36 protein-coding genes (1 of these 36 running past the window's edge) are annotated in these 40,961 nt (G+C 51.4%); 35 read left to right on the forward strand and 1 reads right to left on the reverse strand.

Annotated features, from left to right (window positions below; all coding sequences use genetic code 11):
* The 32 genes from G497_RS0105075 to G497_RS0105245 form a co-directional block, all read left to right on the forward strand.
* Positions 1 to 31 carry the end of an electron transport complex protein RnfA gene (locus G497_RS0105075; RefSeq protein ID WP_027187347.1) on the forward strand. Its footprint begins 542 nt before the window's first position, so the window shows 31 of its 573 coding nt (coding positions 543-573); its start codon lies off the left edge, out of view; it ends in the stop codon at positions 29 to 31.
* A gap of 288 nt (positions 32 to 319) precedes the next feature.
* Positions 320 to 1,282 carry an RnfABCDGE type electron transport complex subunit B gene (rnfB, locus tag G497_RS16815; RefSeq protein WP_084516000.1) on the forward strand — a complete coding sequence of 321 codons (963 nt, stop codon included), beginning with the start codon at positions 320 to 322 and terminating at the stop codon, positions 1,280 to 1,282.
* Positions 1,283 to 1,305: 23 nt separating this feature from the next.
* Entirely contained in the window at positions 1,306 to 2,352 is a 1,047-nt protein-coding gene (locus G497_RS0105090) for an FAD:protein FMN transferase (protein ID WP_027187348.1), read from the forward strand.
* A gap of 330 nt (positions 2,353 to 2,682) precedes the next feature.
* Positions 2,683 to 4,095, forward strand: coding sequence for an asparagine--tRNA ligase (gene asnS / locus G497_RS0105100; protein ID WP_051257853.1), 1,413 nt, complete (start codon positions 2,683 to 2,685; stop codon positions 4,093 to 4,095).
* Between the two features lie 276 nt (positions 4,096 to 4,371).
* A complete protein-coding gene (locus tag G497_RS0105105) occupies positions 4,372 to 5,778 on the forward strand; it encodes an aminopeptidase (RefSeq protein ID WP_027187351.1) in 1,407 nt (468 codons plus the stop codon).
* A 376-nt stretch (positions 5,779 to 6,154) separates the two neighbouring features.
* On the forward strand, positions 6,155 to 7,348 hold the full coding sequence (locus tag G497_RS16820; RefSeq protein ID WP_051257854.1) for a glycosyltransferase family 2 protein: 1,194 nt from the start codon (positions 6,155 to 6,157) through the stop codon (positions 7,346 to 7,348).
* Entirely contained in the window at positions 7,326 to 8,360 is a 1,035-nt protein-coding gene (locus G497_RS0105120; protein ID WP_027187353.1) for a carbohydrate deacetylase, read from the forward strand. Before G497_RS16820 ends, G497_RS0105120 begins: the two co-directional genes overlap by 23 nt.
* A complete protein-coding gene (locus G497_RS0105125; RefSeq protein ID WP_027187354.1) occupies positions 8,357 to 9,922 on the forward strand; it encodes a glucosyltransferase domain-containing protein in 1,566 nt (521 codons plus the stop codon). Before G497_RS0105120 ends, G497_RS0105125 begins: the two co-directional genes overlap by 4 nt.
* Positions 9,919 to 10,302, forward strand: a complete 384-nt coding sequence (locus G497_RS0105130) for a GtrA family protein (RefSeq protein WP_027187355.1) — start codon at positions 9,919 to 9,921, stop codon at positions 10,300 to 10,302. Before G497_RS0105125 ends, G497_RS0105130 begins: the two co-directional genes overlap by 4 nt.
* Positions 10,303 to 10,647: 345 nt before the next feature.
* Positions 10,648 to 11,853 (forward strand): GDP-mannose 4,6-dehydratase, encoded by a 1,206-nt coding sequence (gene gmd, locus G497_RS0105135; protein WP_027187356.1) that lies wholly within the window; start codon positions 10,648 to 10,650, stop codon positions 11,851 to 11,853.
* A 35-nt stretch (positions 11,854 to 11,888) separates the two neighbouring features.
* Positions 11,889 to 12,827 (forward strand): GDP-L-fucose synthase, encoded by a 939-nt coding sequence (gene fcl, locus G497_RS0105140; protein ID WP_027187357.1) that lies wholly within the window; start codon positions 11,889 to 11,891, stop codon positions 12,825 to 12,827.
* Positions 12,824 to 14,662 carry an ABC transporter ATP-binding protein gene (locus G497_RS16825; RefSeq protein ID WP_051257855.1) on the forward strand — a complete coding sequence of 613 codons (1,839 nt, stop codon included), beginning with the start codon at positions 12,824 to 12,826 and terminating at the stop codon, positions 14,660 to 14,662. The genes fcl and G497_RS16825 overlap by 4 nt, the downstream gene beginning before the upstream one ends.
* A 143-nt stretch (positions 14,663 to 14,805) precedes the next feature.
* A complete protein-coding gene (pseB, locus tag G497_RS0105150) occupies positions 14,806 to 15,786 on the forward strand; it encodes a UDP-N-acetylglucosamine 4,6-dehydratase (inverting) (protein ID WP_027187358.1) in 981 nt (326 codons plus the stop codon).
* Positions 15,787 to 15,800: 14 nt separating this feature from the next.
* A complete protein-coding gene (gene pseC / locus G497_RS0105155; RefSeq protein ID WP_034636709.1) occupies positions 15,801 to 16,937 on the forward strand; it encodes a UDP-4-amino-4,6-dideoxy-N-acetyl-beta-L-altrosamine transaminase in 1,137 nt (378 codons plus the stop codon).
* A gap of 11 nt (positions 16,938 to 16,948) precedes the next feature.
* On the forward strand, positions 16,949 to 18,406 hold the full coding sequence (gene pseG / locus G497_RS0105160) for a UDP-2,4-diacetamido-2,4,6-trideoxy-beta-L-altropyranose hydrolase (protein ID WP_027187359.1): 1,458 nt from the start codon (positions 16,949 to 16,951) through the stop codon (positions 18,404 to 18,406).
* A gap of 99 nt (positions 18,407 to 18,505) precedes the next feature.
* A complete protein-coding gene (locus G497_RS0105165; protein ID WP_034636712.1) occupies positions 18,506 to 19,213 on the forward strand; it encodes a PIG-L deacetylase family protein in 708 nt (235 codons plus the stop codon).
* Complete coding sequence (locus G497_RS0105170) at positions 19,195 to 19,908, forward strand: formyl transferase (RefSeq protein WP_156907940.1); 714 nt, start codon at positions 19,195 to 19,197, stop codon at positions 19,906 to 19,908. The genes G497_RS0105165 and G497_RS0105170 overlap by 19 nt, the downstream gene beginning before the upstream one ends.
* Positions 19,898 to 20,950 (forward strand): pseudaminic acid synthase, encoded by a 1,053-nt coding sequence (pseI, locus tag G497_RS0105175; protein ID WP_027187362.1) that lies wholly within the window; start codon positions 19,898 to 19,900, stop codon positions 20,948 to 20,950. Before G497_RS0105170 ends, pseI begins: the two co-directional genes overlap by 11 nt.
* Positions 20,947 to 21,912, forward strand: a complete 966-nt coding sequence (locus G497_RS0105180) for a Gfo/Idh/MocA family protein (protein ID WP_027187363.1) — start codon at positions 20,947 to 20,949, stop codon at positions 21,910 to 21,912. Before pseI ends, G497_RS0105180 begins: the two co-directional genes overlap by 4 nt.
* Positions 21,909 to 22,979, forward strand: a complete 1,071-nt coding sequence (locus G497_RS19000) for a hypothetical protein (protein ID WP_051257856.1) — start codon at positions 21,909 to 21,911, stop codon at positions 22,977 to 22,979. The genes G497_RS0105180 and G497_RS19000 overlap by 4 nt, the downstream gene beginning before the upstream one ends.
* An 8-nt stretch (positions 22,980 to 22,987) precedes the next feature.
* Entirely contained in the window at positions 22,988 to 23,689 is a 702-nt protein-coding gene (gene pseF / locus G497_RS0105190) for a pseudaminic acid cytidylyltransferase (RefSeq protein ID WP_027187364.1), read from the forward strand.
* A complete protein-coding gene (locus tag G497_RS0105195; RefSeq protein WP_027187365.1) occupies positions 23,686 to 24,975 on the forward strand; it encodes a DegT/DnrJ/EryC1/StrS family aminotransferase in 1,290 nt (429 codons plus the stop codon). The genes pseF and G497_RS0105195 overlap by 4 nt, the downstream gene beginning before the upstream one ends.
* The gene (locus G497_RS0105200) at positions 24,965 to 25,867 is read left to right on the forward strand and encodes a hypothetical protein (protein WP_027187366.1); all 903 of its coding nucleotides are present in this window, start codon (positions 24,965 to 24,967) and stop codon (positions 25,865 to 25,867) included. The genes G497_RS0105195 and G497_RS0105200 overlap by 11 nt, the downstream gene beginning before the upstream one ends.
* Positions 25,868 to 26,006: 139 nt before the next feature.
* Positions 26,007 to 27,017: a hypothetical protein gene (locus G497_RS0105205; RefSeq protein ID WP_027187367.1), complete on the forward strand. Its 1,011-nt coding sequence runs from the start codon at positions 26,007 to 26,009 to the stop codon at positions 27,015 to 27,017.
* Positions 27,018 to 27,269: 252 nt separating this feature from the next.
* Entirely contained in the window at positions 27,270 to 28,202 is a 933-nt protein-coding gene (locus G497_RS16835) for a glycosyltransferase (protein WP_051257857.1), read from the forward strand.
* Between the two features lie 73 nt (positions 28,203 to 28,275).
* Positions 28,276 to 29,964: a methyltransferase, TIGR04325 family gene (locus G497_RS19005; RefSeq protein WP_051257858.1), complete on the forward strand. Its 1,689-nt coding sequence runs from the start codon at positions 28,276 to 28,278 to the stop codon at positions 29,962 to 29,964.
* A 31-nt stretch (positions 29,965 to 29,995) separates the two neighbouring features.
* Positions 29,996 to 31,141 carry a DegT/DnrJ/EryC1/StrS family aminotransferase gene (locus G497_RS0105220; RefSeq protein ID WP_027187368.1) on the forward strand — a complete coding sequence of 382 codons (1,146 nt, stop codon included), beginning with the start codon at positions 29,996 to 29,998 and terminating at the stop codon, positions 31,139 to 31,141.
* Between the two features lie 9 nt (positions 31,142 to 31,150).
* Positions 31,151 to 32,128 carry an NAD-dependent epimerase/dehydratase family protein gene (locus G497_RS0105225; protein ID WP_027187369.1) on the forward strand — a complete coding sequence of 326 codons (978 nt, stop codon included), beginning with the start codon at positions 31,151 to 31,153 and terminating at the stop codon, positions 32,126 to 32,128.
* The gene (locus tag G497_RS16845) at positions 32,125 to 33,129 is read left to right on the forward strand and encodes a hypothetical protein (RefSeq protein ID WP_051257859.1); all 1,005 of its coding nucleotides are present in this window, start codon (positions 32,125 to 32,127) and stop codon (positions 33,127 to 33,129) included. The genes G497_RS0105225 and G497_RS16845 overlap by 4 nt, the downstream gene beginning before the upstream one ends.
* A 133-nt stretch (positions 33,130 to 33,262) precedes the next feature.
* Positions 33,263 to 34,114 (forward strand): glycosyltransferase family 2 protein, encoded by an 852-nt coding sequence (locus tag G497_RS16850; protein WP_034636768.1) that lies wholly within the window; start codon positions 33,263 to 33,265, stop codon positions 34,112 to 34,114.
* A gap of 69 nt (positions 34,115 to 34,183) precedes the next feature.
* Complete coding sequence (locus G497_RS0105240; RefSeq protein ID WP_156907942.1) at positions 34,184 to 35,080, forward strand: DUF5672 family protein; 897 nt, start codon at positions 34,184 to 34,186, stop codon at positions 35,078 to 35,080.
* A 6-nt stretch (positions 35,081 to 35,086) separates the two neighbouring features.
* Entirely contained in the window at positions 35,087 to 35,917 is an 831-nt protein-coding gene (locus tag G497_RS0105245) for a hypothetical protein (RefSeq protein WP_027187371.1), read from the forward strand.
* A 109-nt stretch (positions 35,918 to 36,026) separates the two neighbouring features.
* On the opposite strand, the gene G497_RS19010 is transcribed toward G497_RS0105245, so the two are convergent.
* On the reverse strand, positions 36,027 to 37,043 hold the full coding sequence (locus tag G497_RS19010; protein WP_051257862.1) for a glycosyltransferase family 2 protein: 1,017 nt from the start codon (positions 37,041 to 37,043) through the stop codon (positions 36,027 to 36,029).
* A 128-nt stretch (positions 37,044 to 37,171) separates the two neighbouring features.
* Between G497_RS19010 and G497_RS0105255 the strand changes: the two genes are divergently transcribed.
* The 3 genes from G497_RS0105255 to G497_RS19015 all read left to right on the forward strand — a co-directional run bounded on the left by G497_RS0105255 (position 37,172) and on the right by G497_RS19015 (position 40,872).
* Positions 37,172 to 38,008, forward strand: coding sequence for an FkbM family methyltransferase (locus G497_RS0105255; protein WP_084516008.1), 837 nt, complete (start codon positions 37,172 to 37,174; stop codon positions 38,006 to 38,008).
* Entirely contained in the window at positions 38,005 to 39,027 is a 1,023-nt protein-coding gene (locus G497_RS16860; RefSeq protein ID WP_051257863.1) for a glycosyltransferase family 10 domain-containing protein, read from the forward strand. The genes G497_RS0105255 and G497_RS16860 overlap by 4 nt, the downstream gene beginning before the upstream one ends.
* 75 nt (positions 39,028 to 39,102) lie before the next feature.
* Positions 39,103 to 40,872: a glycosyltransferase gene (locus G497_RS19015; protein ID WP_156907944.1), complete on the forward strand. Its 1,770-nt coding sequence runs from the start codon at positions 39,103 to 39,105 to the stop codon at positions 40,870 to 40,872.
* Positions 40,873 to 40,961: the final 89 nt, after the last annotated feature.

Here is a 40,961-nt window from a genome sequence, read left to right on the forward strand (position 1 = left end):
GTGTTTCATGGCCTTTAAGGGAATGATTTAGGGAAACGCTGAGGTATTCCGATTGGCGGCGTTACTGGCTTTTTTTTGAAACAGTCGAGGACAGAAGAGTTGACTCGGCCCGTCCTGGGCCTCAGCCTTCAGCTCCTGCTCCAAAAAAAAGCTCGTGCCCTGCCAAACCAAATACCTGAGCGTTGCCAACAAGCCATATAATTAGGACTATAGTAACAGTTACGAGCTGCAACGCACTGATAATGTTCTCACGCAGCACGGGCATGGCCCACCACTGTAGCACCACACCACGTACGAAGCTTTTTACAAAGGAAACAGCATGGTTCTTACATCCGTACTGACCCTTGCCGGCATTGGCTTAATCCTTGCTCTTATCCTTGTTGCCGCCTCCCTGGCCTTTCGGGTGGAAGAAGACCCCAGAGTGGAAGCAGTGCTGGAGGCTTTGCCCGGCGCCAACTGCGGCGGGTGTGGCTATGCCGGGTGTGAAGCCTATGCCCAGGCAGTGCTTGCCTCACCAGATGTACCCGCCAACCTGTGTACGGTGGGGGGGAACGATACTGCCACCAAGGTCGGGGAAATTTCCGGCAAAACAGTAACTGCCACTGAACCCATGATTTGCTTTCGTCGTTGCAGCCGCCATGAAGGGCAGGTGGAACACCGCTACCACTACGTTGGGGTAAACACCTGTTCTGCTGCGGCCCAGCTTGAAGGCGGGCCCTACATGTGCAGTTGGAGCTGCCTTGGCTATGGCGACTGCATGCGGGCCTGCCCCTTTGATGCCATGGTGGTGCGCGACGACCTTATTGAGGTAATTACCTCCCGCTGTGTAGCTTGCGGTTGCTGCATTAGTGCCTGCCCACGCGGCATATTGCAAATAATTCCCCAGCGGGCAAGGGTTATGTGTTTTTGCGCCACCAAAGAAAAAATGAAAAACGTGGCCGATGTGTGCTCCGTTGGCTGTATAAACTGCTTGCAGTGCGTAAAGGCATGCCCTGCCCAAGCTATCAGCTATACCAACTTCCGCATTGAAATTAACCACAATGCCTGCCTTGCCTATGGCGACAAATGTGGCGAAGCCTGCGTGGCTAGCTGTAGCCGCAAAATTCTGCGCAACATGCGTGTGCATGGGCCTGCTGGCCTTATATGCACAGATGAAGCTGCCTCTCCCCAGGAATTAGGGCAAGAACAAAAAGACGATGACGCGACACAAGAGGGAACGGATGCAAAGGCAAGCCCACTGGCCGCACAAGAAACAGCCCCACAAGGTCAACCCAAAGAGTAACTCCCGCAACAGAAGGAGAAGCTATGCTCTACCGTACCATAAATAGAAGAGCCTTTCTGCGCGGGGCAAGTGTTGCCGGGGTAGCTGTGCTTGCCGGGCAACTGGTGCCGGCCCCCCTGGCCCACGCAGCCAACGCCCTGCTCGGCAATACCACCCCCGCCATTACCCAGGAAACGTACCTGCTTATGGGCACCATGGTTACCCTTACGGCCCATGCCCCCCAACAAGAACTGGTGCTTGCCGCCTTTGCCGCAGCACAGCAGGAAATGGTTCGCCTTATTGATGTGTATAGCAGGCACACTAGCAGTTCTGCCCTTGGCACCCTGAACAGCCAGGGCAGCCTGAAAGACGCCCCCCCGGAGCTTGCCAGCCTGCTGCACCGGGCCATGGGCCTTGCCAAAATCACAGAAGGCCTGTTTAACCCTGCGGTGCAACCCCTGGTCGATTTGTTTGGGCGCAGCAGTACAGCAGCTCTCAAAGCCAGAATAAACACCCATGAACTGCACGAAGCCATGGCCCTGGCAGACCCTGCCGCTATTGCCCTGCAAGGCAAAAGCATTCGCCTGACCAGGGGGGGCATGGGCCTTACCTTAGATGGCATTGCCAAAGGTACCATTGCCGACGCAGCCAGCGCCGTGCTGCTTGCCCATGGCATAGGCAACTTTATGGTCAATGCTGGGGGCGACATTCGCGTGCAGGGCAATTCCCCCAAAGGAACGCCGTGGGTTATTGGCATTGAAAACCCCGCCCACAAAGGCTACCCGGCGGAAGCTGTGGCCCTTGCCACGGGTGCCATTGCCACCTCCGGCGGGTATGAAAATCGCTTTGACGCCATGGGTTCCACCCACCACCTGGTAAACCCCCTTACCGGGCAAAGCCCGCGCCTTGCCGGGGTTACGGTGGTGGCCCCCACTACGGAATTAGCCGACGCCCTGGCCACCGCGTTCTGCCTAATGCCCCCCACCCAAAGCATTGCCTTGTGCGCCGCCAGCCCTGGTATAGAGTGCCTGCTGTATGGCGAAAATGGAGAGCGCAGCACCAGCCAGGGGTGGCATTCGCAACTGGTATAACCCGCACGTTCTTGCACACAAAGCCCACCTATGGCACAGCAGTTTTCTTTGGAAAGCTGCTGTGCTTTTTTGAAAAAGAAAAGCCAATTTCGGTTCTGTCCCTCACAAACGTATTCATTGTAACGGATGAAATGCTTTCATCCATACAGCAGATACGCAAAATGTTCTTTGCCAAATAGGTGCCAATCAGGGTAATCTCCCCCACGGGAAGCCCCCAAATACAAGGAACTTGGCTTGCCTGGGCATGCCCGGCACATACAAACAAAGCCGCCCCATTCCTCTGATACGACAAATTTCCCCAGACCCTTGCCCAACGCTAAGGAGAATACTATGAACAGCCCGTTTACTAACCGTATCCCTGTATGCCAGGCCCTTGCGGCACAAGGCCCCATGGATACCATTCATATTTGCGGCTGGGTGCGTACCCGGCGCGACTCCAAAGGCTTTTCCTTTCTGGAAATAAACGACGGTTCTTGCCTTGCCAATATTCAGGCCATTGTAGATGAAGGCACCCCTGCCTACGCCAACATTGAAAAAGCCACCACCGGCGCTTCCGTATCCATTCACGGCAGCCTTACCGCCTCTCCCGGCAAGGGGCAAAAGTGGGAAGTGCGCGCCGCAGAAATGAGCGTGCTGGGTGAAGCAGACGCCGAAACGTTCCCTTTGCAGAAAAAGCGCCATTCCGACGAATTTTTGCGCACTATTGCCCACCTGCGCCCGCGTACCAACAAGTACGGTGCCCTGTTCCGCATTCGGTCTGAAGCCGCCTTTGCCGTACATGAATACTTCCGGGAGAACGGTTTTTTTGGTGTACACAGCCCCATTCTTACGGGGTCAGACTGTGAAGGCGCAGGGGAAATGTTCCGCGTAACCACCCTGAACCAGGATGGCACCAGCAAAGAAGGGCACAAGTCCAGCCCGCAAGAACTGTTCCAGCACGACTTTTTCGGCAAGGAATGTAACCTGACGGTTTCCGGCCAGCTTGAAGCAGAAAACCTGGCTCTGGGCCTTGGCAAGGTCTATACGTTTGGCCCCACCTTCCGGGCAGAAAACTCCAATACCCCGCGCCACGCTGCGGAATTTTGGATGATTGAGCCAGAAATGGCCTTTGCCACCCTGGAAGACAACATGCAACTTGCAGAAGGCCTGACCCGCTCCGTGGTCAAGCGGGTGCTGGAACGCTGCGCCCCGGACATTGACCTGTTCAACAAGTTTGTAGACACAGACCTGGAAAAACGCCTCACCACCCTGGTAAACGAACCCTTTGCCCGGGTGAGCTACACGGAAGCGGTGAAAATTCTGCAACAATGCGGCAAAACTTTTGAGTTCCCTGTTTCCTTTGGTACAGACCTGCAAACGGAGCATGAGCGCTTTCTGGCAGAAGAACATTTTGCCAAGCCCGTGATTGTATACGACTACCCCAAAACCATTAAGGCCTTTTACATGCGCTTGAACGACGACAACACCACCGTGGCCGCTATGGACGTGTTAGTGCCGCGCATTGGCGAACTCATTGGTGGTAGCCAGCGTGAAGACAGGCTGGACGTGCTGGAAGCGCGCATCCGGGAACTGGGCCAAGACCCTGCCCACTACTGGTGGTACATGGATTTACGCCGCTTTGGCAGCGTGCCCCATGCCGGGTTTGGCATGGGCTTTGAGCGCCTGCTTATGATGCTCACCGGGGTGACCAACATCCGCGACGTTATTCCATTTCCACGTACCCCCGGCAACCTGGAGTTTTAAGGAAACGCTGATTTTTTCCGTTTGGCTACGTTGCTAGCTTTTTTTGAGGCGGGGCAGGACCAAAGAGTCCAGCACCCGCCTCAAAAAAAAACATCGCGCCTTGCCAAACGAAAAAACTGAGCGTTTCCTCTCTCCGCTTGAATAGCGTAACATGGCGGTTTTAGCGAAGACTCACAGCATGAAATGGTTTGTCCGCTGGCAGGTAATGGCAATATCTGTTCATTGCCCTGCCTTACCCCAAACATAAAGAATCTCTCAAATAACTACGGAGCTACCATGGCAGACCACGAAATAACAGCCAAAAACTGCTGGGAAGTATACAGTTCAGAAAAAGAACGCAAAGCCATAAACACCCTGGCCCAGCACTACATTGAATTTTTAAGCACCTGCAAAACAGAACGCGAAACCATCCAGTACGCCATGGGCCGCCTTGCCAAAGCAGGCTTTACCGAAGGTCTGGGCAGCAACACCGCAGGCTTCAGCCTGCACGGGAAAACCCTGCTGGCAGTGCGCCGGGGCAAGCGCCCCCTGGCAGAAGGCATTCGCCTGCTCTGCGCCCATGCCGACTCCCCTCGCCTGGACTTAAAGCAACGCCCCTTGCAAGAGCAGTGCAACATTGGTCAGGCCAAAACCCACTACTACGGCGGCATCCGCAAATACCAGTGGCTTGCTCGCCCCTTGGCCCTGCACGGGGTGGTAGTGCTGGAAAACGGCACCACTATTCCTGTGGTGCTGGGGGAAGCCCCCACCGACCCTGTATTCACCATTGCCGACCTCTTGCCCCACTTGGCCAAAAGCCAGGCAGACCAGCCCATTAGTAAGGTGTTTGAAGGCGAGCGCCTGAACATTGTGCTGGGGCATGAACCCTTACCGACCAAAGACCAAAAGACCAAGGGCGGCAAGGAAGGCAAGGACGAAAAAACCAAAGACCCTGTGAAGGCACACCTGTTGCACCTGCTGCACCAGCGCTATGGCATTGTGGAAGAAGATTTATATTCCGCTGAACTACAAGCCGTGCCCGCTGGCCCGGCCCGCAATGTTGGGCTGGATTCTGCCCTGGTAGGTGGCTACGGGCAAGACGACCGGGTGTGCGTGTTCGCCACGCTAGAAGCCTTCCTGGAGCAGAAAGAAACCCCGGAATACACCCAGTGTGTTATGTATTGGGATAAAGAGGAAATCGGCTCAGAAGGCTCCACCGGAGCGAAGTCCCGCTTTTTTGAATACTGCATGGCAGACCTGCTTGCCGCCTGGGAACCTGCAACCCCGTTTTCCCGTATGATGATGGCAACCCGCGCCATTTCTGCCGACGTACACCCCGCAGTAGACCCGGACTGGCAAGAGCTGCATGAAAAAATGAATGCCGCCTTTATTGGGCAAGGCCCCTGCTTTTGCAAGTTCACAGGACACCGGGGCAAGTATGAAGCCAACGACGCCCACCCGGAATACGTGGCCTGGCTGCGGAACATGCTTAATAAAAAGAGTATCCCATGGCAAATGGCAGAGCTTGGCAAGGTGGACGGCGGCGGCGGTGGCACGGTAGCCATGTACCTTGCCGCCTATGGTATGCATATTATTGATTGCGGCCCGCCCATTCTTTCCATGCATAGCCCGTTTGAGCTTGCCAGCAAGGCGGATATTTACGCCACCACACTGGCTTTTAAAGCTTTTTTAGAAGCGGAATAACGATCACTGCCCGTTGGTCTTTCTCTGCATGACGTAGAAGCAGAAGATTGTGCAACACACCGCCCAATCTTCTGCTTTTACATTGCAAAAAAATCTTTCCCCCTCGCCCCGGCATCCAACATGTGGGGGCTTTTTCTTTTGGGAGGGGAATTGTCTGCGGTTTGGATTCTTGCGGCGCAAGCTCCACACAACCTCCCGCAGCATGAGCTCCCCAAAATGGGCCCCCACCACCCCGCCGTAATACCTCTTGTAAAGCAATTTCATTGGGTGTAATTTACCCACACCCAACGCCCTACGCCCCCCCGTTTTCCGCCAAAGGTCTTGGGCACAAACCGGTTTTGACAAGTTTTCCAGCAACATTACCAAGGTACCCAAAATGTTACGTTGCTCCTCGTCTCCTCACACGGCCTTGCCTGTAAAAGAGACCCGCTCCCACCACCCCGTTCTTTCCATTGTCAGCCCCATTCATTGCGAGGAACTTGGGCTGGGGGCTTTTTTAGATAAAATCCAAGAAGTGCTGATAACCATTGGCCTGAGCTACGAAATAGTCCTTGTGGACGATGGCTCCACAGACAACTCCTGGCTGCGCATGCAGGAAGAATTCCACAGCCGTCCCTTTTTGCGCTGCCTGCGCCTTTCACGCAACTTTGGCAAAGAAGCCGCCATGGCTGCGGGCCTTAACGCCGCCAACGGTCAGGCCATTATTACCCTGGATAGTGACCTGCAACACCCGCCAGAATGTATTGTAGAAATGGTGCGCCTGTGGCAACAGGGCGACGCAGACGTGGTGGAAGCGCAAAAGTCTGTGCGCCAGAAAGAATCGTTCTTTTCCCGCCTGTTTGCCCAAAGCTTTTATTCGGTTTTTGCTCTGGTTACCCCGTTCAACTTAAAAAATGCCAGCGATTTCAAACTGATGGACCGCAAGGCCCTTAATGCCTGGAAGCAACTTTCTGAGCGCCGGGTGTTTTTTCGAGGCATGAGTACCTGGCTGGGGTTCCGCCAAAAAATTGTGTATTTTGAGCCGCATGAACGGCACAGCGGCACTACTCAATGGTCGTTTCTCGCTAAGCTCATGCTTGCCCTGGATTCATTGAGCGCCTATACTACCCGCCTCCTGTTCCTGGTATGGGGCCTTACCGGCCTGTTTGGCCTGTTTGCCCTGGCTGTGGCAGGGGAAGCCTTGTGGATGAAATTCCACGGCAGTGCCATGTCTGGCTTCACCACCGTTATTTTGCTTATTCTCATTAGCACTGCAGCAATACTTATTTCCATTTGCCTGTTATCGTTGTACATACGGCAAATTTTTCATGAGGTAAAAGGCAGGCCCCTGTATCTTGTAAGCGAAAACCTGGAAAACTCACCAAAATCGGTGCAGGAACACACCACTGCCATGCAACGCCGACGCTGGCCCATACGCCCATTGAGCAGGAAGATAGGATTGCGCCGGGGCAAGGGTATGCCCACCGTGCAACGCCTTATTGGCAGGCCCAAGGCTACAGGGAAAACGCCTTACAATACCCCCGCAACAGCCCAGCCAGAGGAAGCCCATGCATTGCCTACCCCTCGCTGACGACTGCGGCATTTCCACCGCGGTCACAGACAGTATTTTACGCTGCCTCAACGCTGGTAGCCTGCGCGGTACCAGCCTGCTGGCCAACGGGACCTGCATGCACAGTGCAGCCCAAACCCTTGGCATGGCCCTGTATACCCAGCCGGAACTGGCCATTGGCGTGCATTTGAACCTGCTGGAAGGGCGCTGCACCTTGCCCCCGGCTCAGGTGCCCCTGCTGGCAGATGAAGAAGGCTGGTTCCGCTATGGCCTTGGGGGCCTGTGGGCGGCAGCCACCCTTGGCACCGCCGCACAAAGAAATAACCTGCAAAAACAAATGCTGGCAGAATGCTGCGCCCAAATAGACGCCGTGCAAGCAGCCTTGCACCATGGCTGGCAAGCGGCCTGGGCTGCACAGCACCCCAACGCTGTCCCCCAGGAAACATGCCCACCGTGCCCACCATGCTACCTGGACGGGCACCTGCACATTCACTGCCTTCCGGCCTTTCGCCCGGTGCTTGGGGCATTGCTGCGCACCTACAATTTTCGCCATGTGCGCGTACCAGCGGAACTACGCCAATGGATGCATGCCCCCCTGGGGTTACAAATGGTGGGGGGCCTTCGCCGTGAACTGCTTGGCCTGTGGGGGCGGGAGTTACGCTGTTTCTTGCAGGAACAAAACGTGCCGTTCCCTGGCTACTTTATTGGTTCTTTTGCCAGTGGCAGCATGACCCTGCCCTTATTGCAAAAATGTCTAGAGGCCATAACAAAACGGACACCTGCCCCTGAAGCATTGGTGGAAATTATGTTCCACCCTTACCCGCACACAGTGGCTACAGCAGCTCCCCTTCCGCAGGCAAAACCCCAGCCCCAACCTTCTCTCCATAGTGCCATTGCAGCACGGCAGGCCCGCCTTGCTGCGGCCTATACCGCCCCCAGCCGCAAGCAAGAAGAAGCCCTGCTACTTTCACCCCAATACCATCACGTTCTAGCCAGCCATGACCCTTCATGGCAAAAAAGCATACGCACATGATTACCACACTGTGGCAAAACATTCAGCAACGCATTACCTCCCGCTCTTTCGTAACCCTTGTGTTTGTATACCTGCTGGGCCTTTCTTCCATGATTAGGGCCAACCGTTTTTATCTGGATGACCTAGGCAGAACCCTGTATGGCTATGCAGACTGGCTCCCTTCTGCCCGGCCCCTGGCGGAAGCCCTTTCCTGGCTGTTCTATTTAGGCCCCAAAACCCTGGACGCCTCCCCCCTGACCCAACTGCTGGCCATTGCCATTCTGGCCCTTACCTCGCTTTTACTGCTGGAAGCATTGCGCCTGCGCCCCACCTTGTGGGCGCTGTTATGCACGGTTCCCATTGGCCTTAGCCCCTATGGGCTGGAAAACCTGAGCTATAAATTCGATGCCCCCGGCATGGCCTTTGGCCTGCTGTGTGCCGTGGCCGCTGCCTGCATGTTGCGCCGCCCAAGCCGCCGCAACATGCTTTATGCTGCGCTGCTTCTGTTCGCTTCCACCTCATTTTACCAACCAGCCATGGGAGCCTACCTTGCCATTTGCACCTACGTTGCCCTGAAGGATCTTGCCTCCCGCAAACGCCTTGGCACCGTGCTGCGCCGCATAAGCACCCTTGTCCTGCCCTTTGTTACGGGGGTTGGGGTGTATGTGCTGCAAGCTCCGTTGTGGTTTGTTCCTTCCCAATACACAGAGTATGTGGAAAAACATGCAGACATGCCTGAACTGGTGCAACTGCCCGGCGTACTGCAAAGCAACGTTGCCACATACATGCGCTACATGCTGAACGACTGGACAAGCAACAGCATGGGCCGCCTTTTTGCCCTGGTAGCCCTGCTCTTTTGCCTCACGCTTCTGGCCCGGTGGGCACGCAACACACGCTCCGCAGTGGTACAACACGGCGTGGGCGCATTACTAACCCAAGGGGTACGCTTGCTGGCCCTGGGTTTGGTACTGGTCTGCTTTCTGCTTACCCCTTTTGGCTTCCAGCTTTTATTGGAAAACCCGGTGTGGACCCCAAGAACTTTTTACGGGTTTGGGGTTATGCTGGCTATAATACTGCTGCAACTGCATACTTTTTCCAAGGGAAATGTGCAAAAGGTCGGCCTGCGCATTGCCCAATGCCTGGTTATTTGGCAAGTGCTTGTATTTGCCCAGGTATACGGTAACCTGCAAGACAACCAAAACGACTGGGAACTGACCCGCATGACCCTGCTGGCAGCCGACCTGAACGCCTACATTGCTCAAACCGGCAGTTGCCGGGTGGCGTTTGTGGGGTCGCTTGGCAGCTCCCCCCTCAATTTCCAAACCACCACCCGCTACCCCTTGCTGGGTCGCCTTGTTACCGTGCCCCTGACCAGTGCCTGGCGCTGGGGCTATGAAGAACTAAAAACCTTTGGCGTTACCCTGGAAGCGCAAGCCCTTTCCCCTGCCCTTGCCACCCAGCCCCGCAAGCTTTTCACCAAAAAGCCGGGGTATTCCATTGAAGAAGGTCCAAACAGCATTGGCATTATTACCTTCCAGCCCATGCCCGTGGCCCGCCCCAACCTTTTAGCCAAAAAACCATGATCAACCACACAACATTCTTACAATTCGTGCGCTTTTGCTGCGTTGGCGTAGCCAATGTACTGGTAGATTACGGCGTGTACCATGCCCTGGGCTTTTTTATGCCCATTTATACGGCACGTGCCCTTTCCTGGATAGCGGGCTGCCTGTTCAGCTATACCATAAACAGACGCTGGACGTTTAACGCACGGGACAAAGGCCTGCGGCCCATGGTGCGGTTTGGGGTGGTGAACGCTGCAAGCCTTTGCCTTGGGCTGGGGCTGCTGTACCTGTTCACCTGGCTTGGGTGCGGCCCCACCGTTGCCTTTTGGCTAACCCTGCCCTTTACCACGGTTTCTAACTACCTTGGGTACAAATTATGGAGCTTTCAGGAAATGGACTAAGGGTAGCTTCACGCCGGAAGGCACAAAAGAACATGATACAGGCAAACAAAAACAACCTGTAGGCCGTGGCCGCTTTGTTATTTCCGGCTACCAGAATGAAGAGGAAAAAGAGTTTTGCTGCGGCGTGTGGGCAGCCCTTGAGGGCGCTTTTATAGCCAGCACAACCCATCTATTTTGTTGGCACTGCCGGGCACAGCGTGTATTTTAGTACGTCATTTCAATTCATTAAAAAACTTCTTCCATTATGAACAGTAATTCTATCTCTTACAAAGGGCTGATTAGCGTTTGACCTTAGTTTCGTCATCTTGTACAATTAGGGGTTGAGAATAACAGTAGTGAGGAACCATGAAAAAAGCGCTCATCACAGGCATTACCGGCCAAGACGGGGCATATCTTGCCCGCTTTCTTTTGCACAAAGGGTATGAAGTGCACGGCATTAAACGTCGCTCCTCCCTTTTTAACACCCAGCGCATTGATGCCATTTACCAGGGCGTTCATGACAAGGGAAAACGTTTTTTTCTGCATTATGGTGACCTCACAGACAGCGCGAACCTCATCAGCCTGGTGCAAAAAATCCAGCCGGACGAAATTTATAACCTGGGCGCGCAAAGCCACGTACAGGTTTCCTTTGAATCGCCAGAATATACCGCTAACGTAGACGCCCTTGGCACCCTGCGGGTGCTGGAAGCGGTACGCATTCTTGGCCTTGCCCATAAAACCCGCGTGTATCAGGCTTCCACTTCCGAACTGTATGGTTTGGTGCGTGAAACCCCACAACGGGAAACTACGCCGTTTTACCCCCGCTCCCCCTATGCCTGCGCCAAAATTTATGGCTACTGGATTACGGTGAACTACCGTGAATCCTACAATATGTATGCCTGCAACGGCATTTTGTTCAACCATGAATCGCCCATGCGCGGGGAAACCTTTGTGACCCGCAAGGTAACACGCGGCCTTGCCCGCATTGCCCTTGGGCTGGATAGCTGCCTGCACATGGGCAACATCAATTCCCTGCGCGACTGGGGCCACGCACGAGATTACGTGCAAATGATGTGGTTAATGCTCCAGCAAGAGCAGCCAGAAGATTTTGTTATTGCCACAGGCGAACAGCATTCCGTGCGTGAATTTATTGAAGTATGCGCCGCTCATTTCGGCCTTTCCCTCACCTGGAACGGGGAAGGCGTGAACGAAGTGGGCACGGTAGCAGCCTTCAATAAAGAAACGATGCTTGCCTTGCTGGAGCGCCAGATGCAAGGGGAAGAAACCGCCACCCGGGAAGCCTTTATGCGTGAGGTTGTGCTGCGCATGGAACAAAACCCGGCCTTGCGCCCCGGCCATGCCTTGGTACGCATAGACCCACGTTATTTCCGCCCGGCAGAAGTGGAAACACTGCTGGGTGATGCCACCAAAGCGAAAGAACAGTTGGGCTGGGTACCCAAAACAACGTTTGCTGAACTGGTGCAGGAGATGGTGGAAGAAGACTTTGCCCATGCCCGCAAAGATAGCCTGTGCCTGCATGCCGGGTTTGAAGTGCATGAGGTGCGTGAATAATGCCATCTTCCCAAGCCTTCCAGGCCGCCCCCCCCATGCAGCCGGGCAGCAAGGTGTATGTGGCCGGGCACCGCGGCCTTGTGGGCAGCGCCATTAGCAGGGCGCTGCACGCCCAGGGTATTACCGCAATAATTACCCGCACCAGCAAAGAGCTTGACCTGCGCAACCAACAGAATGTGGCAAATTTTTTTGCCAAGGAACAGCCTGAGTATGTTTTTCTTGCAGCGGCAAAAGTGGGGGGCATTCATGCCAACAACACCTACCCAGCAGACTTCATTCGCGACAACCTGCAAATGCAGACCAACGTCATTGACGCTGCCTGGAAAAACGGATGCAAGAAGCTCCTGTTCCTTGGCTCTTCCTGCATTTACCCCAAGCTGTGCCCCCAGCCAATTAAGGAAGAGTACTTGCTTACCGGGCCGCTGGAGCCCACCAATGAATGGTACGCCCTTGCCAAAATAGCGGGCATAAAAATGTGCCAGGCCTACCGCGCCCAGTATGGGTTCGACGCCATTTCTGCCATGCCCACCAACTTGTATGGCCCGGGCGACAACTACCACCCGGAAAACAGCCACGTTATTCCGGCCCTGATTCGCCGCTTTCATGAAGCAAAACAGGCTGGAAAAAGTGAGGTTGTCATTTGGGGCACAGGCACCCCGCGCCGTGAATTTTTGTATGTGGACGATTTGGCAGAAGCCCTGGTGTTCCTTATGCAGCAGTATTCCGGGGCAGAACATGTGAACGTTGGGTGCGGGCAAGATTTGACCATCAAAGAACTGGCAGGCATGGTAGCCCACGCTGTTGGTTTTGCCGGGGCCATTACCGCAGACGCCACAAAACCAGACGGCACCCCGCAGAAATTGCTGGATATAAGCCGCATAACAGCCCTTGGCTGGCAGCCGCGCACCCCGTTGGAAGTGGGCCTTGTCACCGCGTATGCCGATTTTTGCCAGAAGGAAAAAATTGAGCAATGAGTGATTCCACCCCCACCTTGATTGGCTCATTGCGCACGTTGCTCCCTTTGCTTACGCGCCAAGACAGAATGCGAACTGTGCGGTTATTGATTCTTTCTTTTTTTGCAGCCCTTTCTGAGCTTGGCTTGGCAGGCGGTGTGGCTTTGCTGGCAACGTTTTTTGCCACGCCGGAAAAAGCCTTTATGCAGTTGCCAGCCTTTATAAAAGACCACGCTACTTTTTTGGAACAAGACCCGCGTTATGGCATAGTGGCAGCATTTTGTCTGGTTATTTGCCTGCTTGTTGTCAAGAATGCCCTTGCAACTGTTAATGCATGGCTTTCTACCAACTTAGCGGAAGGCATATCCAACACAACCTCGTTGCGAATAATGCAGTTTTTTTGCAGGGTTCCGTATTTGTGGGTTTCTCATACCGGAACGGCAGAAATGCTATATACTTTTTCAGCCGCACGGCAACTCGGCAACACCCTTATCAATCTTATTCAAATTATCAACCATCTCATTATTGTTTTGCTGTTTTTTGTGGGCTTGCTTGTTATTGCCCCCCTTCCTTCCCTTCTTGTCTTTTTTTTATTCGCATTAAGCACCCAGTGTATCATTAAAGTTCTGCGTAAAGCTATTGATGTTAGGGCTTCTGCTGTTTACAGAGCCGACCATGAATCATATTCCTTGCAACAACTGGGCATTCATGCCCTCAAGGAATTGCGCCTCTATGGCCGTACGGAAACCTTGTCTTCACAATATGGCCAAGCGCTTATGCGCGCACAGAACGCAAAATCCCGGCAGTCAATGTTTTCCCGGCTTCCTATTAACGCCCTTGAAACACTCGGTTTTTGCATTCTTCTTCTTATGCTGCTCTTTCTTGTGTGGGTACAAGACGCAAGCATAGCAAGAATTACCGCCATCATGGGGTTTATGGCCGCAGCTGCTTGGCGGCTTTTGCCTGTGGGCAACCGGTTGCTGGAATACTGGGTTGGGTTACGGGGAAATGCACCGTACCTACACAGGGCCGCCCAGGCAATACAAGAAGAAGCGAACCTTGCCGGGAGCCTTATGGAAATGAAGGCTGGTGGAACAACCGTTCCTTTGCCTTACTCCCAAGCAGTGCAGGTGGCCCAGGCCAGCTTTGGCTACCCTGGTGCCCCTTCCCTTGCCCTTGATTGCGTTACGTTCAGCATACCCCGTGGTTCCATGGTGGGAATTGTGGGCCTTTCAGGCGCTGGAAAAAGCACGTTAATCAATATTCTTGCAGGGCTTATTCCCCCCACCTCCGGGAATATTCTTATTGATGGTACCCCGCTTGAATTGCAGAACACGCCTGCATGGCTTGCAAAAATCGGCTATGTTTCCCAGGCCCCCTATATTTTGAACCTTTCACTGGCGGAAAATATAGCCCTGAGCACGTGGGGCGAAAAGCCAGACCCTGCACGGGTGCTGGAGTGTTGCCACATGGCAGCTCTCGATTTTGTAAACGATTTGCCAGATGGCATTGACACCATACTCGGGGAGCGCGGCACGCGCCTTTCCGGTGGGCAGGCCCAAAGGGTTGCCATTGCACGGGCACTTTACAGCCACCCGGAACTGGTTATTTTTGATGAAGCCACCAGTTCATTGGACATGAAAAACGAGAGAGCGATTCATGAAACTATCTTGTCGTTGCGTAAGCAAATGACATTGGTTATTATCGCTCACAGGCTTTCAGCCGTAGAGGGCTGCGACCAGCTTGTGTGGCTGGATAAAGGGCAAGTGCGTGCGTGCGGTCCAACCAAGGAAATACTTCCAGAATATAGCGCTTTTTTGCACCAACATGAACCAGAAGCCTTTCAGGCAGAGTAGAGCATCTTATTTTTTGAAAGCTCCCCCGGCCTTTGGCACGTTACATGGAATTTTCACATAACATAGAGCTATCATGGAATAGAATGCACTCTCCTTGAGTGTTCGCGCAGCAAGTTTTAACGCAATTGCTCTAAAGGGAAAACATGTTCAATAATGCTACGATACTCATTACAGGCGGCACTGGTTCATTTGGCAAGCAATGTGTTGCCACTATTCTCGCGCGGTATACCCCCAAAAAGCTGATTATATTTTCACGCGATGAACTGAAACAGTTTGAAATGGCGCAGGAATTTTCACCGCAACGCTACCCCTGTATGCGCTATTTTATTGGTGACGTGCGCGATAAAGAGCGGCTGTACCGGGCCTTTAAAGGGGTGGACTATGTCATTCACGCGGCGGCCCTAAAGCAGGTGCCTGCGGCTGAATACAACCCCACGGAATGCATTCATACCAATGTGACGGGTGCAGAAAACATCGTGAACGTGGCTGCGGATGTGGGCGTAAAAAAAGTGGTGGCACTTTCCACCGACAAAGCCGTAAGCCCTGTGAATTTGTATGGGGCCACAAAACTTTGTTCTGACAAGCTTTTTGTTGCCGCCAATGCCTTTACAGCCTGTGCAACGGTGTACAGTGTTGTGCGTTATGGCAACGTTATGGGCAGCCGCGGCAGCGTTATTCCCTTTTTTATCAAAAAACGTGAAGAAGGCGGCCCCCTGCCCATTACCGATACCCGCATGACCCGCTTTTGGATTACCCTTGAGCAAAGTGTGGAAATGGTGCTCAACGCCTTTATTCTGGCAAAAGGTGGGGAGATTTTTGTGCCTAAAATTCCCAGCATGAAAATTACTGAACTTGCCCAAGCCATTGCCCCTGGCATGCCTACCGTGCCAGTTGGCATACGGCCAGGAGAAAAGCTGCATGAATCCATGATTACCGCAGAAGATTCACGCAATACCATTGACATAGGCGATTACTATGTCATCAAGCCAGAAGTGTGCACCTATGCTGGCCCGGCCGGCACACCCGTACCTGAAGGGTTTGAATATAACTCCGGCACCAATACGCAATGGTTAACAAGCGAAGAACTGCGAACCATACTCCAAGCCCAAGGGTTTGCAGTATAAAGAGCTATTCCACAATGAGCGATACCTTTATTCCTTATGGCCGGCAGATTATAGACGAAGACGACATTGCTGCGGTTACCGCCGTGTTGCGGTCAGACTGGCTTACCACCGGCCCGGCAGTGGGGCAATTTGAACAGGCCGTGTGCGGCTACACAGGTGCCACCCACGCCATAGCCGTTTCCAATGGCACTGCGGCATTGCATATTTCCATGCTGGCCCTTGGCATTGGCCCTGGCGACGAAGTGATTGTTCCGCCCATGACATTTGCTGCAACGGCCAATTGCGTGCTGTATTGCGGCGGTAAACCCGTGTTTGCCGATGTACTTGCTGAAAGCCTGCTGATAGACCCGGCAGCCGTTGAAGCAGCCATTACCCCCCGCACCAAAGGCATTATTGCTGTAGACTACGCTGGCCAACCCTGTAATTGGGATGCGCTGCATACTATAGCCAAAAAACATGGCCTTTTTCTGGTGGCAGACGCCTGCCACGCCCTGGGGGCTGAATATCACGGACGCAAGGTTGGTACACTGGCAGACATTACGGTGTTCAGCTTTCACCCGGTAAAGCATATTACCACAGGCGAAGGGGGCATGTGCGTTACCAACAGCCCTGAACTTGCCCAAAAGCTCCGCATGTTACGCAGCCATGGCATTACAACCGATGCTCGCCAGCGTGAAACAACAGGGGCCTGGTTCTATGAAATGACCGAGCTGGGCTATAATTATCGAATCACAGACATTCAGTGTGCTCTGGGCCTGAGCCAGCTTACAAAGCTGCCCCAGTGGATCCAAAAACGCAACGAACTGGCACAGGCCTATGATGCCTCTTTTCTGCACAGTGCGGTAAGGCCACTGCAAACAGCCCCCAATTGCCTTAACGCCTACCACCTGTATGTTGTGCGGGCAAAAGAGCGCGATACCCTTTTTGCAAAACTGCGTGCTGCAAACATTGGGGCCAATGTGCATTATGTGCCAGTGCACCTGCACCCCTATTATAAAAACAATTTAGGCACACATCCTGGCATGTGCCCTGTGGCGGAACAGGCGTATGAGGAAATTATAACACTCCCCCTGTGGCCTGGTATGGATTCTTCATCGGTTCAACGGATTGTTACTGCGTGCCAAAATGCAGCAGATGAGCCGAACAGGTGAAACTCTCCCCTATGGTAGTCATTCGCGCAGACGCAACCCCCACTATGGGCACGGGCCACGTTATGCGGTGTATTGCCCTTGCACAGGCAGCCAAGTCTAGCGGCTTGGCTGTTTGTTTAGTGGGCCATATTACTGTGCCCTGGGTGCTGGAACGGTTGAAAAGTGAAGCTATCGCCTTTACCTTGCAGGATGGCCCACCTCCGGCCCAGGAAAGCCCTGCCAAGCTTTTGCAAGACCTTGCATCATGTGGGGCGCAAAACTGGGTAGCACTAGATGGTTACCACATTGGACCAGACTGCCACAAGGCTGTGCGTGAGGCTGGCTATAAATTGCTGGTCATTGACGATTACGCCCACTTGCCGGAATATTCCTGCGACATTCTACTGAATCAAAATATTGGGGCAGAAGAGTTAGCATACACAGGCAATATTGGGCAGAAGCTGCTTGGCCCCCGGTTTGCCCTACTTCGAAATGAATTTTTAGAAGCCCGAAAAAAGGCCCTTCAACGCCCGGTGCCAGAAAAGGCCACAGAGGTGTTGCTAACCCTTGGTGGGGGCGATTTTTCCCACATACTGCCCCAACTTGCCCCGGCCTTTTCCAGCCCAGAGCTTGCAGGCTGCACCTTGCGCGTTATTGCCGGAGTCATGCAGGAAAAAGCCATACGCACGGCATTGCACCAGTGCCCGGCGAATATTGTGGTTTTGCCGCGGGTGGAGAATATGCCGCAGCTATTTCTGCAAACAGATGTGTGCATAACCGCGGGGGGCAGTACCTGCTGGGAACTGTGCTGCCTGGGTGTCCCTTTTTTAACGGTGCAAGTGGCGGAGAATCAAGCGTTGGTTGTGCAAAACCTTGAGCAAAAAAAAGTTGCCTTGACACTTTGTGAAAAAAATCTAACTGATCTTATCGTGTCGCAACACAAGCAAATAGTTCAACGCAAGAACAATCAAAGCACCGTTGATGGGAAAGGGGCATCGCGCGTGCTTGGGCAAATGATTCAACAACAAATAGAGCTTCGGCCAGTTTCTGAAACTGACATGAACGCATTATATACCATTGCGAATAACCCTGCTGTAAGGAGCTTGTTTTTTTCTCCCCAGCAAATTTCTCTGATGGAACACAAACTTTGGTTTGAGAACAGACTAAGCAAACGAGAAGAGGAACCTTTTTATCTTGCCACTCTCAAAGACTCTCAGACAGTTTTAGGGTATGTCCGCTTTGATAAAAAAAACAATAACTTCTTTGTGTCAATAGCACTTGACCCTCGATGGCAAAAACTAGGCCTTAGCGGGCACATCCTCAATGCAGGCTGCACAAAGGTTAAAAAATTATTCAACCAGTGCTGTTTTTACGCATGGTGCCATAAAGATAATGATGCGTCGAAAAGCATCTTTTTCAATCTTGGTTTTGAAAAATGCACCCGTCCGCACGAAACGAAACGAGATTTCATACTCTTGAAAAAAGCATAATATCCTTTGGTGACAAGAAAGATAGTAAACGATAAAAAGTTTTCATACCCCCCCCAAAAAACACCCATAATACTTTCTTTTTAGAATCCATGGAGTGAAATGCATACATCCAACCTACAATTATTCCCTAAACAACTACTTGTGATTGCCGCACACCCGGACGACGAAATGCTTGGCTGCGGCGGAACATTGGCCCGTATGCGCGCATCAGGAGCCGAGGTGAGCATTCTGTTACTGGGGGAAGGCCCTACCTCCCGAGAAAGCAATGAACAGGAAGTGGCCGCCGCTCAAACAGCATCTTCCACTTCGGCATTAGCAGCTGCTGCGGCTCTTGGCATTTCGGATGTGCGCTTTGCGGCCCTCCCTGATAACCGGTTTGACACCATTGCCCTGTTGGACATTGTTAAAGCGATAGAAAGCATTACCCATGACCTTTCGCCAGATCTTATTTTTACTCACCACGTTGGGGATCTGAATATTGACCATGTTCTCACTCACAATGCGGTTATGACGGCTTTTCGCCCTCTGCCGGGAATTCAACCAATAACTATTTTAAGCTTTGAAGTGCTCTCCAGTACAGAGTATGCACCGCCAGGAATGAGAACAACCTTTCATCCCACTGTATATGTCAATATTGAATCGTTCCTTGATGCAAAACAAAACGCCCTCCAAGCGTATGCATCGGAAATGCGTCCATGGCCCCATCCACGTAGTTTTGAAGCAGTTGAGCATTTAGCCCGATTTCGTGGTAGCCAATGCGGGTATACTGCTGCTGAAGCATTTGTTTTATGTCGGAGCATCTTTTGATGGACAAGAACTATATTGTTGCCGCCTCACGCCCTTGGTATGCAGGAATCACCGAACGATTATCAAAGAAACACCCTGGTTCTTTTTTCCTTGCAACTACCCCAGATGAACTACTGCAATTGGATTTAGCAGCCCTATCTCCTCAATATATATTTGTTCCGCATTGGTCATGGATTATTCCGGAATCCGTATGGAAAAATTATGATACTGTTATTTTTCACATGACCGACCTTCCTTTCGGGCGGGGAGGAAGCCCATTGCAGAATCTTATTGACCAGGGCGTTAAAAACACCATGATTTCTGCGCTTAAATGCGAAAAAGCCCTTGATGCTGGTGCAATTTATCTTAAAGCGCCTCTCTCGCTTGAAGGAACGGCAGAAGAAATTTTCAGCCGTTCAGTGCCTATAATTGAAGAAATGATTCTTCAAATTTGTACTCTGTCTCCCAAGCCTGTGGAACAAATAGGGGAACCTGTTTACTTCCAGCGGCGCAAGCCTGAAAATAGCAATCTTATCGCCGTAAATTCACTTGAGAAAGCGTATGACTACATCCGCATGCTGGATGCACCGGGATACCCTCCTGCTTTTATAGAACACGGTGCTTTTCGCATAGAGTTTTCACAAGCAACCCTGAATGACAATCAGCTTACAGCAAACGTTACCGTGACACTAAAGGATGAATGGCATGACTTGTAGTTTTTCCTTTGCAGGATGCAACAAATCCCAAATCCCGGCTAAAATTCTTATGGTTGCCGAACTTTCTGCCAACCACAACCAAAATATTGAACGGGCAGAAGCCATTATTCGTGCCGCCGCAGATGCCGGGGCTGATGCCATTAAACTGCAAACGTACACCGCAGACACCATGACTATTCCGTGCGATAGCGAATACTTCCGCATAAAAGGGACATTGTGGGAAGGGAGAGCCCTGCACGATTTATACAAAGAAGCCTATACCCCGTGGGAATGGCACCCCCGTTTGTTTGGCCTCGCCCAAGAGCTGGGCATGGGCTGCTTTTCTACACCGTTTGACGCTACGGCTGTGGATTTTCTGGAAAGCCTGAACACCCCTTGCCACAAGGTTGCCAGCTTTGAGGTGGTGGATATTCCCTTGCTCCAGAAAATAGCCCGCACCAAAAAACCGGTTATTATGTCCACCGGCATGGCCACGGTGGCAGAAATAGATGAGGCAGTAACCACCTTGCGCCAACACGGCACCACCGAGCTAGTGCTGCTTAAATGCACCAGTTCGTACCCCGCCCCGGCGGAAGAAGCCAATTTGCGCACCATTGCCCACATGAGCCAACTGTTTGATTGCCCGGTAGGCCTTTCAGACCACACCACAGGCAGCGCCGTGGCGGTAGCATCCGTTGCCCTAGGGGCGTGCCTTATTGAAAAGCACTTTACCCTTTCTCGCGCGGATGGTGGCCCAGACGACAGCTTTTCCATGCAGCCTGAAGAGTTTAAACAAATGGTACAGGATGTGCGCACAGCGGAAAAAGCCCTTGGGAAAGTGAATTATACACGTACCGCCAAAGAGCAACAAAGTGTTGTCTTCCGCCGTTCCTTGTTTGTGGTGAAAGATATGCAGGCAGGGGAGATATTTACGGAAGAAAATGTGCGCAGCATTCGGCCTGGGCATGGGCTGCATACACGCTACTTCCACGATGTATTGGGGAAAAAATGCACCTGCGCCATTGCCATGGGCACGCCACTTAGCTGGAACATGCTGGCATGATGCGCGCCGCCCTTATTGGCCTTGGTAATATTGCCTGGAAATATGACCAAGGCAGACCCCCCACAGATTTTGCCCTGAGCCAGGGCGGGGCCATGCGCCGCCACCCGGAAGTGCAACTTGTTGGTGGTTGTTCACCAGAGAGAGCAGATAGAGAAGGATTCAGTGACTGGTCGCAGGGGGTGCCTGTTTTTGAGACCCCCAAAGCCATGCTGGACCAATTACAACCGGAAATGGTGGGAATTTGCTCGCCTACTCACGACCACTTTGACCATGCCCGCCTTTGCCTTGAGGCCGGGGTACGTGTGCTGTGGCTGGAAAAACCACCAACAGAAACGCTTGATGAACTGCAAGCCCTTATCACCTTGGCAGACAAGAAAAATGCGACGGTATGCGTTAATTATTTTCGCCGTTACCTTCCCTCCTACCAGCGACTCAAACAATTGATACAAACGCAGGAGTATGGCACCTGCCATTTGTTGCGTCTTTTATACTCCCCAGGGCTGGCACGCAATGGCGTCCATTTTTTAGACCAACTGTTCTATGTTACAGGTGCCACTGCCTATGCAATAGACTGGGTAGAACGGGGGCGCGATTCCGAGAACCCTGCATTTACCCTGCGCCTTTCCACAGGGCAACGGGTGCAAGCCTTTGGGGCCCAACTGTGCTACCATTCTAACGACATTGATGCCGTTTGCGACCGGGGTGTTTTTTCTATCCACCATGGGGGCAAGCAGGCCACGGCTGAAATTGCTCAGGAAAACAGTTTGTTCCCCGGCTTTTACGACCTTACCCCGGTAACGCCTTCGCCCTTTGGTGAAGTTTCCTTTGAGCGCTATATGGACAGAGTTTTGGAAGACCTTGTGGCAAGCGCCAACGAAGGAAGCCTGCCCCAAAGCAACCTGCACTCTGCCTATTGCACACAGGCACTCATGGAAGATATTCTGGCAAAGGCAAAGACATGATCCTTTTTGCAGCAGGCGACCCCGGTGGCAGCAGGGCCCTTGCCCCCATACTTCATGAATTATGTGGCAGCAACAGACCCTTTGCCGTGGTGAACCATGGTTTTTTGGGAAAAGAACTCCCTAAAGAGTTTATTCCGTACCGTATAGAGCCTGATGCCGTAGCGAGCCTGATGCCCCAAGCCCAGGCTTTTGTTTTTGGGTCCAGCGTCAGCGACCCATACCCCTTGCACCTGGCCCGCCTTGCCCGCAGCCACAACGTGCCTGTCATTCATGTGCTGGACAATTGGGCCTCTTACAGCGCACGGCTTTGTACAGACGGCCAGGCAATGCTGTTGCCAGACGTCTATGCTGTGATGGATGAAGACGCCAAGGCCGCAGCCATGGCCCAAGGTATTCCAGAACAGTGCCTTGCGGTTACAGGGCACCCCGGCCTTGCAATAGTGGCAAAACATCTGCAATCATCGCTGTTTCAAACCCAACAGGCGGCAAAGGCCCATTTTGGCCTTCCTCAAGAGAAGTTGTGCCTTGCCTTTGTTTGTGAGCCTTTTCATGCTATCTTCGGTGCTGATGTAACTGCACCAGGGCACCCTGGCTTTACTGACCACACTGTGCTGCACGCCTTTGCCCAGGCGCTTTTGCCTTATGCGGGTACAGTGCACATTGCTCTGTTGCCCCACCCAAAACAAACCACTCATGAAGTTGCCACCCTTTGGGACGCAACGTGTAGCAGCCTTGGGGGCACGGTGATTCACGCTACGCAAGGGAGGGATGTTTTGCAGGCCGTAAACGGCGTTGCGGGCATGGCCTCCATTCTGTTGTATGAAGCCTGGCTCATGGGCTTGCCCGTGCTTTCAATGCAACCCGGCGTGCGCCTAGAAGCCTTGCAACGGTTTGCCTTTCTGGATGGTTTATGCTACACGCAAAACGTGCAAGAACTACCCAAAATGGTAGCAAATTGGGTTGCGCAATGCTCCGCACAAAGGGCACTGCACCCTAGGCCAGAACTTGCTCTACATGCCGCAGCCCCTGCCAAGCTTGTTGCCTTGATATTATCATTTATCCCCTGAGCCTTGCAATGAACATCGCCGTAATTACAGCCCGTGGTGGCTCAAAGCGCATTCCAGGAAAAAATATCCGCCAATTTTCCGGAAAGCCCATGATTGCGTGGCCCATTCTTGCCGCCAAGGCAGCCGGAATCTTTTCTCATATTGTGGTTTCCACAGACTCGGAAGAAATTGCCAGAGTGGCCCAAGACTGGGGGGCAATATGCCCTTTCATGCGGCCTGCGGCCCTTTCAGACGACCACACCCCCACAGCCCCTGTGTTTGAGCATGCCCTGACCGCCCTGGCGGCTGAAGGCATTGCCGCAGAATATGCCTGCTGCATTTACCCCACTGCTCCTTTTTTGCTCCCCGAATTTTTGCAGCAAGGCCTGCATGAGCTTGAAACAAGCGGGGCCCCTGCGGCCATGTCGGTAACGGGTTTCGACTTTCCCATATTACGCGCATTGACCTTGGACGCCAACGGCGGCCTTGCCTTTAACTGGCCGGAATATGAGTTGACCCGCTCGCAAGATTTGCCCGAATTTTACCACGACGCCGGGCAATTTTACTGGGTGAGGGTTACCAGCTTTCTGGCAAGCAAGCGGCTTGTAGTGCCGGGAACACGGCCTGTTTTTTTACCCCGCAAGCGCGTTCAAGACCTGGACACACAAGAAGACTGGGAAGTGGCTGAACTCATGGCGAAGTCACTTCTACTTGAAGGAATAAAGCAATGAAACTTGCCCTGCATGGCGGCACACCTGTAAGAACAAAACCGTTTCCTGCCTATGTTACCGTGGGGAAGGAAGAAAAGGAAGCTGCGTGCCGCGTTATAGACTCCGGCATTCTCTCCCGCTACCTTGGTGCCTGCCATGAACAGTTTATGGGTGGCACAGAAGTACAAGCCCTGGAACGTGAATGGGCCGAGCATTACGGCACAAAACACGCCATTGCTGTTAATTCTGCCACCTCAGGCCTTATTTGTGCCCTTGGGGCGGCAGGTATTGGCCCAGGCGACGAAGTTATTGTTGGTCCCTGGTCCATGAGTATTTCCGCCACAGCCCCGTTGTTTTACGGGGCTATTCCAGTTTTTGCCGATGTGGAACCAGACTGCTTTTGCCTGGATGCAGACGATGTAGAGCGAAAAATTACGCCACGCACAAAAGCAATTATTGTTGTGGACCTGTTCGGGCAACCCCATGACGCAACACGCATTGGCGAATTGGCCAAAAAACATGGCATTCTCGTTATTGAAGATGCCGCCCAGGCACCCGGTGCCACCCTGCATGGCAAGCCGGCAGGTGCCTTGGGTGACATTGGTATTTTTTCCTTGAATTACCATAAGCACATTCACTGCGGGGAGGGGGGCGTTATTGTTACCAATGACGATGCCCTGGCCCAGCGGCTGTGCCTTATTCGCAACCATGCCGAAGCGGTAGTTGAAGGCCTGGGGGTTACCAACCTCACCAACATGCTCGGATACAATTTCCGCATGACAGAGCTGGACGCTGCCGTGGCCCGTTGCCAGCTTCCCAAGCTTGCAGCGCTCAATAAAAAGCGCCTTTTGAACGTTGCCTACCTTGAAAAAGGGTTACACCATTTGCCGGGGCTGACCATGCCCAAGGTACGCCACGGGGCCAAGCACGTGTACTACGTGCACGCCTGCCTGTTCAACGAACAGCAGGCTGGCATGCAGGCCAGCAAGGTTCTTGCGGCAATCAAAGCAGAACTCCCGCACTTTGCCCTGCGCGAAAAAGAAGGCACCAAGCTTGGCGTTGGCTATGCCCGGCCTTTGTACTTGTTGCCTATTTTTCAGAACAAACAGGCCATTGGCCACAATGGATGGCCTTTCAGCCTTGCCCCACAACACTCCTACACGCAAGGCCTTTGCCCCAACTGCGAAACGTTGCACCACGGGGACATACTTACCCACGAATTTATGTTGCCCAGCATGGAAAAAGAAGACCTGGACGATGTCGTGAACGCTTTTGAAAAAGTGTGGGGCCTGCGCAATGAGCTTTAATAATCTCCCGGCAGAATACAAAGAGCTATGGGAAAAGGCACCAGACATTTCGTTAAATGACTTGCCAAAATATTCTAAATGGCCAGATCGCCTACTTGGGCTTGAAAAATGGTCCCGACCAGAACGCACAAGAGAAGACATTGAACGTGAATTTGAAATTGAAACCTACGCGCCACAATATGAATATTTGACAAATCACCCAACACTAACAGATTTTCACGCATTGCATTCAGCACTATATACAGAGAGCCGTTCGGGAATCTGCTCACTACAAGGGCAATTTAAGCAATTGCCCATTGCCGATATTTATGCGCTAGATAATGCCGTCATTGCAACCTACATTGCCAAATACCTTCCTGCTGGTGCCCTCGTTGATATTGGCGCTGGTACAGGACGAACAATAATTAGCTTAGGCGAACAAAGCGACTTTGCTAACTTACCCCTGTTTGCTTTGGAAAAAATGCCTAGTGCACGTAAAATTATTTATGAAATTGCCAAAAGAAAAAAAATGAATATTTGTGTTGCAGAGTGCGACCTAACACTCTCACCATTAGCTCATTCTCACGGCATACCCAAAAACAGCATTATGTACACAAATTCAGTTATCTATACAGTAAGTCGCCCGGCACACGAGGTGGTGCATGATATTTTACAGCATAAGCCAAAATTTGTCATACATTTTGAACCGTTTGTAAGCTACTTCGATACGACTACTTTATACGGGAAAATGTGCACGGCATATCTCAAAATGAATCAATATAATACATCGTTCTGCTCCGAGTTGAAAGCTATGAACGGTAGTACAATTGAAATTTTATTAGAAGAAGCTGAGATTTTTACTAATAATCCTTTTTTCTCACGTTCCGTTCTCGTCTGGGCACCCAAACACTAAGAAATTCTTTCAATCCAAAAAAATAACATCATAACAAAAGATGCGTTTTGACAGGCTGTTAGTGAATTGATGAAGACATATCTATTTGCGAAAGACAATTGTAGCAAATGGCAACCCAAGTTTGAGATAGGTGTAAACAATGGCATTTGATTATAAAGGCTATGATGAAGAAACCCTCCTTGCCCTGTGCGCTCCTTCCGGCACTGACCTTGGGCTGGCGAGATGGGTTTACTGGACAGCAGAGGTGTATTCCTTTGGTGTTCACATGCGTGATTTTGCCTTTTATCCGTCATTTCTTCCGCTCTACTGCTATACAGACCATGGCGCAGGGGCACTGCAATATGACACCATTTTACCCCATGAACTGACGCATGACGCTCCTGTGCAGTTTTACCACTCTCCTGACGCGGTGGACCTGTTTAAAACAGTCTCGGATAAACCCTGCCACTGTATGTATTCACCCTTCGTCTGGTACAGAAGGAAGAATAACATCACCCAGTCGCCTGTGGCCAAAGGAACACTGGTGTTCCCACCGCACTCCACAACCGATGTCCTTTTGCAGGATGGCTACATAGAACGCTACATTGAGCACCTGAAAGGCTTTCCTGAGCACTTGCAGCCCGTGTGTGTCTGCCTGCATATGCATGACATAAACAACGGTCAATACAAGCTCTTTTTGCAAAACAATATCCCGGTGTATACGGCTGGCAATGGCACAGACATTCGGTTTGCAGAGCGCTGGTATGATATTGTGCGTCATTTTGCCTATACAAGCAGCAGCGGAGTTGGCTCCAGTACCTATTACTCCATTGAAATGGGCATTCCCTTTTTCATCAGTGGCGAACCGGTAACGCTTGTCAATACGGGCAATGTGAATTTGCCTCTTGGCGAGCTAAAGGACTCGCAGATATTGCAAGAAACACACATTTTTTTCACCAGGAACGGCCACGAAATAACGCCAGAAAAAAAACATTATGTGGAAAAGCATCTCGGGCTATACAACAGCATAAGCCGGGTGCACATGGCCAAAATTCTCTATGCAGCCTATTGTAAACATGGCAAGTTTCTTAAGGACCTGTTCCATGCATTTAAAAACGCCTCACGGCCACTCAGGAAAAAGCTGGGACTTGTAAGAAAGAATACCCAGTAACTTTCCCCAGCTCCTTGCAGGCCGTAACAGGCATGGCTCCTGCTTGGCAGCATGGCTGAGAGCCATGCCTATGACGAATTGCTGGCCTGCCACAACAAGTTGCAGCAAATCTACCAGTCCCGCTCCTGGAAAATGACGCAGTTCTTTCGCAAGTGCTATAAACTCCTGCGATAACGTACGGCATTTTTCTCTGTAACGGCTTGGTGGTTCCTTGAATTTCCCAAAAATTCCATGTTGAGAACGGATGCAGGTATGCAAGTGGAACAGAACAAGGTTGATATTATTGTCGTAACATACAACGCGGCGCAGTGGGTAAGCTATTTTGCACCTGCCTTTACCACATTACCGGAAGGCTGGCGCGTGGTGGTGGTGGACAATGCTTCACAAGACAATACCCTTGCCCTGTTGCGGGAGCAGTATCCGCATTTTTGCCTTATCGCCTCCCCCACCAACCTGGGCTTTGGCGGAGCAAACAACCTTGCCCTGCGCAAAGCCCTGCAAAATAATTGTGACTACGTATTTTTATTGAATCAAGATGCGCAAATCAGCGTTGAGGACATACAGAAAATTATTGCGGTGCAAAAAAACAACCCGGAATACCAGGTAGTAAGCCCTGTGCACTTAAATGGGGAAAAAACCTTTTTTGATAAAGGGTATGCCAGTTACGTGCAGCAAGGGGAAGCTGGTCACATTGCCTTTGACACCCTTATGAACAGGCCGTTGCAACAGGTATATAGTGTGCCATTCGTCAATGCTGCTGCCTGGCTGCTTACCAGCACGTGTTTGCGAACTGTGGGTGGCTTTGACCCCCTTTTTTTTCACTATGGGGAAGATAGCAACTACCTGGACAGAGTAGCACACTGCCAGTACAAAATAGGCATAGTACCCAGTGCCTTTGCCTGCCATAACCGGGAGTTTCGGACCAGTGAACGGGAGAACAGCCTTTCCCTGGTGGGTCAATACTTGGCCATGGTTGCCAGAACTCCAGAAAATACCCTTCGGTATGGCGTAAAAGGCAGTATCCGCTTACTCCTGTCCTGTGTGAAGCATTTGCTCCGCGGCAATATTCCGGCAGCAACCGCACGGTGGGATGCATTTTGTATTTTCTTACGACAACTCAGGGTGCCAAGGGCCTACCGAGCCATGGAAATACAATTACAGGAAGAACCGCCCCGGAATAAATAACCCTGCTTCTTTGCTGTTATTTTTCACACTGAGCATGGTACAACATGTTCTGTACAAACGGAGAACTGCCACAATGCCCGCACCCATAGCCCTTTTTGCCTTCAACCGCCCGGAGCACCTCAAGCGCACTCTTGCTGCCCTTGCTGCCAATGAACTGGCTAGCGAGAGTGACCTCTATGTGTTTTGCGACGGCCCAAGGAATGTAAAAGAAGCCCTGCGCTGCATGGAGGTGGTGCACACTGCCCATGAAGCTGTGGGCTTCAAAAGCGTTACCGTGCGCCAGCAGGAAGCAAACAGGGGGCTCGCCCCAAGCATTATTGAAGGGGTAAACCAGGTGGTTGCCACCGCTGGCAGCGTTATTGTGCTTGAAGACGACCTGACCACTTCACCCTACTTTTTGCGCTATATGAACGATGCCCTCACCCTGTATGCAGACAACCCCAAAGTTGCTTCTGTGCTTGGCTGGAGTTTCCCCCACGACAACCACCTGCTGCCTGAAACGTTTTTCTTAAAAGGAACGGACTGCCTTGGCTGGGGCACGTGGAAGCGTGCTTGGGATTTGTTTGAACCAGACGCCGGGTTACTGCTCAAGGAATTACGTAAAAAAGGCCTGAATGCAGCTTTTAACGCCAATGATTCGTACAACTACACAGAAATGCTGCGTGCTGTGAAGCATGGCATGGTAAGTTCCTGGGCCGTGCGTTGGCGTGCAACAGCCTATTTGCATGACATGTATACCCTGCACCCGGGGCGCTCGCTTGTGCAACACGAGGGAAGCGACGGTTCTGGCAGTAATGTGGGCGTTACCGACTTGTTTGATGTGCCCATGACCACAACCCCTGTTACCGTTACCCCCCAGCCTGTGGAAGAAGACCCGCATATCAGAAGCCTGGATATGCAATTCCATCGTAGGTTTAGCCCAGGGGCGCAATCTCTTTTGCAACGGCTAAAGCAGGGTATATTGCAACATCATCTTGTGCAAAAAAACAAGCACAAAATTATAGACTGGCTCCCACCCGCGTTGTACCGGTTCATTCTTCGGGTAAAAGGCCAGCGACCTTCGGAACCACTTTCGTGGCAAGGCGATTACCCCAACTGGGAAAGCGCCTGTGCTGCCTGTGGGGAAAAAGGTTCTGACGCACCTGAATGCCAACAACATGAAGCCATGTGTCAACAACATGGCGCATTGTGCAACGAGAAAGAGTATGACTGGCCTCTTGTAGCAGGGTTCATGGCTGTTGCCGCCCAGCACAATGGAGCCCTGCATGTGCTTGATTATGGGGGAACTTTGGGCTGTAGGCAGCAGCAAATCAACCACATTGTTCAGCTATTGCCCAATGTAACATGGCATAGCGTGTCGCCCCCCAATGCAGGCTTCTTGCAAATGCAACAAGCTGCCCCACAGCCATGCACTTTCCATGAAAGCATTCAGGACTGCTTCGCCAAAAATCCTATTAACGTCATGGTATTTTCAGGTATCCTGCAATACCTGCACGACCCTTACGCTGTGCTGCAAGAAGCGCTTGCGTGCACGCCAGACGCCCTACTTATTGACCGCACCCCGTTTTTACCAGCGCGCGACAAGCTTACGGTGCAGCATGTGCATGAAGCTGCCCCTTCAGCACTGCGCCCTTGCTGGTGGCTGAACCGTTGTCGTGTTGCCAGCCTGTTTGCAAACAGGTATACTTGTTTGCCTGATTATCAATCACCTGTAGACCCCGCAGGTTTTTATGGTTTTCTGGCGGTAAAACGTCGGCTTTAACAACATCATTCTTGCCAAATGGAAAGAACCAATGCCCCTTGCCAATATACCCTTTGCCAACCCCCATGCGGCGTATGCCGCCAGGAAAGAAGCCATTCTGGAGGCTATAACCCGCGCCCTGGACAGTGGCTACTACATTCTGGGCAGCGAAGTGGAGCAGTTTGAAAAAGACTTTGCCGCTTACCTTGGCATAGCCCATACCAGCGCCTGTGCCAACGGCACAGATGCCATTGAACTTATGTTGCGCGCCCTTGGCGTTGGCCCCGGCAAAGCAGTATTTACCGTTTCACACACAGCCGTTGCCACGGTTAGTGCCATTGAGCGGGCCGGGGCAATGCCCGTTCTGGTAGATATAGACCCAGTGCACTACACAATGTGCCCCGCCTCACTTGAGCAAGCCGTGCAGCACCTTGTGCGAACGCTCCCTCAGGTGACCCCGGCGGCTGTTTTACCCGTTCATATTTACGGCCACCCCTGCAACATGGACGCCCTGGCAGAAATTGCCGCGCGGCACAACATGCGCTTGCTGGAAGACTGCGCCCAAGCCCACGGTGCGCAGTACAAAGGGAAAATGGTGGGTACGTTGGGCAAAGCCGCTTCCTTCAGCTTTTACCCAACAAAAAACCTGGGCGCCCTGGGTGATGCCGGGGGCGTAGCCACCAGTACAGCAACCTTGCACAATGAAGTGTGTGCCCTGCGCCAATATGGCTGGAAGGAGCGGTATATCAGTGCAATACCGGGCATAAACAGCCGCATGGACCCTGTGCAGGCCGCCATACTTGGCGTGCAGCTTACGCATTTGGCGGAAGACACAGCCGCCCGCATTCGTATTGCTGGTGTGTACACTTCCGGCCTGGCTGGCACAGGGCTTTGCCTGCCACAGGTGGCCCCTTGGGCCAAGCATGCTTTTCACCTGTATGTGGTGCAATGCAAAGAGCGAAGTGCCTTTATGCAATACATGCAAGAGCACGGCATAGGCACAGCCATACACTACCCTGTACCCGTGCACTTGCAACCTGCCTATGCCGGGCGCGTATTATGTGCCCCCAAAGGGTTGCCCGTAACAGAACAGATCATGCACACCATTGTCAGCCTGCCCATGTTCCCGCAATTAACCGATGCGCAGGTGGAGCGGGTTTGCACAACCATACAGGCCTGGGCCAAAGCCGGGGCGTAAGGAAGAATCATGAATTTTTCTGGCGCAAATGTGCTTATTACCGGCGGGGCGGGGTTTATTGGGTCTAACCTCGCGCGAACCCTTGTTCACATGCAGGCCAACGTAACCCTGGTGGACAGCTTTATTCCTGAATACGGCGGCAACCTTGAGAATATTGCCGACATACGGGACAAAATAACGCTGAACATTGCCGACGTGCGCGACCAGCACGCCATGCGCTACCTTGTGCAAGGAAAGGATTTCCTTTTCAACCTTGCGGGGCAAACAAGCCACATGGATTCCATGACAGACCCCTTTACCGACCTGGAAATAAACAGCAGGGCACAGTTATTTATTTTGGAATCGTGCAGGCTGCATAACCCCGGCATACGTATTGTTTTTGCCGGCACACGCCAAATTTACGGAAAGCCGGACTACCTGCCCGTGGACGAAAAACACGCCCTACGCCCGGTAGATATAAACGGCATTAACAAACTGGCCGGAGAATGGTACCACCTGCTCTATAACACCGTATATGGCATTCGTTCCACCATATTACGCCTGACAAATACCTATGGCCCCTGCATGCGTATTAAGGATGCCCGCCAAACATTTGTGGGCATTTGGATTCGCAGGCTTTTGGAAGGGCAACCCTTTGAAGTATGGGGCGGCGAACAGCTACGCGACTTTACGTATGTGGATGACTGCGTTACGGCACTACTACTAGCAGCACAAGCGCCGCAAGCGTGCGGGAAGGTGTATAACATTGGCGGCGACAAAGTAGTCAGCCTGAAAGAACTGGCAGACATACTTATTGCCGTGCATGGCAGCGGGAATTATTTGCTGAAGGAATTCCCCGCAGAGCGTAAAAAAATCGACATTGGTGACTACTATTCCCAAGATGAGCTGATACGCAAAGAACTGGGCTGGGCTCCGCAGGTGCCGCTTGAACAGGGCCTTGCAACTACGTTGAATTATTATACCAGGCACTTGAAAGCGTACTTATGACCACACGCCACTTTTGCACCTACTTTGACCATAACTACCTGCCACGCGGCATGGTTATGCTTGAAAGCCTGCACGCACACTGCCCGCAAGCCATTGTCCATGTTTTATGCCTGAGCGACCAATGCCACGCCGCATTGGCAGCACTCAAGTATCCTTTTGTGCGGCTTTTGCGCCTTGCAGAGCTTGAAGCGGCAGACAAGGAACTGCTGGCAGTGCGCCCCACCCGCAGCCTTATTGAATATTACTTCACCCTTACCCCCTGTTTGCCATGGCATTTGCTGCACACGGTAGAAGGCATAGACGCCATTACCTACCTTGATGCAGACATGCTGTTTTTTTCCTCCCCGGAACCCATTTTTGAGGAAGCGGGTGAAGCTGCGGTGGTGCTTACCCCCCACAAATTTTCCCGGCACATTGCCCACCTTGTCTGCTGGGGCATTTACAATGTAAGCTGGCTTACATTTGCCAACACACAGGAAGGGCTTGAGGCCTTGGAATGGTACAGGAGTGCTTGCCTTGAATGGTGTGGTGACAAGCTGGAAGGCGACCGCTTTGCTGACCAAAAATATTTAGACACCTTTCCCACCCGTTTTAAAAACGTGCATATTATGCAGCATGCAGGTGGTGGCCTTGCCCCCTGGAACATAGCGGATGCTCACGTAGAAATGTCCGGGGGCAGCACCATGGTGGACGGCGTTCCACTGGTTTTTTATCATGCCCATGGGTTTAAGCACATTGTTGGCCCTTATTATTCTTCGGGGCTCCGGGGCTATCAGGCAAAAATCCACAAAGTACATGCACAGGCTATTTTCACTCCTTATGTGCACGCACTGAACCGATGCACGAACGTTATTTCTGCCAATATCGCAGTGCAGCAACTGCATTCTGTTCGCGGTGAAAAAACACAGGGCCTGCTGAAAACATGTAAATGGCTCTTGAAGGAATGGCTTTCCAGCACCCTTGTTATGGCTAAAAAAGCCACGCCGCCGGCAGGTACCTAACGGTGGCCCACCAGCAACAAAAGAGCGTGTTCTTTTTCACTCAATAGAAGCGTTTGCTGAATGTGCGGGAAATACGATGATTCAATACCATACTGCACTGCCAACTTTTTTGCGCCCACGAGAAAACGAAACAATGGATCACTCACAAGAGCCACCTGTCCTGTTTACCATTATTGCCGCTACCTACAATGCGGCCACCTGCTTGCCCCAGTTACTGGACTGCCTCGCCAGCCAAACCTGCAAAGACTTTGAGCTTGTGGTGCAAGACGGTGCCTCAAAAGATGCTACCGCAGCCGTTGTTGCCCAGTACAAGGACAAACTTCCTGCAATTTCTTTTGTGAGTGAGCCAGACACAGGCATTTATGATGCCTGGAACAAAGCACTGAAACGTGCACGCGGAGAGTGGGTGCTATTCTTGGGAGCCGACGACAAGCTGGCGGAAAGCACCACACTGCAACACGTGAAGAATGCCCTGCAACAGGCACAGCCTGCCATTAATTTTGCCGCGGGTGCCATGAAAATGCTGGATGCATCCGGCATGTGCCACCTGCACTCTGTTCCTAATGTGCACGCCAACCCGGAGCGATTGGAATATATAATGCCTGCGGCTTTTTCTTCTTTGTTCCAGCGAAGGAGAATTTTTGCAGGCCAGGGGTTCAACCCCAACTACCGTATTGCTGCCGACTACGATTGGCTTTGCCGTGTGTGGAAGAATGATGAGGCTATTGACCTGGACATTCTGGTAACAATCATGAATGAAGGGGGAGTTTCTTCACTCCCACAAAACCGGCTGCGTGTTGAACTTGAATGTGCCCGTGTTTCAAGCTCCTATTTTCCGCATGTCTGGAAAAAAGAACGAATCATGAAGCTGGGTAAAGCCGCACTTGTTTCCACCTGCTTTACTGTTTTTTCCTCACGTGTGGCGGCAAAATTGCTTGACTCCATACGCAAGCTGCGCGGGTTGCCCCCGGTGTGGTTTAGGTAGTCAGAAATGGACAACTGTATAATGCAGGCAAAGGCGACTACAGGACATAAAGGCACGTTTGTAAATTCCATGGAAAAGATGAACCAAACTCTTTGTTCAGAACGCTCCGTGCATCAATGCACCCCACAGCCGCCTCAGCAAGCGGCAGTAGTTGTTATACTCTATACGCCAACTCCAAGTCTCATGGAGCTAGCTTCTTTTAGACAGTGCATTACCGTGTTGAAGAGGCAACCCCTGGTTATTGCTTGCCCTCTTTCCTTGAATACCGCATGTTATGAGCGGGTTTTAGAAGAGGCAGGAGCATCAGCAGCGATTGAGCGATTTAATGACAAATGCTTTACAAGTGTCGCTTCGTACAATAATCTTATGAAATCATTATTCTTTTATGAGAGATTCAGCCGATTCACGTATATACTTATTTACCAGCTTGATGCATGGGTTTTTCGGGATGAGCTCAATCAATGGTGCGAAAAAGGCTATGAGTATATTGGGGCTCCTTGGTACACAAGCACCGGCAAAGTGAAGCAAGTCTGTGGCAATGGCGGTTTTTCCCTGCGTAAGGTTGCTACATTTATCAAAGTCCTTTCTGGAGAACTACAACAAGAATGCCAGTGGAACTATAGCTACATAGCACGAGAGTTACAGAACATTCCCATTACACAAGCACCCTTTGAATGGCTCCGTGAACTCTTAGTTTTTTGTCGATGCCGCATATCTTTGGCAAATGGAATTTATCGGGCAAACAATAATGAAGACTACCTGTTTGCCAAGGTGTTATCTGCCATTTACGGCATGAAAATGCCAGATATACAGGAGGCATTTGCCTTTTCTTTTGAGCAGCACCCAGAAGATGCCTTTAGGCGAACGGCAGGCCAGCTACCCTTTGGTTGCCATGCTTTTGAAAAAAACAACCCCGAATTTTGGTCGCAATGGATACCTGCCCTGAAACAACTAGTTCTAGGCTGACACTCTATGAAAATTTACGCCATTAATTACGCAACGGATAATTTTACGCTTCATCAAACCGTGAATGCATTTACCGCAAAGCATATTGGCAAGGCTGATACAGTTATTTCTTATGGCCCACAGGACCTGGATACTCAGTTTCAAAATACACATGCCGAAATTCTGAGCAATAAGCGCGGAGCAGGTCTGTGGCTGTGGAAGCCGTATGTTTGTCTGAAAACTTTAGAGGAAATGGCTGAAGGTGACTATCTCTTTTATTGTGACGCAGGGGCATACTATGTTTCCAGCATTCGCCCGCTTGTAACCCTGCTGGAAAGTCTCAGCACGTTTTTATTGCCATTTACCGTTTGTTCTCCCGAAAGTATGTTTACCAAAAGAGAGTTGTTCACCATGATGGGAGTGGATGAAAGCATTCATGCCTGCACCCATCAAGTACTTGCTGGCTACTTTCTTGTCAAAAATTGCCCGGAGGCGCGTTCTTTTTTTCAAGAATACCTGACGGTTGCCTGCATGCCAGGAGCATTGGACGAATCAACATGGCAGCAACAACGTGAAGATTTCAGGCATCATAGGCACGACCAGTCTATATTTAGCTTGTTGTGCAAAAAAAAAGCAATATTAAGCTACAGGGACCCCTCCGAATGGGGGGAGGGCGGACTTTCTATTTTCAGGGGCACACCCTTGGCAAATACACGAGATGTTGCTGTGTATAACAATGTCCTTAACTCCCCGTATCCACGTATTGTTGAGTTGTGCAGAACAGGTAACCCCTTTGTGCACCGCATTAAACTTTGGGCAGATAAAAACCTTAAAAAGAAGAGTCTCTTTTCAGAATAAAGACTATTGCACAATAGTCTTAAAGCGACTTCCCGCGGGGAAGAAGAATGCGAGCATTATCTTTAGAGCACAGATAAGGGTACAACATATTCATTGCAAATAGTCTTGATTAGCGAATACGCCATTTTTCCTGAACAAGGCGTTTGAACAGCCGCAACCCCTCTTTTGGGGAACAAAGCACCGTAAAAACGGTCTGCATCATCTTGCGGTAGGCAAACGCAATGTACGCTATTTTATTGGCAAACAAGAGCTTTCCCAACGCATAGGGGGAAGTTTTCAGCTCGTCGTAAAAAGCCATGAGTTCTTTGGGGGCCAGCAGGTACCAGCGCATAACAGCCCATACTTCCTGCCGCAGTATGGGCAAGGATTGAGCCACAAAAGCGGCATCATCCTTCCACTTTTCAGCCACCATCATTCGGCTTACCACACGCGACTTTGCCCGCGTTGCCGCACTCATGGAACGCTGCAAGCTTTGCCTGTTAATACGGATAAAAACCAGAGGAACAGGAACACAGGCCACGGCCCCCAGGGCTGCAAGCCGCACCCACATGTCTGCATCTTCCCCTCCAAAGGTAAATGCAGTATCAAACAAGCCCACAGCAATGCACATTTCACGCCGGGCCACAACGGCGGAAGCAGAACCTGTAACCGCATAGGTGCCAAGGCGAACGCTATCAAATGTGGCTTGCCCTTGTGGCAGTTGTTCTCCTCCCCCTTGCGTGGGCGCATCATGCTCATCAATAAAGTTGACACCACAATGAACAAAGGCAAGTTCCTGCGATTTTTGCAAGAGCCCCATTTGGAGTTGCAACTTTTCCGGGTGCCAAACATCATCACTGTCCAAAAAAGCCACAAATTCACCGGTGCTGGCAAGAACGCCCTTATTACGCGCGCCGCTCAGCCCAACATTTGGACCGCTTAACAGTGTAATGCGGCTATCGTGTTCTGCCATGGCTTCTACACGGGCAGGGCCACCGTCTGTGGAGCCGTCATTCACAACAATAATCCGTGCAACAGGGTATGTTTGGGCTTGGACAGAAGCAATGGCCTTTTCAATGAACAATTCTACATTATACAGCGGAATAATTACATCAACAGTACCACTTGGGCAAAAACCAGCAGGCATAATTCCCTCGACAGGTGATAAAGAAGTGGCTATGATTCGCTTTGAAAAATAACATCCAGCAAAACAGTTCGTATCCTTTCTTAACCTAAGCAAAATGTCAACACTCTTCATTTTTGGTAGGTATTTCTATGGATTCATTGTTTATAGTTGTCAAAACGAAACTAAGAAAGGTCCTTTCTCCCTCTCAGTTTTTGTATTTTCAAAACATCTGGCATTCTCTCTGTGCAGCTTATTATCAATTTTATTTTGCCCAAAAGTATCACTATCAAAAATTTCGAATGTGGATAAAACCCTTCCAAATGGCCCCCTTCATTCCTACCGGAAAATATCATTCACAGCGGGGGCAAGACTGGTTCCTTGATACCGTTGTTTTTCCCGGAAAACAGCATGGTTTTTTTCTTGATATTGGGGGAAACCACCCGCTTGACATCAACAATACGCTGTTCTTTGAACGGGCAGGCTGGACTGGTTTAGCCTTTGAGCCTCAATCCGCTCTCTGTGAACTTTGGAAAACAGAACGCACAACACCTTGTTTCCCATTCCTGCTTGGGGAAGAGGAAAAAGAAGTTTCCTTTGTCCAGGTTGTGGAAGATGACTGGCGCCATGCCCTTTCAGGGGTACAAAGCGATACGCTTTTAGCACAATTAGACAACAACTGTAAAACTGAGACCCTTGTGCTCAAACAGGTTCGCCTGGCAAACGTCCTGCAGGAACATGGCATTACCGAAGTTGACTTTATCTCTTTGGATGTAGAAGGCCATGAACTGCAAGTGCTACGGGGAATAGATTTTTCCAAGGTACACATAAAATGCATTATTCTGGAAAACGATCTCTCGAAGTACGGTGATGATGCCGTGAGAAATTTTCTGTTCAACAAAAATTTCAAACACATAGCGCGGCTTTGTGGCGATGATGTTTTCGTGCATACTTCTTTTTTACCCCAACTCCACGCAACACAAATATGAACACTCCTTCCCCCTGCCTTTTCGCAACTGTTCACGTGCCATGGCCCTGGTTCCGTCAAACAGAGGATGGTGCCGGGCGTATTGGTACACAGCAATTTTATTTGAATGAAGTACCAGAACAAGCTGAAGAACCACAGTGGCTGGCAGTGCTGGATGAGCCCCAGGACAATTTTTGTACACGGGTCCCCAAAGAGCGCAGAATACTGTTTATTACAGAACCCCCGGCAGTGAAGGTTTACCCCCCCCGGTACCTGAACCAATTTGGCATTGTTGTTTCGGCATTCCCGCCAGCGGGCTTTAAAGGAACATGCCTTATAACAAACCCCTGCCTAAACTGGCACTACGGGCTACAAGCCCAGGCCCCTGTGGCTTCTAACAGGTTCCGTACGTTGCACGATTTTGCCCATATGCCCCCGCCTGCCAAAACAAAGTTACTCTCGGTTATTTGTTCCACCAAAACATTTACCCCAGAGCAAATACAGCGGCAGGCTCTTGTAAAAGCGCTCAAACACCATTTTGGCGACAAGCTGGACGTTTTTGGCCGTGGAGTACGAGACATTCAGGACAAAGCTGAAGCCATTGATGACTATCAGTATCATATTGTGCTTGAAAATAATGTCATCAGTCACTTTTGGACTGAAAAACTGAGCGACAGCCTGCTGGGGTGGAGCTTTCCCCTTTACTGCGGGGCACACAATATTACCCAGCACATTCCCCGGCAAGCCATTTGTGTACTTGATTACAACGATGTGCCCGGGACCATTGCTGCCATTGAACACGTTCTGGAAGAAAAGAGCTATGAAGCACGCCTTGAAGCCCTGACAGAAGCCAGAAACTGGATTATTGCCGCCACCAATATCTTTCAATATACTTCCAGCCTTATTGCCCGCATGGCGCAGCACTCACAAGTGCCGTTGCTCGCGCAGCCCCAACGAATCAAAAGAACAAGCCGTTGGGAAATCGCTGTGTTCCGACGCCTGCGCAAGTATGGATTTTTTCAAGCTGGTGAAAAACAATAACACTATTCAACAAATGCCTTGTGCTGTGCTGCCACTATTAAACAACCCTTTCCTGTGCCCAAAAGCTGCCCCAAAATGAACCAGCCACTCATTTCCATTATCATGCCTGCATACAATGCGCAGTCATTTATTGCATCCAGCATTGCCAGTGTTATTGCCCAAACGTGGCCCCACTGGGAACTGCTTATTATTGATGATGGTTCAACGGATGGCACCGCTTCCATTGCTGCTGCCTTTGCCCTTCAAGACAGCCGTATTCAGTGCCTTTCCCAGGAAAATGCCGGCGTTTCGGCAGCACGCAACTTAGGTATGCAGCATGCACAGGGACCACTGCTCTCTTTTTTGGACGCAGACGACCTTTGGGCAGCCAACACCTTGCAGCTTCTTGTGCAGCCCATGCTGCAAGACCCCTCCATTACATTTGTGCATGGCACCATTTGCCGCTTTGATAACAAAACATTTTCCATTGCGCCAGAAGTATGGAAGAATTTTTGCAAAAGCAGCAACGCATACCACAACATGCTCATGCACCACTATTTTTCCATTTGTTGCCTTTGCTTTCAAAAGTCATTGCTTAACCACACCCTGCAATTTAATGCCGCCGTTTCCCATGGGGAAGACAGAGACTTCTTTCTGCATATTTTGCCCGGCGTAAAAGTGCATGAGGTCAAAGAAGCCGTGGCCTATTGCAGGCTACACGCAAATAATGCCAGCCTCAACGCCGCCCAGGCAATTACCCATGAACGGGCAGTCATGCTCAGCCACATACACCGGGCACACCTGCCAGAAGCAGTAAAGCATAAGGCTTTATCTGCACTGGAATTTCGGTGTGCTGTTCTGGCTGCATATGTGCAGCATGACCCCCTACAGGCCTTGCGCTATTATTTTGTGGCACTGCGCCAATGCTGGCACAACTGGAACCTGTACCTCCTTCCCCTGCGTAAAATCCGGTTCATGCTCTTTTCCCGGTTCTCGCAAACAAAATACATCCCACCGGAAATAATACAGTACATTCACCCGGAAAGAAGCAAGCAACCGCTGGTTTCGTTGCTTATTGCCACCGTGGGACGCATTGACCCTTTAGTGCGCCTGCTCAAGTCGTTGCAAAACCAGACCTATACTCAATTTGAAATCCTTCTTGCAGACCAAAATCCCTCGGATTTTTTGGCGGAAGCACTGGCCCCCTTTGAGGCGACAATGCCTATAATGCGCATTTCCCTGCCTTCAACAGGGGTTTCTGCCGCACGCAACGCGTTAGTGCCACTGGCAAAAGGCGATATTATAGCCTTCCCTGATGACGACTGCTGGTATGCTCCAAAGGCACTCGCCAGTGTCGTTTCTCTGCTACAGCAGCATCAACATGCCTTGGGGCTTGTGGTGGGCTGGAATGCCCAGCCTGCCATGAAAACTAAAAGGGGAAAAACCGTTCCCTGCATTACCAGAGAAACTGCTTTTAATCGTGGTGAAACATACACCCAGTTCTACCGTAAGGAAGCATTGGCAAATATCTGGTTTGACCCAGAACTTGGCCCTGGCACAGGCTTGCCCTATGGCTGCGGGGAAGATACGGACTTTCTTCTTCAGGTGATTGCCGCAGGTGCACCTGTTAGTCGTACCAGCGATGTGCTTGTGTACCACCCGGAACCAAACCTTGCAGACCCTGCCCTGCCAGCCAAGGCCAAGGCCTATGCCCTGGGGCGCATGCACCTGCTGCGCAAGCACAAGTTCCCGTTGTGGTTCAAATTGGCCAACGTGCTGTACCCACTGCTGCGCCTGCCCCTGGAAGGGAAAAAGGCATGGCCATACCGTAAAGCAATGTTTATGGGAAGAATAAAAGGGTGGTAGTGTCCAGAATTTTTCGCACATTTTGTAGCAGCCATGTGGGTTAGCTTTGGTGGCTTATACCGAAATCTCTTGTTTCATATTCATGTATC

This window comes from Desulfovibrio cuneatus DSM 11391, from assembly GCF_000430005.1.
GTDB classification, from domain to species: Bacteria; Desulfobacterota; Desulfovibrionia; order Desulfovibrionales; family Desulfovibrionaceae; genus Frigididesulfovibrio; species Frigididesulfovibrio cuneatus.

Excerpts from the sequence above, each read along its gene's own strand:
- rnfB (WP_084516000.1), top strand. The coding sequence starts at position 320 with ATGGTTCTTACATCCGTACTGACCCTTGCCGGCATTGGCTTAATCCTT.
- G497_RS0105090 (WP_027187348.1), top strand. The coding sequence starts at position 1,306 with ATGCTCTACCGTACCATAAATAGAAGAGCCTTTCTGCGCGGGGCAAGT.
- asnS (WP_051257853.1), top strand. The coding sequence starts at position 2,683 with ATGAACAGCCCGTTTACTAACCGTATCCCTGTATGCCAGGCCCTTGCG.
- G497_RS0105105 (WP_027187351.1), top strand. The coding sequence starts at position 4,372 with ATGGCAGACCACGAAATAACAGCCAAAAACTGCTGGGAAGTATACAGT.
- G497_RS16820 (WP_051257854.1), top strand. The coding sequence starts at position 6,155 with ATGTTACGTTGCTCCTCGTCTCCTCACACGGCCTTGCCTGTAAAAGAG.
- G497_RS0105120 (WP_027187353.1), top strand. The coding sequence starts at position 7,326 with ATGCATTGCCTACCCCTCGCTGACGACTGCGGCATTTCCACCGCGGTC.
- G497_RS0105125 (WP_027187354.1), top strand. The coding sequence starts at position 8,357 with ATGATTACCACACTGTGGCAAAACATTCAGCAACGCATTACCTCCCGC.
- G497_RS0105130 (WP_027187355.1), top strand. The coding sequence starts at position 9,919 with ATGATCAACCACACAACATTCTTACAATTCGTGCGCTTTTGCTGCGTT.
- gmd (WP_027187356.1), top strand. The coding sequence starts at position 10,648 with ATGAAAAAAGCGCTCATCACAGGCATTACCGGCCAAGACGGGGCATAT.
- fcl (WP_027187357.1), top strand. The coding sequence starts at position 11,889 with ATGCAGCCGGGCAGCAAGGTGTATGTGGCCGGGCACCGCGGCCTTGTG.
- G497_RS16825 (WP_051257855.1), top strand. The coding sequence starts at position 12,824 with ATGAGTGATTCCACCCCCACCTTGATTGGCTCATTGCGCACGTTGCTC.
- pseB (WP_027187358.1), top strand. The coding sequence starts at position 14,806 with ATGTTCAATAATGCTACGATACTCATTACAGGCGGCACTGGTTCATTT.
- pseC (WP_034636709.1), top strand. The coding sequence starts at position 15,801 with ATGAGCGATACCTTTATTCCTTATGGCCGGCAGATTATAGACGAAGAC.
- pseG (WP_027187359.1), top strand. The coding sequence starts at position 16,949 with ATGGTAGTCATTCGCGCAGACGCAACCCCCACTATGGGCACGGGCCAC.
- G497_RS0105165 (WP_034636712.1), top strand. The coding sequence starts at position 18,506 with ATGCATACATCCAACCTACAATTATTCCCTAAACAACTACTTGTGATT.
- G497_RS0105170 (WP_156907940.1), top strand. The coding sequence starts at position 19,195 with ATGTCGGAGCATCTTTTGATGGACAAGAACTATATTGTTGCCGCCTCA.
- pseI (WP_027187362.1), top strand. The coding sequence starts at position 19,898 with ATGACTTGTAGTTTTTCCTTTGCAGGATGCAACAAATCCCAAATCCCG.
- G497_RS0105180 (WP_027187363.1), top strand. The coding sequence starts at position 20,947 with ATGATGCGCGCCGCCCTTATTGGCCTTGGTAATATTGCCTGGAAATAT.
- G497_RS19000 (WP_051257856.1), top strand. The coding sequence starts at position 21,909 with ATGATCCTTTTTGCAGCAGGCGACCCCGGTGGCAGCAGGGCCCTTGCC.
- pseF (WP_027187364.1), top strand. The coding sequence starts at position 22,988 with ATGAACATCGCCGTAATTACAGCCCGTGGTGGCTCAAAGCGCATTCCA.
- G497_RS0105195 (WP_027187365.1), top strand. The coding sequence starts at position 23,686 with ATGAAACTTGCCCTGCATGGCGGCACACCTGTAAGAACAAAACCGTTT.
- G497_RS0105200 (WP_027187366.1), top strand. The coding sequence starts at position 24,965 with ATGAGCTTTAATAATCTCCCGGCAGAATACAAAGAGCTATGGGAAAAG.
- G497_RS0105205 (WP_027187367.1), top strand. The coding sequence starts at position 26,007 with ATGGCATTTGATTATAAAGGCTATGATGAAGAAACCCTCCTTGCCCTG.
- G497_RS16835 (WP_051257857.1), top strand. The coding sequence starts at position 27,270 with ATGCAAGTGGAACAGAACAAGGTTGATATTATTGTCGTAACATACAAC.
- G497_RS19005 (WP_051257858.1), top strand. The coding sequence starts at position 28,276 with ATGCCCGCACCCATAGCCCTTTTTGCCTTCAACCGCCCGGAGCACCTC.
- G497_RS0105220 (WP_027187368.1), top strand. The coding sequence starts at position 29,996 with ATGCCCCTTGCCAATATACCCTTTGCCAACCCCCATGCGGCGTATGCC.
- G497_RS0105225 (WP_027187369.1), top strand. The coding sequence starts at position 31,151 with ATGAATTTTTCTGGCGCAAATGTGCTTATTACCGGCGGGGCGGGGTTT.
- G497_RS16845 (WP_051257859.1), top strand. The coding sequence starts at position 32,125 with ATGACCACACGCCACTTTTGCACCTACTTTGACCATAACTACCTGCCA.
- G497_RS16850 (WP_034636768.1), top strand. The coding sequence starts at position 33,263 with ATGGATCACTCACAAGAGCCACCTGTCCTGTTTACCATTATTGCCGCT.
- G497_RS0105240 (WP_156907942.1), top strand. The coding sequence starts at position 34,184 with ATGGAAAAGATGAACCAAACTCTTTGTTCAGAACGCTCCGTGCATCAA.
- G497_RS0105245 (WP_027187371.1), top strand. The coding sequence starts at position 35,087 with ATGAAAATTTACGCCATTAATTACGCAACGGATAATTTTACGCTTCAT.
- G497_RS19010 (WP_051257862.1), bottom strand. The coding sequence starts at position 37,043 with ATGCCTGCTGGTTTTTGCCCAAGTGGTACTGTTGATGTAATTATTCCG.
- G497_RS0105255 (WP_084516008.1), top strand. The coding sequence starts at position 37,172 with ATGGATTCATTGTTTATAGTTGTCAAAACGAAACTAAGAAAGGTCCTT.
- G497_RS16860 (WP_051257863.1), top strand. The coding sequence starts at position 38,005 with ATGAACACTCCTTCCCCCTGCCTTTTCGCAACTGTTCACGTGCCATGG.
- G497_RS19015 (WP_156907944.1), top strand. The coding sequence starts at position 39,103 with ATGAACCAGCCACTCATTTCCATTATCATGCCTGCATACAATGCGCAG.